This is a genomic window from Saccharothrix deserti (genome assembly GCF_009769385.1).
GTDB classification, from domain to species: domain Bacteria; phylum Actinomycetota; class Actinomycetes; order Mycobacteriales; family Pseudonocardiaceae; genus Actinosynnema; species Actinosynnema deserti.
The window spans coordinates 1-57,671 of sequence record NZ_ML775962.1; the positions used below are offsets into that span (position 1 = coordinate 1).

Here is a 57,671-nt window from a genome sequence, read left to right on the forward strand (position 1 = left end):
GAAGCCCACACCGCCGCACACGCCGGTCTGGAACGCGTCGGCAGCAGCTACCAACTGTGCTTCAACTTCCTCGACCACACCGGCCTCCGCTTATGACAGTCCTCACTCAAATACCGAAAGATCTTTAGGTAGGCCCGCCAGTCGCCGACCTCGGTGATGTCCGTCAGCTCCGGGCTGTCCAGGAACGCGTCACGCAGCACGGTGGCCAACGCGGCGCTCCCGTCCTCCAGCTCGACCACCCCGATCTCCAGCTCCGGCGGTTCGGCGGGCAGCAGGTGGTCGCGCAGCACGGTCAACGGCACGTCGTACACCTCGCCGACCACGTGTCCCGAGCCGGAGGCGTGCATCGCCGGGAAGCGGTCGCCCACGGAGAAGTAGCGGTACCGGGACGCGCTACGTGCCACACACAGCAGGGGCGTTCCCTGCAACTGGTGGTGAAGCGGGCCGCCGCGCATACCGCCGCCGTTGAGGAAGATCAGCGCCATCGCGTGCCTCCTTTGTCGGGAACCTGTCCACAGCCGCCGGAGTTATCCACAATCGGCGAAGAAGTTGGTGCGGAGTATGGAAATTCCACCGAACCTGTGCTCATGACCAACGACCTAGCGCAGGACCGCGGTGACGCCTTCGACCCCGAAGTAGAGGACGAACAGCACCGCGATCACGGTCATCAGCCAGCCGACCGAGCGCCACTGGCCCTTGCAGATCTTGATCACCACGTACGACACGAGCCCCGCGCCGATGCCGTTGGTGATCGAGTAGGTGAACGGGATCACGGCCGCGGTGAGGAACACCGGGATCGTGTAATCCGTGTCGTGCCAGGGGATCCGCCGGCACTGCGCCATCATCAGCCCGCCGATCACCACGAGCGCGGGCGCGGCGGCCTGTGCGGGCACCACCGCCGCGAGCGGGGTGAAGAACAGGGTCGCGGTGAGCATCGCGCCGGTCACCACGCCGGCCAGTCCGGTCCGGGCGCCCTCGCCGACGCCGGCGGCCGATTCGAGGAACACCGTGTTGGGCGACGACCCGGTGACACCGCCCGCGACCGCGCCGAACCCGTCGACGAGCAGGATCCTGCCCATGCCGGGCACCTTGCCGTCCCGGGTGAGCCCGGCCTCGTCGGAGACGGACGTGATGGTGCCCATGGCGTCGAAGAACCCGGACAGCACCAGCGTGAACAGGAACACCGTCGCGGTGATCGCGCCCGCCGAGGCGAACCCGCCGAACAGGTCGACCGAGCCGAACAGGCCGAAGTCCGGCGCCGCCACCAGCGAGTCGGGCACGGTGGGCGTCACCAGGCCCCAGCCGGACACGTCGAACACCGCGTTCACCACCACGGCCAGCAGGGTGGCCACCGCGATGCTGATCAGCACCGCACCCGGTACCCCGCGTGCCATCAGCACGATCATCAGCAGCAACCCGACGCAGAACACCGCGATCGGCCAGCCGACCAGGTGCCCGTCCAGCCCCATCCGGACCGGCACGGTGGAGCCGGCCGCGTCCGGAGTCCGGGTCACGAACCCGGCGCTGACCAGGCCGACCAGCGCGATGTAGAGGCCGATGCCGATGGTGATGGCGGTCTTCAACGGGCCGGGGATGGCGTTGATGATCCGTTCCCGCACCCCGGACGCGGCCAGCACGACGATGCACAGGCCTTCCAGCACCACGAGCCCGAACGCCTGCGCCCACGTCATGGTCGGCGCGAGCTGGAACGCGACCACGCCGTTCACACCGAGGCCCGCAGCCAACGCCAACGGCGCGTTGCCGACGACACCCATGAGGATCGTCATCACACCCGCGGCCAGCGCGGTCGCCGTGGTGACCTGTTCGACGGTGAGGCGCGCGCCGGTGATGTCGGCCGACGCGCCCAGGATCAACGGGTTGAGCAATACGATGTACGACATCGCCACGAAGGTGGTGATACCGCCGCGCACTTCCCGGCCTGTGGTGCTGCCGCGTTCGCTGACGCGGAAGAACCGGTCGAGTTGTGTGATCCGCGTGGGGATGTCATCCCTGAGCTGGGTCATGACGTCCTTCCCATGCCGGTGGGCGCGTTCGGCGGGGCGAAGCCGGCAAGCACGGCCCCGCCGAACGCGTTTGAGTCGGTGTTCTCGGTGCTCCGGTCAGCACCCGCGGCTCGTGGCCGCTCCGCTGTCGCTCCTCTGCCGCGGTTCCGTCGTCCGCCGGGATTCGGCGGTCTGCGGGGATTCGGCGGTCTGCTCGGGTTCCTCCGGCTAGTAGTCGACGCGGTCGGTCCGGGACAGCCACGCGGTGAACGGCGCGTTGTCCTCGCCGGTGGAGATCTGGTGCACCGGCAGGCTCCACGTCTCGCGCGGCCGGCCGAACAGCTCGTAGAACTCGCGGTCGTCGAACCCGGCCGCGGCGGCGTCGTGCCGGTCGGCGGCGTAGACGACGCGGTCCACCCGCGCCCAGAGCGCGGCGGACAGGCACAGTGGGCACGGCTCGCACGACGACACCAGCACGCAGCCGGTGAGCCGGAAGTCGCCGACGGCCTGGCAGGCCGCGCGGATGGCGACGACCTCGGCGTGCGCGGTCGGGTCGAGCGTCGGGGTGACCTGGTTGGTGCCGGTGGCGATCACCTCGCCGGCGCGGATGATCACCGCGCCGAACGGGCCGCCACCTGCGGCGACGTTGCGGGTGGCGAGGTCGATCGACTCGCGCAGCCAGGCGTGGTCGGGGGAGACGGATGTGGTCATGGTGTGCTCCTCAGGGCGCGCGCCCAGTCCCGAATGACACTGTCGCCACGGCAAGCGTGGCGCGGGTCGCCGGCGCGGGGATCAGGTGCCGGTGATGTGTTCCGGTCGCACGGGCACGCGGGTCAGGGCGAGGCCGGTGGCGGCGCGGATGGCCGCGACGATGGCCGGGGTGGACGAGATGGTGGGTGGTTCACCGACGCCGCGCACACCGTAGGGCGCGTTCGGGTCGGCGAGTTCCAGCACGTCGATGCTCATGGGCGGCATGTCGAGCACGGTGGGGATCAGGTAGTCGGTGAACGACGGGTTGCGCACCTTGCCGCCCGCGGTCTGGATCTCCTCCATCACCGCGAGCCCGAGGCCCTGCGCCGAACCGCCCTGGATCTGGCCCAGCACAGCCTGCGGGTTGAGCGCCTTGCCGACGTCCTGCGCGCAGTCCAGCTCGACCACCTTCACCAGGCCCAGCTCCACGTCCACGTCGACCACGGCGCGGTGCGCGGCGAACCCGTACTGCACGTGCGCGTTGCCCTGCCCGGTCTCCGGGTCGATCGGCTCGGTGGCCCGGTGCCGCCACTCGACGGTCTCGTCGATCACCTCGTCACCCAGCAGTTCGACGAGGTCCACGGCGGACGGATCACGGCCGCCGGCGAGTTTGGCCAGCTTCTCCCGCACGGCCGCGCAGGCGGCCTTCACCGCGCCGCCGGTCACGTAGGTCTGCCGGGAGGCGGAGGTGGAGCCGCCGTTGCCGATGCTGGTGTCCATCGGCAGGATCGTCACCCGCTCCACGCCCAACTCGGTGCGCACGATCTGCTGCATGATCGTCACCAGGCCCTGGCCGACCTCGGCCGCCGCGGTGTGCGCCAACGCGGCCGGCTCGCCGTTGATGACCTGCAACCGGACGCGGGCGGTGGAGTAGTCGTCGTAGCCCTCGGAGAAGCAGATGTTCTTGATGCCGACCGCGTAACCGACACCGCGCACGACACCTTCGCCGTGGGTGGTGTTGGAGACGCCACCGGGCATGTCCCGCAGGTCCACCACGGTCGACAGCGGCGGCATCGGCTTGTCCTTGACCAGCTTCAGCAGCTGCGCGACCGGGGCGGCCGAGTCGACCACCTGGCCGGTCGGCATGACCGAGCCCTCGCTCATCGCGTTGACGATCCGCACGTCCACCGGGTCCATGCCCAGTGCCTCGGCGAGCTTGTCCATCTGGGACTCGTAGGCGAAACCCGCCTGCACCGCGCCGAACCCGCGCATCGCGCCGCACGGCGGGTTGTTCGTGTAGACGCCCCAGCAGTCGACGGTCACGTTGTCCACGTCGTAGGGGCCGATGCCGAGCGTCGCCGCGTTCGCCACCACAGCGCCGGTGCTGGAGGCGTACGCGCCGCCGTCGAGGTAGATCCGCGCCTTGACGTACACGAGCTTGCCGGTGTGGTCCGCGCCGTGCTCGTAGTACAGCACCGCCGGGTGCCGGTGCACGTGGCCGTAGAACGACTCCTCGCGGTTGTAGACCATCTTGGTCGGCTTGCCGGTGTGCAGTGCCAGCAGGCAGGCGTGCACCTGCATGGACAGGTCCTCGCGCCCGCCGAACGCGCCGCCGACACCGGACAGCGTCAGCCGAACCTGCTCCAACGGCCGACCCAGGGCGGCCGCGACCTGGCCCTGGTCGACGTGCAGCCACTGGGTGGCGATGTAGAGGTCGACACCGCCCTCCTCGTCGGGCACGGCCAAGCCGGACTCGGGACCGAGGAACGCCTGGTCCTGCATGCCGACCTCGTACCGGCCGGTGACCACGACCTCGGCTTCCGCGTGCTGGTCGCCGCGCCGGACCGGCACGTGCCGCACGAGGTTGCCGCCGGGGTGCAGCGGCGTGTCGTCGACCGCCGTCTCCATGTCCACGACGGGGGTGAGCACTTCGTACTCGACCTTGATGCGCTTCATGGCGCGCTGCGCGGTCTCCGGGTGGTCCGCGCCGACCAGGGCGACCGGTTCGCCCTGGTAGCGCACCACGTCCTCGGCGAGCACGGGCTGGTCCTTGTGCTCCAGGCCGTACCGGTTCTGCCCCGGTACGTCCTGGTGGGTGAGGACGGCGTACACGCCGGGTACCTGCAACGCCTCGGTCAGGTCGATCGAGACGATCCGCGCGTACGGGTGCGGGCTGCGCAGGGTCGCGCCCCAGATCATGTCCTCGTGCCACAGGTCCGAGGCGTAGGCGAACTCGCCGCGCACCTTGAGGTTCCCGTCGGGCCGCTGCGGGCTGGAGCCGATGCCACCGGACACGGCGGAGGTGAGTTCGGCGGGCGTGAGGCTCATCGCGTCCCCTTCAGTCGCTTGGCGGCGGCGCGCAGGTCGCGCGCGAGGTCGGTTTCGGAGGCGGTGCGCAGCTCGCCGTCGTCCACCACGGTCCGGCCGCCCACCAGCAGGAGCTTGAGCCTGGGCTGCGGTCCGAGGACCAGGGCGGCCACCGGGTCGTCGATGCCCGCGTGGTCCAGGCCGTCCAGCCGCCACACGGCCAGGTCGGCGAGCTTGCCCGGCTCGATCGAGCCGATCTCCCGATCACGCCCGAGGCAGCGCGCGCCGCCCATGGTGCCCAGCCACAGCGCCTGGCGGACGTCCATCGCCTTGGGGCCGCCGCCCTGGCGGGCTTGCAGCAGGGCCTGGTGCAGCTCCTCGACCATCCCGCAGGACTCGTTGGACGCCGCGCCGTCCACGCCGAGGCCGACCGGCGCGCCCGCGTCGAGCAGGTCGCGGACCGGGGCGATGCCGGTGCCCAGCCGGCCGTTCGACGTGGGGCAGTGCGCACTCCCGGTGCCGGTGGCGCCCAGCCGCTTCACCGCATCGGGCGACAGGTGCACGGTGTGCGCGAGCCACACGTCGTCACCGAGCCAGCCGAGGCGTTCGGCGTACTCGGTGGGCGTGCAGCCGAACTCGGCCTGGCACTGGTCCTCCTCGTCGACGGTCTCGGCGAGGTGGGTGTGCAGCCGGACGCCCTTGGCGCGGGCCAGTTCCGCCGCGCCGATCATCAACTCGGGGCTGACGGAGAACGGCGAGCACGGCCCGACGGCCACCTGGATCACCGCGTCCGGGCTCGTGTCGTGGTGGTCGTTGACAGCCTGTTCGGTGGCGATGAGCGCGGCTTCGGTGTCCTCGACCAGGTTGTCCGGCGGGAGGCCGCCGTGCGACCGGCCGCGGTCCATCGAGCCGCGGATGGCGTGCAGGCGGATGCCGATGCGCTTCCCGGCGCTGACCAGGGCCTCGAACTGGTCGCCGCCCTCGCGCGGGTAGACGTAGTGGTGGTCGGCGGCGGTCGTGCACCCGGTGGTCGCGAGCCTCGCCAGTCCGGCTGAGGCCGCCGAGTGCGTGATCTCGGCGTCCAGGCCGCGCCACACCGGGTACAGCGTGGTCAGCCACTCGAACAGGGTGGCGTCCTGGGCGATGCCACGGGTGGCCCACTGGTAGAGGTGGTGGTGGGTGTTGATCAAACCGGGGGTGACCAGGCAGCCGCTGCCGTCGATCCAGGTGTGTGGGCCGTTCGGCCTGGGCGCCTGGCCGGAGCCGACCGCGGTGATCCGGCCGTCTTCGATGACGACGTGGCCGAACGCGTGTTCGGTGCCCGCGGCGTCCACCGTGGCGACCGCGACGCCGTCGAGGATCGTCGGGGTCATCGGTTCCCGCTCTCCTGGGGCGCTGCCTTCCGGGTGGCCGCCAGGCGCACCGCGTCCAGGATCTTCTCGTAGCCGGTGCAGCGGCACAGGTTCCCGGCCAGCGCCTCGCGGATCTCCGGGTCGCTGGGCTGCGGCACCCGGTCGAGCAGGTCGTGCGCGGCGACCACGAGACCGGGCGTGCAGAACCCGCACTGCACCGCGCCCGCCTCCACGAACGCCTCCTGGACGGGGTCGAGCCGATCGCCGTCGGCCAACCCTTCCACCGTCCGCACCTCGCGGTCCTGCACCTGGCCCGCGGCCACCAGACAGGAGCACACCGGCGTGTTGTCCAGGTAGACCGTGCACGAACCGCACTCGCCCTGCTCGCAGGCGTTCTTGGAACCCGGCAGCCCCAGCCGCTCGCGCAGCAGGAACAGCAGGCTCTCGCCCTCCCAGACGTCGTCGGCCTGCCGCGGCTCGCCGTTCACCGTCACGTTCACGCGCATGCTCAGGCCACCTTCCCGGAGTAGTCCTGCCAGGCCCAACCGAGCGTTCGGCGCGCCAGCACGGAGAGGGCGTGCTTGCGGTACGCGGCCGAGCCGCGCACGTCGTCGATGGGGCTCGCGGCCTCGGCGACCAGTTCGCCGAACCGCCGTTTCACCGAGTCCAGCAGCGGTTTCGGCGACTCCCACTGGTTCGTGGAGGTCAGTTCGGCGGACAGGAACTCCTCGGCGGCCGACGCCCGGCGCGGCGTGGGCGCGGCGCTGCCGACCGCCGCGCCGACCCGGTTCTGCGCGGGGTGCAGGGCGACGGCGAACGAGCACACCGCGATCACCATGGCGTTGCGCGTGCCGACCTTGGAGAACTGCTGCGGCGCCCGCGTGGCCGGCACGCGGACCGCCGTGATCAGTTCGTCCGGCTCCAACGCGTGGCGCTTCACGCCCAGGTAGAAGTCGGTGGCCGGGATGAGCCGGGTGCCCCTGGTGGAGGCTGCCTCCACGGTGGCGCCCGCGGCGAGCAGCACCGGGTGCGTGTCACCGGCGGGTGAGGCGGCGCCGAGGTTGCCGCCGACCGTGCCGCGGTTGCGGATCTGCGGTGAGCCGACCGTGCGGGAGGCCATCGCCAACCCGGGCAAACGCTCGCCCAACTCCTCGATGATCCGCGTGTACGGCACGCCGGCCCCGATGCGCACGGTGCCGTCGTCCGCGTCCCAGGAGCGGAGTTCGGCGATCCGGGTCAGGTCGAGCAGCGCGGCGGGACGGCGGTGGTCGAAGTTCAACTCCACCATCACGTCGGTGCCGCCGGCGATGGGCACGGCGTCCGGGCGCTGCGCTTTGAGGGTCAGCGCCTCGGCGAGGGTGTCGGGGCGGAGGAAATCCATCAGCTACCTCGGTGGGGGTGCGCGGTGTGCGAGCCGGTACGCGGTGTGTGAGCCAGTACACAGAGCATGGCGGGTGATCGGCTACGGCCGCGGCGCATGAATCCCAGGCTCCTACAGCGAGTGGATTTGTGCTTTCCTACAAACACGATCGGGCGAAGGTAAACCGCTGAGATGACGTTGAGGAGGCGCGTGTGTTGCTGGTCCGCAGCCTGCTCGGGATGCCGGAACTCCGACTCCGCCTCGTCGGCGGCGCCGAGTTGCTGGACAGGCCTGTGACCAGGCTCTACGGCACTGAACTGCCCGATCCGGCCCGCTACCTCTCGGGTGGTGAGCTGGTGCTTTCCGGGCTGTTGTGGCACCGGACGGCGGCCGATTGTGAAAAGTTTGTTGCTTCCTTGGCGTCATCGGGAGTCGCCGCGTTGGCGGCCAGCTCGCCCGATGTCGGGAAATTGCCCGATGCGCTGGTCGAGGCCTGCGAACGGCACGGCGTGCCGCTGTTGGAGGTTCCGGTCGACCTGTCGTTCGCGGCCATCACCGAACGCGTGGTGCTGGAGCTGGCCGCCGAACGGGTGGGCGACGCGGGCGCGTTGCTGGGCAGGCACCGGCGGCTGCTGACCGTGGTCGCCGAGGGCGGCGGGTTGTCCGAGCTGGTGGCGGCCGGTGCGGCGGAGCTGGACGCGCCGTGCTGGGTGCTGTCGTGCACCGGTCACGTCGTCGCCGGGCCCGAACTGCCCGAGGCGGCGGCGCTGGTCCGGGAGTTCCTGCTGGCCGACCGGCTGCCCAGGGTGGTGCGCGGAACGACGCTGTTGCCGGTGTCCGCACGCGGAGGTTCCCGGCTGACCTCGTGGATCCTCGTCGTGTCCGGCGACCGGACGCAGGACGAGGTCGCCGCCGAACTGGCCAGCCTGGTCGGCGTGGAACGGGCGCGGGTCGTGCAGGGGCGGGAGATCGAGAACCGCGCGGCCGGACCGTTGCTGCGGCAGGTGCTCACCGGTGGTGATCTCGCCGCTCGCATCGCGGCCGTCGGGTGGGACCCGGACGCGCCGCTGCGGGTGCTGGCGGCCTCGGTGTCGGACGGCCAGGTCGAGCAGGCCGTGGCGCTGGTGGAGGAGGTGCTGGCGTCCGTCACGCCGAGGTTCCTGGTCGCCGCCGTCGGCGCGGAGGTCTACGCGCTGGTGCCGTCCGGGTCGTGGACCGAGGGGGTGAGGTCGGCGTTGCGGACGCTGGAGCCGGGACTGAGGTCCGCCAGGGTCCTGGTCGGGATCTCGTCACCGGTCGGCCACGCCGGGCTGCGCGGCGCGGCGGAGGAGGCCTCGCACGCGCGGCGGCTGGGTGAGCGGCGGACCGGGCGGACGTGCGTGGTGGCGGGGGAGGAGATCGCCCTGCACCAGCTCTTGCTGGCCGGTGTGCCGGAGGAACTGCGCCGCTCGCTGCGCCGTCGTCTGCTGGGCCCGGTGCTGGACTACGACGCCGAACACGGCTCGGACCTCGTCGGCACACTGCGGGTGTTCCTCGACTGCTCCGGCTCGTGGACCACGGCCGCCGCCCGCCTGCACGTCCACGTCAACACCCTGCGGTACCGGGTGGGGCGGGTCGAGCACCTGTTGGGCGTCGACCTGTCGGACTTCACCGAACGGGTGGACCTGTACCTCGCCCTCCAGGCCGGCTGACCCCGGACAGGGACCACCGCAACGGAAAGGCCCGCAACGGAAAGGCCCGCACCGGACGGTGCGGGCCGACGCCGTCATTGCGAGGCGACAACTGCTCGAGTAACGGGCCATCCCCGACCCGCCGCCGCGCAGGTCGGGGATGGCGTCTTCCTCACCTCACCTGTTGCCACGGGACGAGCGTCGGACGCTCTCCCGTGGCGAGGAACTCCTCGATCGCGACGGCGAGGTCGGCGACCGGGATCTCGCAGTGGGTGGGGAAGTTGACCCCGGCGTACCGGGGGCGCTGGCGGGGGCCTTCGCCGAGGCTGGCCCACGAACCGGTGATCACATCGGTGAACAGGATGGCCCCGCGGTCACCGCGCACGCCGACCCACACGCGGTGGTCCGGGCAGTCCGTGTGCACGAGCGTGGCGTCCTGGGCCACCGTGAGGCGGTCGAGCAGTCGGCGCACGTCCTCGGTGGCGCGGAGTTCGTCCACACCGGAAGCGAAGTTGGCCTGGATCATCGTCCTCACTCCCTGCACTTCCGGCCGGAGTTCACGCACTGGACCAGCCGGTTCATGATCTGCTGGGACATCACGTTGGCGAAGTCGTCGTGGTCGGAGAACGGGTTGTGCTCCTCCTCCGGGAAGGAGTCCACCGCGTACTGGCCGGCGACCTGCACGTCCCGCGGGATGTTGTAGGTCAGGCTGATCCGCAGCTGCGGCACCGCCTTGAAGCCCTGCGGGCACTTGCCGTTCTGGTCCGGCGCGACGATGTGGTCGCGGTGGTTGGCGCTGTCGGTGTTCTTGCCGTCCCAGCAGCTGTTGAAGTCGTGGATGCGCTTGACCTTGCTGCCTTCCGGGCAGATCGGGTACTTGTTGATCAGCACCTTGTCCTCGAACCCGGTGCAGGTCCACGAGTTGCGCGCGTTCTTCGTGCCGTTGGTGGAGACCTTCGCGTCGCCGTAGAGGATCCGGAGGAACTGCGGCATCGCCTCGACCTTGCCGACCGGGCTGCCGCGGAAGGTGAGGTCCACCTGGGGGCGCTGGATCTCGCCCTCGTTGCCGACCAGCTCGTTCTCGTCGCTGGCGCTCTTGCCGTCACCCTTCTCCGGCGCGTCGGCCTCGGCTTCCTTGTCGGCGTCGGCGACCTTGGCGTCCTTGGCGTCGCCGTCCTTCACCGTGCACGGGGCGAGGCGCTGGAGGTTCTGCGGGCGCTGGCCGACCCGGCCCATGGCGATGGCGATCCGGTCGATCGTCGCGGTCCGCTTGTCGCGCAGCGGCCCGAGGATGGCGTTGTTGACGAAGTTCGGGTCCTGGACGTTCGCCGAGCTCTTGAGCCGGGTGTTGGCCTCCGAGATCTGGTTCTTGAGCTGTTCGAGGTTGCGGTCGACCTCGGCCTTGGCCTGGCCGGGCACGTTCTTCAGCTGGCGCTTCACGTCCGGGCACTCGACCTGGGCGTCGGCCGGCTGGCCCGGCTCCTCCTCCTCGTTCTCCCGGTCGATCCGGACGACGGGCCAGAAGTAGGTCGACTTGTCACCGTTGCGACAGGTGGTGTCGGCGGCGGCCAGGCTCTCGTTGGTGGAGTCGGCGTCGGTCGACACGTTGCCCACGTAGTCATGCAGGTGCTGTGCGCCGTTGCGCACCCCCGGCTGCGCGATGAAGTTGTCCGGGTTGAAGTGGCCGTTCTCGTTGTTGCCGCAGCTCACGGTGAACGTGCCGGTACTCGCGCCGCGTTGCGGCTGGGGCACTTTTACGTTCTGCTGCTGCTTCGTGATGTCGACGAACTGGGAGATGTCGGCCCCGTCGGCTTGGGCTGTGCCCTGATCGCCGGTGGTGCTGATCGCGACGGCCAGGCCGATCGTGAGCGCCAACCCGGTCACGCCGGCAGTCAGCTTCGTGCGCCGGGAGAAGCGGTGCCGCCCCTGGTTTCGCGTCATGGATGTGTCACCTCGTCGTAGGTACGCGCATGTCGTGCGTTGAACCCCGACCGCCGGTGGGCGGTGGACACAGTGGCATACGTACCGCTCCCAGTCCGCGACCTGACCGTTACCTTTTCGTTATCCAGACCGACCCCTATCTTCAGGCCGGCGGCCAAACGGCGCTACGAGTCCACCCGACAGTCCTCCGGCGGCAGATGCCATTTCTGTGACACTCGAATCACGGGGAGTGCTGGGAGGGTGCCTGTGAGGCTGAATGCGGAGAACGTGCTGTCCGGCGCGGCGTACGGCCCGGTGGTCCAAGCCGGAAGCGTCGGGTCGGTGCACTTCAACACGGCACGCGCGGAACCGGTGATCCCCTACCAACTGCCTCCCGCGCCGAAGCTGTTCACCAGCAGGCGTCGGGAGCTCGCGGCGTTGGACGGCTGGCTGGAAGCGGACGAAGCACTGGTCGTGGTGGTCAGCGGACCGGGTGGAGTAGGCAAGACTTCTTTGGCGCTGCGCTGGCTCCACGGCGTCAGGTCCCGCTTCCCCGACGGTCAGCTGTACGTGGACCTGGCCGTGCGCACCCCCGGTGGACCGACGACACCCGAGGAGGTGCTGGAGTGGTTCCTCCTGGCGTTGGGTGTGCCCGCCGCGGAGATCCCGTCGGGGTTGGCTCGAAGACAGGCGGCGTTCCGCACCCTCACCGCCGACCGGGCCGTGGCACTGCTGCTGGACAACGCCATTTCGGCGGCGCAGGTCCGCCCGTTGCTCCCGACCTCGGCGCGCAGTGCCGTCGTGGTCACCAGCCGCTGGCGGCTTGGCGGACTGGCCGTCGACGGCGCCAGGTTCGTCGAGGTCGGATCATTTGACGAAGACTCGTCGGTGGAGCTGCTCGAAAGGGCAGTGGGCTCGCGCGTCACGTCGGAACCCGACGCGGCCCGGGAACTGGCACACCTCTGCGCGGGCCTGCCCATCGCGTTGTCCGTAATCGGTGCACGCCTGTCCACTCGTCCTCGACGTTCGCTGTCGAAGGAGGTCGGCTCGCTGCGTGCGGAACGCCTGGCGACGTTGGCGCTGGACGACGGCGTGTCGGTCGAGGCGGTGTTCGACCTGTCGTACGTCGACCTTCCGCCTCGACATGCCCGGGTCTACCGCCTGTGCGCCCTGCACCCCGGAGCGTCCTTCGGTGTCGAAGCCGCCGCCGCGGCGGCGGGCGAGCCGGTGTCGGACGTGGAACAGGTGTTGGAGGAGCTGGTGGAGAAGAACCTCTTGACCGAGGTGGGCGACGAACGGTTCGGTTTCCACGACCTGCTGCGGCTCCACGCCCGCCGGCACGCTGACCGGGCCTCGCACCCGGAGCGGGATGCGGCTCTTCGACGCTTGGCGGAGTGGTACCTGGATCGGTTGGTGGACGCCGACTTGGCTCTACGACCCACGCGGCGCCGGGTGGGCCCCAGGTACCACGACCGCCGGTCGTCCTTCCCGACACAGCGCGATGCGTTGGTGTGGCTGGAAAGAGAGAGGACCAATCTGCGAGAGGCGTGCCGGATCGCCCACGACCTGGGCTTGGACGAGGTGGTCTGGCAGTTCTGCGAGGCGATGTGGGGGTTCTTCCTGCATGCGCGGCACTACGTCGACTGGTTCGCGGTGCACGACCTCGGTGTTCCGGCCGCGATGCGGTGCGGGAACCGGGCGGCCGAGGCGAAGCTCCGGGCACAGCTGGCGTTCACCTACAGCGGGTTGCGTCGGTTTCAGGCCGCCGAGCGGGAAGGGCTGCGCGCGTTGGAGATCGCCGAGGAGGACGGCGACGACCAAGGGGTCGCGGTCGCGCTCACCGAGCTCGGTGGTGTGGCCCAAGGCGCAGGTGAGCCGCTGCGTGCCATGGAACGCCTGGTGCGTGCACGTGAGATCCGTCAGCACATCGGGCCTCCACGGGCCGAGGCGTTGTGCGCTCGCCGGATAGGCGAGGTGCTGACCGAGCTCGGCCGTGACGACGAGGCGATGGCAGAACTCGAAGCGGCGGCCGACGCGATGGGGCGACTGGGCGACCGTGCCGGACAAGCCAGGTGCCTGATGTCGGTCGGCGCGATCGCCCTGCGCCGGGGTCGGCCCGATGCAGCCGAGGAGAGCCTGGAAACCGCACTGGACCTGCTCCACCGCGTCGGGGCGCCGTTCTACGAGGCCGAGGTCTTGGTGATGCTGGGGGAGGTCGCCGAATCCGCGGGCGACCTCCCCCGAGCACGCGAACGCTATGGCGAGGCACTGCGCCTGTTCGAAAGCTTGGGGAACCCCCAGGCCGCCACGATCAGCGTCAAGCTCTCGGCACTGGACAAGTGAGGCGACTCGACCAGGACGTCGGCCAACCCAAGCACGGCGGGGTCGGCGCGGCCGATCTCGCCGATCACGAGCTGGTCGGGTATCCCGGAACCGGTGGTCACGACCAGCCGGTGCAGGCCGACGCCCAGACCGTTCACCACCAGCCACGTGATCATGAGTGCTCCGGTCGCAGCGGAACGGGACCGGGCACCGCTGCGGTGACCGCCGGTTTCCCGGGCTCGGGCAGATCCATCAAGCGGTACATGGCCGTGCGCAGGGCGGCTGCCGCGGTGCCCGGACGTGATGACATCACTGCGGCGACGCGTGCTGCGTTCCCCGAGCCGGCACTGGTGAGTTGCGGGAGCAGCGGTAGCGTCCGGTCCAGCAGCGGTGCGCATCGGCGAACCGCGTCGGCCAGGCTGCCGGTGCGGACATTGCCCTCGGGGAAGGACGCCAGCACGACCGGTTTGCCGATCGCGGCGGCGTACTGGGTGGTCGAGCCGTGGTCACCCACCACGTGATCACTGGCGATCATCGTCGCCCGCCAGCCCTCTTCGGGTGGGATCACCAGCAGTCCAGCCTCGATGCACTCGTGCAGCCAAGCCCGTACCTGCCAGCGCCCGTGCACCTCCCACACGTTCGGGTGCAGTACCAGCGCGACGCGGTACCTGTCGTCCGACAGCTCGTCCAGCAGCGTGCGGCACAACGAGAACCTGCTGCCGAAAGCGGAATCGGGCGCCCAGGTGGAACTCACCGTGACCAAGCGCTGGTTTTCCCGTAACCCCAGCATCTCGCGGTAGCGGGACCGCATCGGGAGACTTGCCACCATCCGGTCCAGGCAGGGATCGCCCACGACCACCGCGGTGTGCAGCGCCTCCGGGCATGACTCGCGCAGGGCGGCCAGTTCGTCCTCGTGCGTGAGGCCAATCGCGGCCGGGAGTATCTTGCCGCGCCGGGTGAGCGACTCGCGGCTCAACCCGGTGTGCGGCAGGGCGTCGCGGCCCGCATGCCTGCTGAACCGCCGCGACGCCAGGTTGCCCGCCCCGTGCGGGATCAGCAGAAGAGGTCCGCGTGCCTGGTCCAGATCGTTGTAGGCGGCCGCCAACACCAGGTCGAAGTCGTGCTGGGTGGCCTGTTGCCACGGGACGACGATGCCTCCTTGCGTGCGCACGTACTCCTCGGTGCCGTGCCACCAGCGCCCGGTGTCGGTGACCGAGAACACCACCTGCACCCTGGGGTCGTTGCGCAGGAGCGGCACGATGTCGGAGATCAACCGCGTGCCCGCGGCGAAGTGGGGCACCATGACCAGTACGGTCCGACACCCCGCCACGGTCACGCGCCGGTCGGCGTCCGGTCCTATCGGACCTCTGATCCACTGCCCGGTCACGCCGCCGCCTCGAAGCGCTCCACGACCAGGCGCGGCTCACCGGTCGAGCAGTCGAACACCGGCATGTCCAGCGCCGACAGGTCCTCGTACACCAGGTGCGGTGTCATGATGACCGCGAAGTCCACGTCATCGACGTCACCGAGGTCCCTGCCGACCAGGTGAGTCCCGTCCGACAGAACCAGTTCCGGCACGTACGGGTCGTGGTAGTCGGCCCAGGACTCCCGGCGCAGTTCCTCGAGCACCGCGACCGCGGCGGACTGGCGCACGTTCGGGGTGTCGGCCTTGTAGGTGACGCCGAGGATGAGGACTCGACTGGCCCGCAGCGGCCTTCCGACCACTTGCGGGATGACGTCACGCAACCGCTGCACGGTGTGCGCCGGCATCGCGTCGTTCATCGCCAGGGCTGCGTCGACCAGCGGGCTGAGAAGGCCGCGGCGGCGCGCTGCCGTCGAGAAGAAGCGAGCGGACACAGGCACGCAGTCACCGCCTGCGCCCGCACTCGGCCGGTGTCCGAGAAACCCGAACGGTTTGGTCCCCGCCGCCCGCAGCACGTCGTTGACGTCCACTCCGTACACCCGGCAGACCGCGGCCAACTCGTTGACCAACGAGATGTTGACCAGGCGGAAGGTGTTCTCGAAGACCTTCGACAGCTCTGCGGCACAGGTGGAGGTCACGCTGACGACCTCTTTTGCCATCGCGCTGAGGAACTGCGTTGCCCGGTGGCCGCACCGGCGGGTGTGGCCACCCACGACCCGCGGGATGGTCGTAAAGGCGTAGGTCTGGTTGCCGGGATCGATGCGCATCGGTGCGCAGGCAACGTGGAACGCGGAACCGGCGCGCAGCCCGGAAACCCGCTCCAGCAGTGGCACCAGGGACTGCGAGACCGTGCCCGGCGGGCAGGTGCTCTGCACGAGCACCAAGTCACCTCGACGCAACACCGCGGCCACCTCCTGTGCCGCCTGTGTCAACGGGCGCAGGTCGACGCCGCCGCGGCGGTCCGGTGGAGTGGGGAGGCACAACACGTGCACGCCGGCCGCCGGCACACCGGAGCTCATGTCCCGCACCACCAACCGCCCGCTTCCCAAGGCCTCACGCAGCGCCTGCTCCGACACCGTGCCGAGCCCGCACCCGGGCCGGGACTCGACCACGTCGGCGATTCGTCGCGCGGAGCTGTCCAAGCCCAAGACCAGCGATCCAGCTCCAGCCGCCGCCACCGCCGTGGGCAGCCCGGTGAACCCCAGGCCGATCACCACCACATCAGGAGTGCCCATGCAAACCTCCCCGGATGTCCGACCGGGCCTTTCCCGTCGGACCCTGGTGCCAGCTTGGAAGCGCTCGCTGTCGAATCCGGTTCAGCGGATGTACAGATCGCTGAACCGGCTGTTCAGCGAGGCGTGGTGATCGTTTCCGATCACACATGCACGTGCACCTGCGCGCGCATGCGGAGTCCGTTGCGGGAACCTTTCAGAGTTCTTTCGGAAATCGGTCGGCAGCGCTAGGCCGACTGGACTACGGATTGTCACATCGAGGTATCGGAACGTGACGAAGTGCTGGATCGAGGCGGTGACTACCGGCAGACTCGGACGCGAATCATTGCTTCCAGCGAGGGGTGGCGCTGGTGACCATCGATTTCAAGATCCTCGGGCGGGTCCGCCTGCGCACGAACGACGGATTCACCGACCAATGGGGGACCCGCAAAGAGCGGGGTGTCCTCGCCGTGCTGTTGCTGAACATCGGGAAAGCGGTGCCGGTCCGCACTTTGGCGGAATGGGTCTGGTCGGAAGGGAAAGCGCCGCGTGATCCGGCGGCGACGCTGTCCACCTACTCGACGCGAATACGCAACGCCCTCAAGCGACACGGCTTGTCGGCGCAACTCAAGATCGAGGACGGCGCGTACCGATTCGTGGCCGACCCGACCGCCGTGGACTTCCACGTGTTCCAGCGGACCATGGGGGAGGCCCGCCGGTTGGGCAGATTGGGCAACGACGAGCGAGCCTGTGAGCTCGCGGAGTCGGCGTTGGCGCTCTGGGACGAACCGCTGGCGGATCTCGACACCGAGCGTGCCGACAACCGGCGTCGGGTGATGAGGCGGGACGAGTGGCTCGAGGCCAACAACGCCCTGATCTACGGCCGCTACAAGCTGGGTGAGTACGAGGCGGCGCTGCGCCTGGTCAAGGTGGCACAGGTCGAGTACGACCTGGATGTGCTGCTGGCCAAGCGCCGCTTGGAGGCGCTGTACGCGTTGGAGCGCAGGGAGGAAGCTGTCCAGTACTTCCTCGACTACCACCACCGGGCCAAGGCCGCCGACCTGCCAGAGCGGGCCGACGAACTGCGTCGGCGCCACGACGAGCTGGTGAACCAGGACATCCGGTCGGCACCGCACCGGCGCACCACGTCCGCTGTGCCTCAGTACCTGCCGTACGACATCGACGGTTTCACCGGCCACGAGGATCTTCTGGCCACGCTGGACGACCTTCTGGTCGACGGGCGCAAATCGCGTCTGATCGCGTTGGACGGCCAGCCGGGAGTGGGCAAGACGGCTCTTGCCGTGTACTGGGCGCACCGCGTGCGGTGGCGTTTCCCTCATGGCTTCTGGTTCGTCAACCTCAACGGGTTTGGCGACGGTTCGTCAGTGACCGAGGAGGAGGTCGTTGCCGGACTGCTCGAAGCGGTCGGGGTCACCCCTGCGGACTGTCCCCCGACCACACGTGCACGTCGGGCGAAGCTGCGGGACATCCTCTCGACCCGCAGGCTCCTCGTGATCTTGGACAACGCCGCCGACGCCGGGCACGTGGAAGGGCTGCTTCCGCTGTTGTCGGGATCGGTCGTGGTGGTCACGAGCCGTGGGCGGCTCAGCGACCTCAGCCTGAGGTACGGCGCGCGCTGTTTCAGCGTTCCACCGTTGGGGATCGACTTGGCCAGGCAGTGGTTGCGCGACCGCCTGGGCACTCGCGCGGAAGCCGAACCGGATGCCGTGGACCGGCTCGCGCGGCAAGCGGGTGGACTCCCCCTGATGCTCGGGCTCATAGGCGAGAACGTGGCCGCGCAGCCCGGGAAGCCCATCAGCGACTTCGTGGTCCAACTCCGTGAGCGCGGTGCCATCCTCGACCTCAGTGCGAACGGGTCGCAGGCGATCGTGTCGCTTCGTGCGGCCATCGACTGTTCGTACGTCGTGTTGAGCCCACCGGTTCGCCGGTTGTTCTGCATGCTCGGCCTGTACCCTGGGCTGGTCTTCCAGATCGGTGTGGCCGCGGCGTTGACCGGCCTCCCTCCCGGCGATGTCCTACCTCAGCTCAAAGCGCTGGTGTGGGCCAGGCTGCTTGAGCCCAGGGAGGGTGATCGGTACGCCTTCCACGACCTGTTGCGCGACTACGCGGCTGAGCGCGTCGACCGCGACGAGACCGAAGAGGAACGGCAACGCGCCGCGAGGCGAATGCTCGACTGGTTCCTGCACACCGGCAACAACGTGGACCGCATGCTGTTCGCCCACCGCGAAGGCGTGCCCCTGCTGGACCTCTCCGAAGGCGTGCGGCCACTGGTGTTCGACAGCGCCGAAGACGCGATGGACTGGTGCACGCGGGAACGCGCCGAGCTGACGGCTGTGATCGATTTCGCCGCGTCGAACGGTTTCGACGAGCACGTGTGGCGGCTGTCGAACGCGGTCGGCGAGACCATGATGCGCCAGGGTTTCAAGGACGAGTTGTTGCAGGTATCCCAAGCGGCGATCCGGGCCGCCAGGTCGTCAGGCGACCGTGCTGGGGAAGGAAGCCTGCTGTGCAATCTCGGACTCACCTATGCCCGGTTCCACGAATACCGGGAGGCCGACGAGTGCTATCGACTTTCCTATGACATACTCCGTGAGATCGGACATTTACGCGGACAGGCCACGGTGCTGCGCAACATCGGCGAGCGGCGCGCCTTGGCCGGTGATGTCCCGGGTGCGCTGCAGGTGCTCGACCGAGCCCTTGGGCTTGCCCGGCAGGCGGATGACGTGGACGGGCAAGCCGGTGTGCTGCAGCGCATCGGCGACGCCATGCTCCTGGGCGGCAGGTTGCATGACGCCATCGTCCAGTTGCACTCGGCGCGTTCGTTGCGGGACCACCTGAACGACGAGGCCGGCGCCGGCCTCGCATTGGCGTCGTTGGCCAACGCCTACCACGCCTTGGGCGACCACTCCGGTGCCTTGGGACACGCCCACCAGGCCATGTCCCTGTTGAGCAAGACGCGCCGACTGGCCTTCGAAGGGCAGGCCGCCACCACGGCAGCCTCGGTGCTCCGTGAACTGGAAGACCTGGAGGAGGCGTCGTTCTACGCCGAGCGGGCAGTGGATCTCTGCCGCCAAGCCCACGACTCGCTTCGACTGGCGACGGCACAGGACGTACTGGCACAGTCCGCTGGCGTCAGGGCAGGCATCAGGAGGCGCATCGGTGCTGGGAATTGGCCCACGAACTCTACAGCGGCCTCGGTGATCCGAGGGCGCACCGCATTCGCGCTCAGCTGGCAGAGTGGAGTGAGCCTGATGTGCCGGCCCCGCAGACCACCGATAGTGTGCGGAGAACGTCACCCATTCGAGGGAATTAGTTTGCTCGGACGGTGAGTCGGACCGTGAAGTGCGGGCTCGTTCGCCCCTGTCTGACGTGCGCGATCACCTAACGCAGGGGAGTCGCACCCTACGTCTCGTGACGGTCGCGATGTAACGGTACCTGGGCTGGCGTGTGCAAGGATGCCCGCTCGTGAGCCGAAAACGCCCGAACGGGCTAACACGAAAGCGAGTCGTACACACGGTCCTCGTGTCGCTCGCAGTGGTGACGGCGGTGGCCGGACCTGCAAATCCAGCCACCGCGTCGGATTACCCGACAGGTGTGACGTCCACTTTCCAACAGTGCGACTTCAGCACCTCGTCCATGTGGTGGGACTAGCGATCCTCGGAAACGCCCGCCTAGGCGGGCGGTGATCAATCTCACCACACGTTGCCCGGCTCTGCTGTAGAGCCGGGCACATTTATGCTCAGTTGAATCATCGTCCGTTCCTGTGTCGTAGACAAGTCGACGCGCACGTCTTCCGTTAACACTTTTGGGTGTCACTCGGATCTTCCTCCTGTGCTGGAATATTGTCGCCGGTCGAGGCCGTCGCCGCGCTGAACTGGCTTTTGCGTCGGACATCATTTGTCTGTTCTGCCTGGTAATTCAAGGTCCTCGTGGGTGCCGTGTGTCGCTCACTCCGAGGCGTCTCAATCGGTTCGCCCCGTTGGGGCGTCGTCAGGTGCTCCCTGTCGGTTTGCTGTAGATCCTTTCCGCGCGCCGAGGGCTGCGGAACACTCCGGGGCGCTCGCTCACAAGCGAAGAAGGAGTGGTCATGTCTCGCACACTCGGTGCGCTGGCGGCTGTGGTGTTGGGGGTCTCCCTCGTCACCGCGGCGCCCGCCGCCGCAGCGGAAGCACACGCTTTCCCGACCGAGTTCCCCTTGCCCGACGGCTTCATGCCGGAGGGCATCGCGATCGGTTCGGCGCCCACCGCTTACTTCGGTTCGCGGGCCGACGGGGACCTGTTCCGCGTCGACCTCCGCACCGGGGCCGGCGAGGTGTTCAGCCAGGGGCCGGGCACGCCGTCGGTCGGGTTGAAGGTCGACTGGCGCAAGAGGCTGTTCGTCTCCGGCGGTTCGGGCGGTGACGGGAGGGTTGTCGACGCGCGGACGGGAGCGATCCTCAAGTCCTACGAGTTCGCCGGTGACACGAACACGTTCGTGAACGACGTCGTGGTCACCGACGACGCCGCGTACTTCACCGACTCGCGCAAGGCCGTGCTGTACCGGGTCGGGTTCGACCGGTACGGCCGGTTGCCGGAGTCCCACACCACGATTCCGCTGTCCGGTGACTTCGTCCTGACGCCCGGCGTCAACAACGCCAACGGCATCGCGGAGACCCCGGACGGCAAGGCGCTGCTGATCGTCCAGAGCAACATCGGTCAACTGCACCGGGTGGACATCGGATCGGGCCGGACGACCGTCGTGGACCTCCAGGGCGAGGTGCTCACGAACGGTGACGGCCTGCTGGTGGAGGGCCGCACCCTCTACGTCGTGCAGAACCGTCTGAACACGGTCGCGGTGTTCTCCCTGGCCAAGGAGGGGACCAGTGGAAAGCTCGTGACCAAGATCACCGACACGCGGTTCGACGTGCCGACGACGGTCGCCTCGTTCGGTAACCGGCTGTACCTGCCGAACGCCCGTTTCACCACGCCGCCCACACCGACGCCGGCTTACAACGCCGTTTCCGTTCCCAAGCCGTGAAGTTTCGGGGGGTCGGTGCGGAGAAGTTCACGCCGGCCCCCTGTTCGCGACCTCGTTGGACTGGGTAACCTGATCGTCGCGTCGCGCGAGTGATCGCTGTCTCTTCGTAATAATGATCTTCCGGTGTTACCGTTCCGTGGCCGATCGGGTGGAGAAGAGGCAGCGCTCCCAGCGCTGCGCTGACCTGGCAACGGACGAGGCTGCGGAGCGCTGTGAAGCAGAAGAGCACCACGGAGACGAACTACAAGACGATCCGTTCGCGACTCACCGGTGTCGTCGTCGTCCCCAGCATCGTCCTCCTCATCATGTGGGCGTTGTTCTCGTCGTACACCCTGTTCGACGGCTTCTACCTCCGCGCCGTCGCCTCCGGCGTGCAGGACGCCTCGATCCCTGCCCTGCAGACGTTCGCCGCGCTCCAGAAGGAGCGCGAGCTGAGCATGACCGCGCTGAGCCAGCCCGACCGCGGCACCAGCGACCTGGAAGTCCAGCAGAAGGAAACCGACCTCGCGGTCGACAAGGTGCGCACGGCGTTCACGGACCTGGTCTCCCAGGCGCCGCAGGAGATCGTCGACCGGATCAACGCGCTCAACGTGCTGCTGGACCAACTGCCGCAGCGCCGCGCCGCCCTCGAAGCGGGACGCGCGTCCAAGACCGAGGTCTACACGTACTACAACAGCCTCCTCGACGCCGGTGACGCGCTGTTCAGCGTGCAGGCCCGGGTGGTGCCCGACCACGAGTCGGTGAAGGGTGCCATCACGGCCACCGAGTACTTCAAGGCCTCCGACTGGATGTCCCGCGCCACGTCGCTCGCATCGAGCGCACTCGCCGCCGGCCAGTTCACCCCCGAGGAGCACGTCGAGTTCGCGAGACTCGTCGGCGCCTACCACTCCTCGTACGACTCGAACGAGGACTACGCCCTGCCGGAAGTGCGCGAGCACTACCAGTTCATGATCGAGGGCGACGAGTGGAAGCGGCTGGTCGAGTTCGAGGGCAGGCTGATCGAGAACGGCCAGAAGCCGTCGAACGCCGGATCGTTCCAGGAGTGGCAGAACGTCAGCGGCCCGATCTCCACCGAGCTGACCGCCCTGGTCAGCGAGCAGGCCTCCGGCGCGGTCGGCGTCACCATGAGCCGCGGTGAGAGCAAGTTCCGCACCGTGCTGATCGGCAGCCTGATCGCCCTGATCGCCGTGATCATCGGTATCCTGATCGCGATCCGCACGTCGAACCGCCTGGTCAACCGAGCCCTGATCACGCGCCTCGCGGCGTTGAAGAAGGACTCGCTGACCCTGGCGCACGAACGGCTGCCCGACATCGTCGACCGGCTCCGCGAGGGCAAGCACGTGGACGTCGAGGTCGAGGTGCCGCCGCTGGACTACGGCAGCGACGAGATCGGCCAGGTGGCCGACGCGTTCAACGCCGCCCAGTACACCGCCGTCGCCGCGGCCGTGAAGGAGAGCCAGGCCCGCGAAGGCGTGAACCGGGTCTTCCTCGACATCGCGCACCGCAACCAGGGCCTCGTGCACCGCCAGCTGAAGATCCTGGACAAGCTGGAGCGCGAGGAGGAGAACCCCGAACAGCTCGACGCGCTGTTCCAGCTCGACCACCTCGCCACCCGCGCCCGCCGCAACGCCGAGAACCTGATCATCCTCGCGGGCGAGCAGCCGGGCAGGCAGTGGCGCAAGCCGGTGCGCCTGCTCGACGTGCTGCGCGCCGCCGTCGCCGAGACCGAGCAGTACGTCAGGGTCAAGGTGAACCCGGTGCCCGACACCGCGCTGGTGGGCGCGGCCGTCGCCGACACCATCCACCTGGTCGCCGAACTCGTGGACAACGCCACCGCGTTCTCCTCGCCGCGCTCCCAGGTGCAGGTGCACGCCAGCGAGGTGCCTCAGGGCATCGTGGTCGAGATCGAGGACCACGGCCTGGGCATCAACCCGGAGGACCGCGAGCAGCACAACGCGATGCTGGCCGACCCGCCGGAGTTCGACGCGATGCGCCTGCGCGGCGAGTCCCGGCTGGGCCTGTTCGTGGTGGCCCGCCTGGCTGCCCGCCGCGGCATCCACGTCGAGCTGCGCGAGTCGCCGTACGGCGGCACGCTGGCGCTCGTGCTCATCCCGTCCGCGATCGTCGCGGGCCCCACCACTGCGACCGAGCCCGCCGAGACGAGGCAGCTCCCGCGCCGCACTTTCCACGACATCCCGGAGCAGGGCGACGACTCAGTGCGAGACGCCAGGTTTCCCGACGGTTCCCGAGACCTGGAAGGGTTCTGGGCCCAGGCCGAGGCCGCAGCCAACGAGGATTCCCTTCCAGAGGTCGAACGACTGAGCGGCGGGCTGGACCTGTCGCAGCGCAGTGGTGAGCTGGATCTGCCGCAGCGGAAGCGGGCCACGTCCGAATGGCCCGCGGACGAACCGGAGTCGGCAGGCGCCGGCACCGGTGACCGTCCCGAACTGCCGCGGCGACGCCGGCAGCAGAACTTGGCGCCGCAGTTGGTGCGCAACGATTTCCACCCTTCGCCCGAACCGCTCGCCGAGGTCGACCAGGAGAAGTCCGCCGAGAGGGTCCGCAAGGGCCTGTCGGCGTTCCAACGGGGCACACGTGACGCCCGTCGGACACCCGGCGACGACCTCGAACCCTGATCAGCAGCAGTGGCCGGACGACTGGAAACCGGAAAGGCAACCCGATGAACGACATGACCAGCCAGCACAACGAACTGAACTGGTTGTTGGAGGACCTGGTCAGCCGTGTGGTCGGAGCTCGGCACGCGGTGGTGCTCTCGGCGGACGGTCTGCTGCTGGGCCGTTCACCAGGGCTGTCCAAGGACGACTCGGACCACCTGTCGGCCATGGCGTCGGCGTTCCAGAGCCTCGCCCGTGGCACGGGACGGCACTTCGGTGGCGGGGCGGTGCGGCAGACCATCGTGGAGATGGAGCACGCCTACCTCTTCGTCACCGCGGCCGGTCACGGCGCCTGCCTGGCCGTCCTTGGCGAAGAGGACTCCGACATGGGCATGATCGCCTACGAGATGAACATGCTCGTCAAGCGCGTCGGCACTTACCTGTCGTCGGCGCCGCGCGGCACCGCCGCGGCGAGCCTGCCTGCCGCCCGAAGGTCTTCCTGATGGCCGGCCGCGAGGACTGGTGGTACGACGAGGCCGCAGGCCCGTTGGTCCGCCCGTACGCGATGGTGCGCGGCCGGACCCGGCCGCTGCGCCCGGAGCTGCACCTGGTGACGCAGGTACGCGCGATGCCCTCGCCGTCGGACCCGGACGCGTTGTCGGTCGAGCACATGGAGATCATGGAGCTGTGCCGGCGGCCGCTGTCCGTCGCGGAGGTCGCCGCTTACCTCGACGTGCCGCTGGTGGTCGTCAAGGTGCTTTTGAGCGATCTCATCCAACGCGGTGACGTCGTGATCAGAGACCCTGCCCGAGTCCCGCAAGTGCCGGACCGGAACCTGCTTCAGGCGGTGCTGGATGGTGTCCGTGGAATCTGAGCGGCCGGGTGGGGAACTTCTCGTCCCCACCCCAGTGAAGATCGTCATCGCCGGTGGCTTCGGCACCGGGAAGACGACGATGGTCAACTCGGTCAGCGAGATACCGCCGCTGCACACCGAGGAGTTGCTGACCGAGGCCGGTGTCGGCGTCGACGACGTGCTGGGCTTGGAGAGCAAGGAGACCACCACGGTCGCACTGGACTTCGGCCGCATCACCATCAGCCCGGAGGTGGTGCTGTACCTGTTCGGCACCCCGGGCCAGAACCGGTTCTGGTTCATGTGGGACGAGCTGGCGTTCGGCGCGATCGGCGCGGTGATCCTGGTCGACACGCGGCGGTTGGACAGCAGCTTCCCGTCGATCGACTTCTTCGAGCGGCGCGGCATCCCGTTCATCATCGCGGTGAACTGCTTCGAGGGCGCGCACAACTACGAGGTCGAAGAGGTGCGGCGGGCCCTGGACGTCGACGCCGCCATCCCGCTCGTGCTGTGCGACGCGCGGGACCGGGAGTCGGCCAAGACCGTGCTGGTGAGCCTGATCCAGCACACCATGGACCGGCTCGACGCCATGGCCTAGGAAAACTGCTTCCCGCTGTTCGCCGTCCCGGCCGCCGCTGTTCCCGGCCGCTGGTCACTGCTAGTCGGTCGTTGCTCGTCGGCCTAGTGCTCGTCGGCCTAGTTCGTCGGCCGTTGCTGCTCGTCGGTCGTTGCTTCGCAGGGGACCCCGCCGGGGTCCCCTGTCTTAATCCTGCCGGCGGGGACCGACAACTTCGGGCGCAGCGGGCTCGGCCTGTGGACAACTCCGCGCAGGTCCTCATCGTCGTTGCGCCGGAAGGGTCCAAGGCCGGCGGTCAACGACCACCGCAGTTGGGCGCGAGTCGGCGCGCCTGCACGTACACCGGGTCGTCCTCGAGTTCCGGGGCGTCGACCGAGAACGTCACCAACTCCATCAACGCCAGCCGAAACGCGGCGGCGACCCCTTCGGGCGGGAACGCGGCGGCGTGCGACGCGTGTTCGGCCATCTTCGCCTGCAACGGGTCGATGGTGTCGCGGTACGCCTTCACGATCGCGTCCCCGCCGGTGAACGGCGCCGGGGTCAACGTGCCCACCTGCTGTTGCAGGGATTTGAGCGTGTTGTCGACGTCCGCCAGGAACGCGACGATCTCACCCCGGTGAGCCCCGGGCGCGTCGACCCACCCGACCCCGGCCTTCGACTGCGACCCGGAGACCTGAAGAAGGGCTCGGTCGATCCCGCACACGACGTCCACCCATGCCGTCTGCGCCGCGGTCGGAGCGGGAGGGGTGGGAGAGGCGGAAGGGGCCGTTGTCGATGTCGTCGGTGGCACCTCTGCCACGGGTTCGACCGAGGAACAGCCGATCGCGGTCACGAGGAACGCGATCCCGACCACGGAGAGTCGAAGAACTTGGGTGATCACACGGCGCACCGTATTGGCCCCGCTTCGACCAGGGCGGCCGGTGACCGGAACCGGTCAAACGCGGTGGGCTCGTGGCTCCCCGAGGGAACCACGAGCCCATTCCGCTCACACCACCGGTTCGAGCCGGCAGTTGAAGTGCCGCAACAGCTTCGGCGCGTGCGTCAACCGGTACCCGGGCACCCGTTCGGGGTTCTTCGCGATCTCCGCCAACGTCTCGCCGACGTACTCCAGGTGGCTCTGCGTGTAGACCCGCCGCGGGATGGCGAGGCGGACCAGTTCGTACGGCGCGGGCTTGACCAGCTCGCCCGCGTCGTCCAGCTCCCCCAGGTACAGCGAGCCCAGCTCGGCGCACCGGATGCCACCCGCCAGGTACAGCTCGGTGGCCAGTGCGAAACCCGGGAACCGGCTCGGCGGCAGGTGCGGCAGCAGCCGTCCGGCGTTGAGGTACACCGCGTGCACGCCGGTCGGCCGCACGCTGTCCACGCCCGCCGCCCGCGCGAGGTCCGCCACGTACGCGGTGGCGTCGGCCCGTGCCCGCAGGTACTCCGGCTCGGTCACCTCCAACAGACCCTGTGCCAGCATCTCCAGGTCGCGGCCGGAGAGACCGCCGTAGGTCCGGAAGCCCTCGGTCGCGATCAGCAGCAGTTCGCACCTGCCGGCCAGCTCGGGGTCGCGGATCGCGAGCAACCCTCCCATGTGGACGATGGCGTCCTTCTTCAGGCTCGCCACGCAGCCGTCGGCCAGGCGGAACGCCTCCTCCGCGACCTGGCGCGGGGTGTGGTTCTCGTAGCCGGGCTCCCGCTGGGTGACGAGCCACGCGTTCTCCGCGAAGCGCGCCGCGTCGAGGAAGAACGGCACGCCGTGACGGCGGGCGATCTCGCTCGCCGCCTTGATGTTGGCCATCGACACGGGCTGCCCACCACCACCGTTGTTGGTGATGGTGAGCAGCACGATGGCGACGTCCTGCGGTCCGGACAGGACGGCTTCCAACGCGTCCAGGTCGATGTCGCCCTTGAACGGTGCGTCGTCGTCGAGGTCCTTGGCGGCCTGGCACGGCAGGTCGATCGCCTGACCGCCGAGGATCTCGACGTTCGCGCGCGTGGTGTCGAAGTGCGTGTTGCTGACGCTGACCCGGCCCGGCTTGATCAGAGCGGTGAACAGGATCCGTTCGGCCGCACGCCCCTGGTGGACGGGGAAGGTGTGCGGGTAGCCGGTCAGGTCTTGCACCACGTCGCGGAACCGGTAGTAGGAGCGCGCACCCGCATAGGTCTCGTCACCGCGCATTCCCGCCGCCTGCTGCTCGGCGGACAGGGCGCCGGTGCCCGAGTCGCTGAGCAGGTCGATCGTCACATCGGTGGCGGCGAGGTTGAACGGGTTGTACCCGGCAGCGGCCAGCGCCCGCTCGCGGTGCGCGCGCGTGGTGATCGGGATGGGCTCCACGACCTTGATGCGGTACGGCTCCATCGTGGGCAAGGTGGACTCCTAGACAGCCAGGCTGATCGAACGCGGCGTGGCCACGTCGTAGGCTTCGGACGAGAGGTAGACGGTGACGCCGGGACGTGGCCTGCCCATGCGCAGTGACACGTGGGCGATCAGGCCGACGCCGTCGTCCAGTGGCCGGCGGGCGATGGTGCGCAGAGCGTTGTCGAACTGGGTGGGATCAAGATCATACTTCCCCATCACCGCGAGCACCCGTCGCCGGGCCTCTTCGTCGTTGGTCACGTAGTCCCGGATGGGCACGTACAGGGAATAGCCGCTCGGCGCGTCCACGTCGCCGTCCAGGTAGGTGTAGCTGGAAATCAGCGGGCGCTTGTCGAACGTTCCCGTGTTGCCGCCGGTGAGGAGGCAGAAATCGGGCACCCTGTCCACATCGACACCCTGGGCGGCCTTCGCCGCACGGGTGACGTCGGCTACATCCGCCGCGTGATGGGAGATGTAGGTCTTCACCCGGGCACGTCGTTGTTCGACGAGGTCCAGGGCGAAGAATGAATACTTGTCAAGTCCCGGCCTGGTGACCGCGTGGTCGCGCAGGACCGGGAAACCGGCGGCGAAACCGGTCCGCTCCAACGCTTCGCGCACCAAACCCTCGGCGGCGGCCTCGCCGCGCACTTGGGGGTTCAAATAGACCTTCACCGTCGGCGTCTCGTCGGCGCGGAACACCAGTGAGTACCAGAACGTGAAATCGTGTTCCGGGTCTTCCGGGAGGAACAGGTTCCGCACCGCGTCGAAACGGTGGGTGTCCAGGTTCCACCGGTGCCTCATCCGGTCGAGCGTGGCGAGCGCTGCCGAGGTGTTGGCGGAGCGGGAAGGCCTGGTCGCGGTGGGTTCGACGATCATGCGGACGGTAGGGGGCTCGTCCGCCGCGAACGCCGTGGAGAACTCGACCGGGGTGTGGTCGTCGGCTACGCCGGAAGGCCAGACCGGGCTGGTGGAAGCGGGGTGCAAGCCACCGGGACCGAGCGCGTCCGCAAGCAATCCGACGGATTTGTCGGTGTTTTCCGTGATGCCCACAGAATGCAAGAGGGCGCTGAGCTGACGGCCCGTGAAATCGCGTATCGAAACGTTTTGAGGGTCCAAGGCGGGGTTCTCCTCGTGGGGGGCGAGTCGAAAGTTACGCTAGACGAAGCAATCTTGTCCACCAGGCGGCCGTAGCGTGACCTAGGGCACTCTAAACGCAGGTCACAGCTCTTGTCGATCAGCGAGGGCCTGACTGGGGACGGTAATCGAGACTACTCCGAACGGCCTATTGACTGGACCTCTGTCAGTCTTTCGCAGCAATGCGTCGACGGTGTTCGATGACAGATCGTGGCCTTTTGTCGTCAGGCCGGTCCGGGGTATGGTTGTACATTCGTCTGCTATTGACTTCCCGCCATTCAAGACGGTTCTGTTAATTGTTCGCGGCGTTCTTCGCGTGACTCGGGCGCAGGTAGTGTGGTACTGCCCCGGACATGCGGACGGGGCCGCCGATCACCAGGATCGACGGCCCCGCTGCGGTGTCCGCTTAGGACTCCCGGGTCAGGACGCGTAGTTGTGGAAGCCGCGTCCGCTCTTCTTGCCCAGCAGCCCCGCGTCCACCATGCGCAGCAGCAACGGCGGCGGCGAGTACAGCGGCTCCTTGAACTCCTCGTACATCGACTCGGCGATCGCCTTGGTGGTGTCCAGGCCGATCAGGTCGGTCAGGCGCAGCGGACCCATCGGGTGCGCGCAGCCGAGCACCATGCCGTTGTCGATGTCCTCCGCGCTCGCGAACCCGGACTCCAGCATCCGGATCGACGACAGCAGGTACGGGATCAGCAGGGCGTTGACCACGAACCCGGCCCGGTCCTGCGAGCGGATGACCTCCTTGTGCAGCACCCCGGTCACGAACGCCTCGGCCCTGGCCTTGGTCTTCTCGCCGGTCAGCAGCGACGGCACCAGCTCCACCAGCTTCAACACCGGCACCGGGTTGAAGAAGTGCACGCCGACGACCTGCTCGGGACGGCTGGTGGCCATGCCGAGCTTCATGATCGGGATCGAGGAGGTGTTGGACGCGAAGATCGCCTCCGGGTCGATGACGACCTTGTCCAGCGCCGCGAACACCTCGGTCTTGACCTGCTCGTTCTCCGCGACGGCTTCCACGACCAGGTTCCGGTCGGCGAGGTCGGCGAGGTCGGTGGTGAACCGCAGGCGCTCCAGTGCGGCGTCCCGGTCCTCGGCGGACAGCTTGCCGCTGCGCACACCCCGGCCGAGCGAAGAGGCGATCCGCCCCCGCGCGGCCTCCGTGGCGTCCGGGCTGACCTCGGCCACCAGCACGTCCAGTCCGGCCCGCGCGCAGACCTCGGCGATGCCGGAGCCCATCAGGCCCGATCCCACCACTCCAACTCGTTGAATGTCGCTCACGCCCCGATCCTGCCAGGGGCGCCGCCGACCGGCACATTCCCGGTAGGGCGGCTGTGCTGGGGTTTTCCGCAGTTGATCATGCGGCGCTCCTCAGGGTCGGCAGCCGAGCCGCTACCTAGCGTTGCCGACGTGATGATCAAAACTGCGATCGCCGGCACTGTGCTGGCTCTGACCAGCACGTTTCCCGCACTGGACGGGTGGGTGGACCAAGGCTGGGCGTCGGGTGCGCTGCTGACCGTCGAGGATTCCAGCGGCACGCGCGCGGACGCCGCGGGCGAGGCGCGGGTCGGCGGGTACTTCCGGATCGGCAGCACCACCAAGACCTTCGTCGCCACCGTCGTCATGCAGCTCGTCGACGAAGGACGGGTGGTCCGGCTGGACGATCCCGTGGACCGGTACGTGGCCGGCGTGCCGAAGGGCGACAACGGCGCCCAGGTCACCGTGCGCCAGGTGCTCAACCACACCAGCGGGCTCTACGACTACGCGCACGAGGCGGGCTACTCGACCAACCGGTGGCGTGGCGCGGACCGGTTCCGGACCTACCGGCCGCAGGAGTTGCTGGACGTGGCGTTCGCGCGCAAGTCCTATTTCGACCCGGGGGAGGGCTGGCACTACTCGAACACCAACTACATCGTCGCCGGCATGGTGATCGAGCGGGTGACCGGGCGGACCTACGGCGACGAGGTGCGCTCGCGCATCCTGCGTCCGCTGGGACTGGCGCACACCATCGTGCCGGGCCAGTGGGCGGGCCTGCCGCACCCGCACGCCCGCGGTCACACCCGGGTCGACGGACAGCTGGTCGACGCCACCCTGATGAACCCGTCGCTGGACTGGGCGGCCGGCGAGATGATCTCCACCGCCGACGACCTCAACCGGTTCTTCGACGCCCTGCTGGGTGGCCGGCTGACCAGCGCGTCGTCCCTCGAAGCCATGCGGCAGACCGAGGAGGACACCGGCACGATCTTCGCCTACGGCCTCGGGTTGCAGCGGTACGACCTGCCGTGCGGCCGTTCGGTGTGGGGGCACGGCGGTCAGCTGATCGGCTACCTCACCTACGCGACCCGCGCCGACGACGGCCGGAGGGCCACGTTGTCCTACAACCCGTTGCCGGCCGAGGTGCCCGCCGAGGCCGTCGTGGGGTTGTTCAGCTCGGTCTACTGCTGATGTCGGCACGTCGTCCCCTCCGGAGCACATCCGGAGGGGACGATGTGGGCATGGGTGTGGAAATCGCGCTGATCCCGTTGGGCGCGTCGGTGGTCCGCAGCGCGCTGAAGCTGTGGCTGGGGGACAAGTCGGTCACGGCCGCGGTCGGCGGCACGGGGGTCGACCTGCTGGAGAAGCGGCTCACCGGCGCGCTGGACCAGCGCAAGCTGCGGCGGATGGGCGAGCAGTTCACCGACGCCGTGGTCGAGCGGGTCCAGCCGATCGTGGACAGCGAGTACCGCCGATTACCGGAGCACGAACGGCTCGCCGCGATCCACGCCGTGCGCGAGACGTTCGAGGAAGCGGCGCTGGACGACGACGACCTGTTCGCCGCCGACCTGGACGCCCGCCGGCTCGACCGCCACCTGCGCGCCCGCGCGGCCCACGCCACCGACGGGCTGTCCACGGACGGTGTCCAGCTCCACGGCCTGCTGCTGCGCGAGTGCGCGGGGTACGTGATCGAGATCGCCCGCAAGCTGCCGCCGTTCGGCCAGAGCGCGTTGACCGAGATCCTGCGCCGGGAGACCGAGATCATCACGGGCATCCGCGACGTGCTGGCCCGGTTGCCACAACGGCGCAGCTCCACCGACTTCTCCTACGACTACCGGCAGCTCGTGGCCCGCACGCTCGACCAGGTCGAGATGTTCGGGGCGACGCTGTCCGAGGCGAGCCGCCGCTACCCGCTGTCCGTGGCGTACATCAGCCTCACCGCCGACGGTGCGGCCACGGACTACTTCACGCCGGGGCGTCGTGTGGAGGACCTGCTGGCCTCCGGCGACCGGATCTTCATCCGGGGTGAGGCGGGGCTGGGCAAGACGACCCTGTTGCAGTGGATCGCGGTCCGCAGCGCGCAGCGCGCCTTCACCGGGCCGTTGACCAGGTGGAACGACACGGTCCCGTTCTTCATCCCGCTGCGCCGCTACGCCGACCGCGACCTGCCGTCGGCGGAACGGTTCCTGGACGAGGTCGGCCGCCACATCGCCGACGAGATGCCGCCCGGTTGGGTCCAGGGGCAGCTGAGGTCGGGCCGTGGGCTGATCCTGGTCGACGGCGTGGACGAACTCGCGCCGCACCGCCGCCAGGAGGCACGGGCGTGGCTGCGGTCGCTCATCCTGGCCTTCCCCGCGGCCCGGTTCGTGGTGACGTCGCGGCCGAGCGCCGTCGACCCGAACTGGTTGGCGGCCGACGAGTTCTCGGTCGCTTCGTTGCAGCCGATGACGCCGGCGGACGTCCGGGTGTTCGTGGAGCGTTGGCACGACGCCATGCGCACGCAGTTGGCCGACGAACAGGCACGGGCGCAGTTGGCGGGTTACCGGGCGCGGCTGCTGGAGCAGTTCGCCGCCCGCCACCACCTGCGCAGGCTCGCGGGTTACCCGCTGCTGTGCGCGTTGCTGTGCGCCCTGCACCGTGACCGGCGCGGCCACCTGCCGGACAGCCGCATGGAGTTGTACGACACCGCGTTGCAGATGCTGCTGGAACGGCGTGACGCCGAGCGGAGCATCGAATCGCTGCCGGGGCTGTCGCGGACCCGCAGGATCCTCCTCCTCGGTGATCTCGCCTATTGGTTCATCCGCAACGACCTCACCGACGCGCCGGTGTCCCGGGCGGTCGGGCAGATCGAACGCCGGTTGACGTCGATGCCGGAGGTCGAAGCGTCCGCCGAGGACGTCTACCGGCACCTGTTGGAGCGCAGCGGGTTGCTGCGCGAGCCGGTCGAGGGCCGGGTCGACTTCGTGCACCGCACGTTCCAGGAGTACCTGGCGGCCGGCGCGGCGATCGACATGGACGACGTGGGCACGCTCGTCTCGCACGCACACCTCGACCAGTGGCACGAGGTGGTCGTGATGGCCGCCGGTCACGCCTCACGGTCGCGCCGGGACGAACTGCTCGACCGGATCCTGACCCGCGGCGACGAGACGAAGGTGCTCCGCGGCACGCTGCACCTGCTCGCGGTGGCGTGCCAGGAGACCGCGCCCGAGCTGACGCCGGAGATCCGAGAGCGGATCCACACTCGCGCGGCCCGGCTGCTGCCGCCACCCTCGGTGGCGGCGGCCAAGTCGTTCGCCTCGGCCGGCGCGTTCGTGCTCGACCTGCTCGCCGCCTCCAAGCCGCGCACCGAAGCGGAGGTGGCCGCGACGATCCGGGCGGCGGCCGCGATGGGCTTGGACGACGCGTTGGCGTTGTTGGCCAAGTACGGGCAGGACGACAGGGAGTCCGTGCAGCGCGAACTCGTGGCCGCGTGGGGCAACTTCGACCCCGAGACCTACGCGTCGACCGTGCTCGCCGACCTGCCGCTGTCGTCGGTCCACCTCTCCGATGCCGACATCGCGCGCGGGCTGCGCCACCTGAAGCGCGTCTGCCACGTGACGTGCTCCGCACCACCGGGCCCGCTGGACTTCGTACCGCGGCAAGTCGAGTCGCTCACCCTGAGACTCGCGGAACCGGCCGACCTCGGCACCCTGGAGACGCCGGGGCTGGTCAGCCTGGTGGTCGCGCACACGGGCAGCTTGGACGTCTCGCCGCTGGGACGGTTCGCCGAGCTGCGCGAGGTTCGCTTCATCGGTGACGAGGTGACCGGTCTCGGTGGTCTGCGCCGCTCGCCGAACCTGGAGCAGTTGTACTTGCTCGGCGGGTGCGACGTGCAGGACCTGGCCGGCCTGAGCCGTGGCTGGGCGTTGCGGAACGTGGCGCTGAGCAAGGTGCGGCGGCTCGACGACCTCCACCCGCTGTCGTTCCTGGCGGGTCCTTGGAGGTTGGGCATATCGGACTGCCCGCACCTGTCGAACATCGATGCGGTCAGGCGCTGGGCCGACTCGCTGAAGTACCTGAGCGTGTGGAACTGCGGCACGGTGGACATCGGGCCGGTCGCCGTACTGGACCGGCTGGTGGAACTCGTCCTGGGGCACACGACGGTGTCCGACCTCCGGCCGTTGGCCGGACTGGCGAGGTTGGAGCGGCTGACGCTCAGCTCCGCGCGGGACACGCGCTCGTTGGAGCCGATCGCGGACCTGCCCAACCTCAAGGAGATCCGCTTCACCGAGGGCAGCCCGGTGAACCTGGCCGCGTTCGCCGGCCGTCCCCGGTTGAGGGTGGAGGTCGAAGGGCGGCTGACCAAGGTGATCGGCGCCGACCTGCTCGGCGAGGGCAGTGTCGTCGAGACCACGGAACGGTGGTGAAGTCCAAGCGGGCAGGGGCACCAGGCGGGTGACCGCCCCGGACCGGCCCACCGACAACTCAGCCCGTCGCGCCGAAATCCTGCGTCCAGAACGGTTTGTTGTCGCGGTTCACGGCGTAGGCCACGCCGAGGTCCCGCAGTTCGCAGTTGACGATGTTGGCGCGGTGGCCTTCGCTGTTCATCCACGCCCGCACGACCTCTTCCGCGGACGTCTGCCCGGCGGCGATGTTCTCCGCCATCACCCGGTATTGGTAACCCGCTTCGGTGATGCGTTGTGCCGGTGTGCTGCCGTCCACGCCGGTGTGGCTGAGGTTCCCGGTCCGCGCCATCTCGTCGTTGTGCTTCTTGGCCGCCGCCGCGAGTTGGGCGTTCGGTGCGAGCGCCGGGCAGCCCGCCGCCGCGCGTTCCCCATTGGTGAGCGACAGAACCTGCTCTTCGTAGGTCTGTGCGGCAAGGGCGGGGGTGGTCGTGACCAGCAGTGCCGCGATGGCCACACCGGCTGTGAACGTCCTGGCTGGCATGACTTCCGTCCTCCTCGGTTCGGCGCCCCGTTGTCAAGGGGTTCCCACTCCCGGGAGGACCTGCGTTCCACGATAGGTGGAACCGCAGTCACGTCGGGTGGCGGCGAGGGTTGCCACCCGACGTGACCCGGTCAGTCCTTCAACTCCTCCTCCGCCTGCGCGATGGCCGCGAACTCCTCCTCGGGCGCGGAGGCCACCAGGTGGTGCCGGCTGTAGAACCAGAAGTACGCCAACGCCACCACGACGATGCCCGCCGTGATCCCGGCGGCCAGTTCGTCCACGAAGAACGTCGCCACGACCGCCGCCACCGCGAGCACCAGCGCCACACCGGTCGTGACGACGCCGCCCGGCGTCCGGTACGGCCGCTCCAACTCCGGCTCGCGAACCCGCAACACGATGTGCGACACCATCATCAACACGTACGACAGCGCCGCGCCGAACACCGCGATGTTGATCAGCGTCGCGCCGCTCTTCATGATCGCCGCGAGGATGAACCCGATGGTGCCGGGCACGATCAGCGCCAGGTACGGCGTCTTGCGCTTGCCGGTCTTCGACAACCAGCGCGGCAGGTATCCCGCGCGGGACAGCGCGAACAGCTGCCGCGAGTACGCGTAGATGATCGAGAAGAACGACGCGACGAGCCCGGCGAGGCCCACGTAGTTCACGATCTGCGCGAGCACGTTGTCGCCGCCGTAGGCCGCGCGCACCGCCTCGGGCAGCGGGTTGCCGGAGGACATCAACGCCGCCGAACCCGCACCACCCGGCGCGAACACGAGGATCAGCGCCGCGAACACCAGCAGCGCCAGCATCGCGCCGATGATGCCGCGCGGCATGTCCTTCTTCGGGTCGCGCGCCTCCTCGGCCGCCAGCGGCACGCCCTCGACCGCGAGGAAGAACCAGATCGCGTACACCAGCGCCCCGAGTGCCCCGGTGACCCCGAACGGCAGGAAGCTGCCGTCCCCGATGTCGAACAGCTTGGCCGAGTCGAACTTCGGGATCATGCCGGCCACGAACGCGACCAGCGCGACGACCGCGACACCGGTGATGACGAACATCAGCCGCAGCGCCTCGCCCACGCCGTACAGGTGCACGCCGACGAAGATCAGGTAGCAGACCAGGTACACCGGCCACGAACTGGTGAGTCCGAACAGCCCGAGCGCCTGGACGTAATCGCCGATGAACACGACGATCGCGGCGGGTGCGATGGCGTACTCGACCAGGATCGCGATGCCCGTCGCGAACCCGCCCAACGGTCCCAGCGCCCGTCGCGCGAAGCCGTACCCGGCTCCGGCCACGGGCAGTGCGGCGGCGAGTTCCGCCAGGCCGAACACCATGCACGTGTACATGGCGCCCATCAGGATGGTCGCGACCAGCAGCCCGCCCCAGCCACCCTGGGCGAGTCCGAAGTTCCACCCGGCGAAATCGCCGGAGATGACGTAGGAGACCCCCAGCCCGGCCAGCAGCACCCAGCCCGCCGCTCCCCGCTTGAGCTGGCGGTGCTCCAGGTACTCGCTGCCCACCTTCTCGTACTCGACGTGCTTGGCCATCTGCGCTCCCTAATGGGTCAGTCGCGCTCCTTTGGAGGGGAGAGTGGACCGGTTCACCTGGCGGTGTCAACGGTTGTCCAGCGGAAAGTCGCCCGAAGGAGTCGAACTCGTGTCCAGCGGCCCCACCTCCAGGGCGCCGGTTTCCGGCCGAGGGTGGCGCGGTACACCCGATGGTGTCAGGATGAGCCGTCCAATGGCTCGCTGACATACCTTTGGAGGTACTGCGGATGCTCGCCGTGGAGGAGTTGCGCGTGCTCGTGGACGCCGGGGAGATCGACACGGTGCTGGTCACCGTCGTCGACATGCAAGGCCGCCTCCAGGGCAAGCGCTGCGGCGCGCGCTACTTCGTCAACGAGGTCCTCTCGCACGCGGCCGAGGGCTGCAACTACCTGCTGGCCGTCGACGTGGAGATGAACACCGTCAGCGGTTACGCCATGTCGTCGTGGGACAGCGGCTACGGCGACTTCGTGATGCGACCCGACCTGGCCACGCTGCGCCGCGTGCCGTGGCAGGAGGGCACCGCGATGGTCATGTGCGACCTCGTCTGGGAGAACGGCGAGCCGGTGGTGGCCTCACCGCGCCAGATCCTCAAGCGCCAGCTCGACCGGCTCGCCGAACGCGGGCTGCGCGCGTTCGTGGGCACGGAGCTGGAGTTCATCGTCTTCGACAACACCTACGAGGACGCCTGGGACCGGGGTTACCGCGGCCTCACACCGTCCAACCAGTACAACGTGGACTACTCCATGCTCGGCACCGCCCGCATCGAGCCGCTGCTGCGCGCCATCCGCAACCACATGACGGGCGCGGGCCTGTACGTCGAGTCGGCCAAGGGCGAGTGCAACCCCGGCCAGCACGAGATCGCGTTCCGCTACACCGAGGCGCTGGCGACCTGCGACAACCACAGCATCTACAAGAACGGCGCCAAGGAGATCGCGGCGCAGCACGGCAAGGCGCTGACGTTCATGGCCAAGTACAACGAGCGCGAGGGCAATTCCTGCCACATCCACCTGAGCCTGCGTTCGACCGAAGACGAGCCGGTGTTCGCCGAGGGCGACGGCATGTCGAAGCTCATGCGGCACTTCCTGGCCGGTCAGCTGGCCGGGCTGCGCGAGCTGACCTACTTCCTGGCCCCGAACATCAACTCCTACAAGCGGTTCGTGCCGGGCAGCTTCGCGCCGACCGCGGTGGCGTGGGGCAAGGACAACCGGACGTGCTCACTGCGCGTGGTCGGTCACGGCCAGTCGCTGCGGTTCGAGAACCGGGTGCCGGGCGGTGACGTGAACCCGTACCTGGCCGTCGCCGCCCTGATCGCGGCCGGTCTGCACGGCGTGGACAACGAGTTGCCGCTGGAGGACGAGTTCGTCGGCAACGCCTACTCGTCCGACCGCCCCACCGTTCCCGCTACGCTCCGTGACGCCGCGTCCCTGCTGGCCAAGAGCGAACTCGCGCGCGAGGCGTTCGGCCAGGACGTGGTCGAGCACTACCTCAACGCGGCCCGGGTGGAACTGGCCGCGTTCGACTCGTCGGTGACGGATTGGGAGCGCATCCGTGGTTTCGAACGGCTCTAGCGGCAGGCCGCTGATCGGCGTCAGCACCTACCTGGAACGCACGAAGTTCGGCGTCTGGGACGTGGAGGCGGCGGTGCTGCACCGCGACTACCTCGACTCGGTCGTGCGCGCGGGCGGCAACCCCGTGCTGCTGCCCCCGGTCGGCACGTGGGACGCGGACAGCATCGGCTTCCTCGACGGTCTGGTGCTGGCGGGCGGCGCGGACGTCGACCCGGCGCTGTACGGGCGGCCACGCGACCCGCGCACCGGACCGGCGCGGCCCGAGCGGGACGTGGCCGAGCTGAACCTGACCCGTGCGGCGTTGAAGCTCGACCTGCCGCTGCTCGCGGTGTGCCGGGGCATGCAGGTGCTCAACGTGGCGCTGGGCGGGACGTTGATCCAGCACGTGGAGGGCCACAACCCGGCGCCCGCCGTGTACGAGCACACCGGGATCTCGGTCGCGCCGGGTTCGGTGCTGGCCGGGATCGTAGGGCTGTCCACCACCGTGTACTGCCACCACCACCAGGCGTTGGACACCCTCGGCGACGGGCTGCGGGTGATCGCGGGCGCGCCGGACGGCACCGTGGAGGCGGTGGAGCTGACCGGTGCCCGGTTCGTGCTCGGCGTGCAGTCGCACCCCGAGGCCGACAGCGAGGATGACCGCTTGTTCGCCGCTCTCGTCAGTGCCTCTTCCCATGGGCAAGCTTCTCGTGGGCACGCTTCCCGCGGGCACGCGTCTCACCGGCACGCCTTCCACGGGCACGTTTCGAATCCGGACAGGAGTACGAGGTGACGTCGTTCGACGTGATCAACCCGGCCACCGAGGAGGTGGTCCGGACGGTTCCGCTGGCCTCGCTGGAGGAGACCGACGCGGCGATCGCCCGTGCGTCGGCGGCGTTGCCCGCGTGGCGCGCGGTCGCGCCCGGCGACCGGGCCCGGCTGCTGCGGCGGTTCGCCGAGGCGGTCGACGGTGCGCTGGAGGAGTTGGCGGCACTGGAGGTGCTGAACTCCGGGCACACCATCGGCAACGCGCGGTGGGAGGCCGGGAACGTCCGCGACGTGCTGCACTACTACTCGGCCGCGCCGGAACGCTTGTTCGGCAGGCAGATCCCGGTGCCCGGCGGGCTGAACGTGACCTTCCACGAGCCGGTGGGCGTGGTCGGCGTGATCGTGCCGTGGAACTTCCCCATGCCGATCGCCTCGTGGGGGTTCGCGCCCGCGTTGGCGGCGGGGAACACGGTGGTGCTCAAGCCCGCCGAGCTGACGCCGTTGACCGCGCTGCGGTTGGCGGAGCTCGCACTGGAGGCCGGGATTCCGCCGGACGTGTTCCAGGTCTTGCCGGGAGCCGGGCCGGTGGTGGGGCAGCGATTCGTCACGCACCCCGACGTGCGCAAGGTCGTGTTCACCGGGTCCACGCGGGTCGGCAAGCAGATCATGGCCGGGTGCGCCGAGCAGGTGAAGCGGGTGACGCTGGAGTTGGGCGGCAAGTCGGCCAACATCGTGTTCGACGACGCCGACCTGGAGAAGGCCGCCGCCACGGCGCCGTACGGGGTGTTCGACAACGCCGGTCAGGACTGCTGCGCGCGGTCACGGATCCTCGTGCAGGCGTCGGTGTACGACCGGTTCATGGAGTTGCTGGAACCGGCGGTCAAGGGTGTCGTGGTCGGCGCGCCGGGTGACGAGGCCACCGAGATGGGGCCGCTGATCTCGGCCGCGCACCGGGAGAAGGTCGCGTCCTACGTGCCTGCCGACGCGCCGGTGGCGTTCCGCGGGTCGGCTCCTTCCGGTGCGGGTTTCTGGTTCCCGCCAACCGTTCTGGCGCCGGTCGCGCCCGGTGATCCCGCCGCGGTGGAGGAGATCTTCGGGCCGGTGGTGGCCGTGCTGCCGTTCACCGACGAGGAGGACGCGGTGCGGTTGGCCAACGACAGCGAGTTCGGGCTGTCCGGGTCGATCTGGACGCGGGACGTGGGGCGGGCGCTGCGCGTGTCGCGTGCCGTCGAGGCGGGGAACCTGTCGGTCAACTCGCACTCCTCGGTGCGGTACTGGACCCCGTTCGGCGGGTTCAAGCAGTCCGGGCTGGGACGCGAGCTCGGGCCGGACGCGCTCGACTCGTTCACCGAGACCAAGAACGTCTTCATCGCTCACTGATGCGCACTGATTGGGAGAGACATGGTTCAGCGACTTGAGGGCCGGGTGGCCGTGGTGACCGGCGGCGGCAGCGGCATCGGGCTGGCCTCGGTGCGGCGGCTGGCGTCCGAAGGGGCGCGGGTCGTCGTCGCCGACGTCGACGCGGACGCGGGCAAGGCGGCGGCCGACGAGGTTGGCGGGCTGTTCGTGCAGGTCGACGTGACCGACGAGGAGCAGGTGTCGGCGCTGTACCAGACCACTGTGGACACCTACGGGTCGGTGGACGTCGCGTTCAACAACGCGGGCATCTCCCCGCCGGACGACGATTCCATCCTCACGACCGGCATCGAGGCGTGGGAGCGGGTGCAGAAGGTCAACCTCACCTCGGTGTACCTGTGCTGCAAGTACGCGATCCCGCACATGCTCTCGCAGGGACGCGGTTCGGTGATCAACACCGCGTCGTTCGTGGCGACGATGGGCGCGGCGACGTCGCAGATCTCGTACACCGCGTCCAAGGGCGGTGTGCTGGCGATGAGTCGGGAGCTGGGCGTGCAGTTCGCCCGGCAGGGGGTGCGGGTCAACGCCCTGTCGCCCGGACCGGTGAACACGCCGTTGCTGCGCGAGCTGTTCGCGAAGGACCCGGAGCGGGCCGCGCGGCGGTTGGTGCACGTGCCGTTGGGCCGGTTCGCCGAGCCGGAGGAGATCGCGGCCGCGGTGGCGTTCCTGGCCAGCGACGACTCGTCGTTCATGACCGCGTCGAACTTCCTGGTGGACGGCGGTATCGCCGGTGCCTACGTGACACCGCTGTGATGCCCCTGCAGGACGCGTTGTTCCGCCCCGTGCGGGCGGGCAACGCGTTCGAGGAGACCGTGGAACGGCTCGTGCAGGCGATCCGGCTCGGCGTGGTGGGGCCGGGGGAGCGGTTGCCCGCTGAGCGGGAGCTGGCGACCCGGTTGGGTGTCAGCCGGGTGACGTTGCGCGAGGCGATCAGGTCGTTGCAGGACGCCGGGTACGTCGAGTCGCGGCGCGGCCGGTACGGCGGGACGTTCGTGAACTCCCCGGTGCCCGTGGCCGCGCCGGACCGCCAGGTCGATCCGGAGGAGCTGGCGGACGCGTTGACGTTGCGGCTGGCGGTGGAGACGGGTGCGGCGGAGTGCGCGGCGGGCCGTGCGTTGGGGGCGGTGGAGCGGCGGAACCTGTTGACGCGCCTGACCGAGTGCCGCGACGCGTCGCTGGAGGAATACCGGCGCAAGGACTCGCGGCTGCACCTGGCGATCGCCGAGGCGACCGGCTCCCCGTCACTCACGACGGCCGTCGCCGACGCCCGGATGAGAACCAACGCCCTGCTGGACCGCATCCCCCTGCTGCCGCCCAACCTGGCGCACTCGAACGAGCAGCACGAAGTGATCGTCACCCACATCGTGGCGGGCGACCCGGAAGCCGCGCGGCGGGCGATGGCCGAACACCTGGACGGCACGGCCCTGCTACTGCGCGGCTTCCTGTCCTGAAGATCACCGTATCGGGTGGAGAATGCAACCCAGGACAACCTGAATCGCATTACTCACGTTAGCCGGGAAATACGGCGGCCACGGCGGCGGGCCCAGGACTCAGCGGGCCCAGGACTCAGCGGTCCCGGAGGCGGTGGCGCAGGGCGACCGCCAGGTCGGCCGCGACGTCTTGCACGACGTCCGCGAATGCCTTGGTCGTCGCCGTGCGGTCACGGGTGGCCAGCGCGACCGCCCGGGTGGCTTCCGGGTCGCTGATGCGGATCAACGCGATGTCGGCGCGGATCGACGTCGCCGCCAGACCGGGCACCAACGTCACCCCGAGACCGGCCGCGACCAGCCCCAGCTTGGCCGTCCACTCGCGCACCACGAAACCGACTCGTGGTCGCCAGGGCGCGAGGAAGGTCTCGCCCGGGTTCGCGCTGCCTGCGATCCACGTCTCGCCCGCCAACTCCTCGAAGGCCACCGCCCGCGCACCGGCCAGCGGGTGGTCCCGTGCGACTGCCAACAGCAGCGGGTCGGGCGGTAGGGGGTCCAGGTGCAGGTCGGGGTCCTCCGTCACGCCGCCTACGACCGCCAGCCCGAGCGTGCCCGCTCTGACCCGGCGTAGTTGGGCGGGTGTCGTGCCTTCCCGCAGCGTCACCCCGATCTGGCGGGAACGGCTGATCGCCTGGGGGAGCAGGGCGGCCATCGCGGTGGGGAAGGCGCCTACGCGGAGCCGGCCCGCGACTTGGCCCCGGAGGTTGTCGAGGTCGCGGCGGGCGGCGTCCACGCGGTCCAGCACGGCGTCGGCGTGGCGCAGGAGAACGTGTCCGGCCTCGGCCAGGCGCACGCCTCGGGCGGTTCGCTCGAACAGTTGTGTGCCAGCGGCGGCTTCCAGGGCGGCTATCTGCCGGGAGATGGCGGACTGCGTGTAGCCGAGTCGTTCGGCCGCGCCGGTGAACGAGCCTTGTGCGGCCACCTCGCGCAGCACGCGCAAGCCGGTCAGGGTGAAGTCCGCCATGAGGTATGACTATTGCGCATTGCTGCAGTGCGAAACCGTCGTTTGTCGCATTGCTCGGCTCGACTTACGTTCGATCGTGTGATCACTCTGGGGCTGTTCGGGATCAACATGGGGCCGTGCGCCGAACCGGAAGTGGCCGCCCGGATCGCCGTTCTCGCCGAAGAACTGGGATACGACACCGTGTGGGCCGGTGAGCACGTGGTGGCGCCTTCGCCGCGCGTCCCGCCGTCGCCGATCGAGCCCGATCTGCCCATCCTCGACCCGGTGGTCTCGTTGACGTACCTCGCCGCCGTGACCCGATGGGTGCGGTTGGCGACCGGGATCGTGATCCTGCCCCAGCGCAATCCCGTGGTGCTGGCCAAGCAGCTCGTCTCGGTGGACGTCCTCAGCGGCGGGCGGCTGGTGTTCGGGATGGGCGTGGGGTACGTCGAGCCGGAGATGCGGGCGGTCGGGATGCCGATGGCGGGGCGTGGTGCGCGGGCCGACGAGTACCTGGCGGCCATGCGGGTGTTGTGGGACGACGAGAAGCCGGAGTTCCACGGGGAGACCGTGTCGTTCTCCGGGGTCGACGCCCACCCCAGGCCGGTGCAGCGGCCGATACCGGTCGTCGTGGGCGGGCACAGCGCGAGCGCTCACCGGCGCGCGGTGCGGCACGCCGACGGGTGGTACGGGTTCATGCTCGACCGGGAGCAGACGGCGGCCCAGGTGGAGGCGTTGCGGAGGGCCGGCGGGGACGGGCTCACGATCGTGGTGAGCCCGTCCGAGCGACTGGACGCGTCGGTGGTGGCGGACTACGCCGCGTTGGGAGTCGACCACCTGGCGGTGGTTCCCCCGGCCCGGTTCTGGCGGTCGGGGAGCCGGGTGGCCGACTTCGAGGAGTTCGTCCGCGCCAACGCGCCTGCCTGAGCTGTCAGCGCCCGGAGTCGCGTCCCGGCATGCGGTCGCCGCGTTCGGACCAGCGCTCGGGCCCGCGCTCGAACCCGCGCTGGGATCCGCGCTCGTCGAACCGCGAGTGGCCGGGCCGGTCGGCGCCCACGCCGTAGCGGCGGTGGTCACGGTCGGCGACCGCCACGATCCCGCCGCCCAGGACGAGGCCGAGGAGGCCGACTGCGACCAGCTGGGTGGCCCGGTGCTTGACGACCCGGACAACGACAGCACCCTTTCCCGCAGGCGGTGGGACGTGGGTCGGGTGTGGCACGCCCGGTGCCGGTTGGGCGGCGGTGGCCGGTTCGTCGGCGGCGGAACCCGGGGCCGGCTGGGCTGCGGCTTGTTCAGGCGCGTCACCTGCCGGCTGCGCGGTACCGGGTGTGGTTGCGCTGTCGGCGGCCGGACCGGGCACCGGGGTCGCCATGGGCGTGGTGGTGCTCGCGGCGGAGTCGGCGGGCTGTTGAGGGGCTGACCGGTCGGCGGCCGGAGGTGTGGTGGGAGTCTGGCCCGCCGGTGAGTCGGGGTCTTGCTGCGGTGGCTTCTGCGGGTCTGACATGGTGGAACTCCTGCTCTCCCGTGCTGTTGAACGCCATCATGCGCGACCGACCTGAGCGGATCCTGATCGTCTGCTGTCGGTCAGCTGAACCCCCTGTCGTCAGCATGTGTTGACGGTCACGCGGTCGTCAGCATATGTTGACGACATGTCCACGATCGCCGATCTCGACCAGGCCGCGCACGGCGCGGACCCGGACGCCGGCCTGCGCGCCGTGGCCCGCCTGCGTCGCCTGGTGGAGCAACTGGAAGCCCAACACGTCGCCGCCGCCCGCCAAGCCGGCTGGTCATGGCGTGACATCGCCACCCGCCTGGGTGTCACCAAGCAGACCGTCCACCGCAAATACGGCCGAGAGGACTGATCCGGTGTTCCAAGGCGACCACCCCGACCTGAACCGCACCATCGGCCGCGCGCTCAAACTCGCACTCGACCTCGGCCACCCACGCACCGGCAGCGAACACCTCCTGGCAGCCCTGTCCGACGCCCCTGCCCCGCTCAACGCCGTCCTGCACCGCCACGGCGCCACCGCGTCCGCGATCCGGGACGCCGCCCACCTCGCTGCACCACTGGGCGCGGGCGGCGCAGCAGACCGGGCCGTCCTGGCACCCCTGGGCGTCGACCTCGACCGCCTGCTCGGCGGCACCCCAGCCCTGGACCGCCCCGCCGGCCGTGAACCGCTCCTACCGCTCGGCGCGGCAAAGGCGCGGAGGCACTGCGCAAACCTGCGACCGCCGCTCGGCCTGGACGCCCAGGCCGCCTACGCGGCGTCCCTCCGCCTGGCCCTGGCCCGCCGCGAACGCAACCACCGCCCCGAACACTTGGCTTTGGCCCTCACCGCCCTCGACCCCGGCGTCGCGTGGGTGCTCAAGACCGCGAACATCGACCGCAAGGCACTCCTCGCCGACCTCGCCGCGACCTTCCCACCACCCCGCCGCAACCCACTCCTGACCGTCGAACGCCACCTCGGCCACCGAGCCCGCCACCGCGACCTCGTCCGCCGCTACCAGCGCACGACGGGCCGTGAGGTCGTCTCCGCCTCAGCCCTCCCCGCCCTGATCGTCGGCTGAGCCGTCGTCCACCAGTTCTCGCCAGGCGTCCGGATCAATCTCGGCCCGCCCATCGAGCACGTCCACCGCGCGCCGGACGATCGCTGCTTGAGCCGGACTGAGATCGTCGACCGGAACGTCCAGGTCACCGTCCCGGACGCGTTCCAGAGTCGATGCGAAGGCATGCCAATCGAGCACCTCCCGGCTGGTAACCAAGGCTCCCTCGACGATGAAGTTGGCGGTTTGGGTCGTGTCGCGGTCGGTGCCACGCGACGCGCGCATGGCCGAGATGATCGGCACCCACTGCTGCACCAACGTGGAGATCTGTTCGGGAACACTGCGTTCCGCAAGCCGAACGATCTCGTCCAACGCGCGTTGACCGTCCTGGGCGCGGCGGGGCAACCGGTCGATCAGGTCGGCCAGGTGCACGCCCTCCACCTCGTCCACGAGCGCGCAGACCCGGTCGAACTCACCTGTCTGTTCGCCGTAATCGGCCAATATGCCGGAGAGGGGCTGGACCAGCCTTTCCCAATCGCTGATTCCCATCTGGTAAGCGATCACGCTTCCCGCGACGGAGTGCGCCCAGGCCAGATCAGTGGTCCGGGAGCGCCTCAAGTACTCGCCGAGGTTGGAATGGCACGCTTGGATCGTGAGGGGATCGCCGTACGCGTACGTGATCCGCAGTGCCTCCTCTTCCAGTTCGACAGCGCGGTCGATGTGGTGGAGCCTGCTCTCCGCGTCGGCAAGCGCGGAGAAGGTCTTGCCGATCTCAGCCAGCCGGTTCTCGTCCTGGAAGACGACCAGACACTCGCGCAGCAGGTCCACCGCCTCAGCGACACGTCCCAACTCCAGCAGCGCGCCGTAGTTGTTGAAGGCGGTCATTGCTGCCTCACCTGCGCTCGCGCCTCGTCGGCGCTCGGACTCGCGGACCACGGCGTTGAGGTCCAGCACCCGCTGCCACTGCCTGAGATCGTTGGCTACGAACGCGCCGAGTTGCGCGGTGTTTTCCCTGACACTCCACGGCTGGGTGACCTCGTCCGACCCCAGAGGTGGCTCGGTCAGAGTGGCCATCGTCGCGATGTTCTTCTCGACGTGTTCAAGAACATGCGAATGGCGGCCCAGCCGGTGCATGGCTTCCAACCGTTGGGTGTCGAGGGCAAGTTGGGTCCACGTTCCCAAACCTGCGCGTGTCGCGTAGCCGGTGGCGACTTCGACGAGATCCAAGACGCGGTCGAATTCCCGTTTGTTCTGGTAGATGTCGATCAAACTGCCCGCGAACACCATCGCCAAGGAGAAATTCTCCCGCGCCACCGAGGTCTCCAACAGTTCCAGGCACAGGACCTCCGCTCGGTCAGCGTCGGTGCTCATCAGGATGGTCGCCAGTGAGAGACCGATGGACAGTTCGAATTCGGTGCCGCGAGTGGCCTCCACGGCCGTGGACAGGGCGGGCAACAGGGCGGCAACGGCGGCTCTCAAAGTGTCTCGGCGCAATGTTTCCTGAATCGCCCAGCCGAGTTCGCTCCAGCGCTGCGTGCGCAGCAGGTAAGGGCCGGCGGAGCGCGCGGCGTGGCGGACCAGCCAGCCGAGTTGGTCGTTCTCCTGCGCCACTGACGAGAGCAGCATGTTCAGCCAGAGATCGGCGAGGGCGTTGTCGATCACGTCGCGGAACTCTGGGCTGGAGGAGGTGCGACCGACTTCGGCCACGCCTGGGTGGATTCGGTAACGCATCCCGTTGGCGTCGTCCAGTGCGACAAGGGCTTGACGGACGAGGGGGCGCATCGCGGTGTCGATGTCCGGTGGCTGCTCGGAGCTGCTGTCGCGCCATACGTGTGGCCATGCCGAAGTGACGATCGGCCTCAACCGGTCGACGTCCTCCAGACAGCACAGGAACCGGAACAGCTGCGCGGACTCCGACGGCAGGGTGGCGACGGCAGCGTGGGTCCAGGAGTCCAGCACGGCCAGGTAAGCGGTGTCGCTCGCGGTGGGGTCGTTGCCGCGCAGGAACGGTTCGAGACGGGTGCCCTGGGCCTGCCAGGTCGCGTCGGCCTCGTCCAGCCGGGTCGCCAAGGCCTCCCGGTCACCCGCCCGGCCCTCGGCGAGTTCGAGCAGTTTGGGGTGTCCTTGCACGACTTCCAGCACGCGCGCGGCCAGTTCGGGGGCCGTGTCGATCAATGCGCTCAGGTTCGGCCACTCGCGCGCGAGCAGCACGCTTTCCTGCAACGACAGCGCGTGCACCGGCTCGACCAGCACCGAGTCCGCCAAACCGGAGGGCCGCCGCCGGGATGTGAGGACCAGCCGGGACAGGCCCCGGTGAGCGGTCATGGCATCGATGAACAGGCCCCAGCGTTCGTCGCGCCAAGCCCCGCGTTCGGTGAGCAGGGACTCGACGTTGTCCAGCACCACCAGCACACGGTTCTGCTCCAGCGCCTCCGTCAACCCCGGCAGCGAACGCCGCAACGCGTCGGTGTTGCCGACCAGGTGTGCCAGCTTGAGGCCGGACAACTGCCGCTCCAACGCCAGCGCGAAGTCGGTCAACGCCGAGCCGATGTCGTGCCCCTCCGGTGGCGCCGCGTGCCACGCCATCTGCGGGAACGACTCCTCGTGGGTGTAGGCCAGCTCCAGCGCGCAAGCGGTCTTACCCGCGCCTGCCATGCCGTGGAACAGCACACCGGCCCGGCCGCTGCGGGGTGCCAGGGCCGTGGTCGCGCGGGTCATCGGGCCGACCCGGCCGACGAACCGGTCCGGTTGCGCCGGGAACTCCGCCAGCTTCTGCCGTTCCGCCTGGAACACGAGCGGCTCGCCGGCGGGTGGCACCAGGCGCAGGTCCTCGGCGCGCGCACCGAACAGGGTCGGCGTCGCGGCGGACAGGGCCGGCGCGCCCGGCGTGGGCGGATCGGCGGCGACGCGGGGCAGGGAGAGCGCCAACGCGCGGGCCACCGGCTGGCCCTTGCCCAGCACGAGGTCGTAGAACGACCTGGACAGGGCGATGGCGAAATCGTCCACCACCGGGTAGCGCATCGCCAGCACGGCGCAGTCCAGGCGCCGCACCAGCTCGGTCGCCACGGCGGGCAGCGAGCCGACCTCGCTCACCGCCGCACGGACCGCGGGCGCGAGGCCCAGCAGGTGCAGGTGCTCGGCGGCGGTCACGGCGGCCGACTCGCAGGCGGACAGCGTGACCAGTTTGATCTGGTCCGAGGCCAGGTCGAGCAGGTCGACCAGCTCCGTGCTGGAGATCAGGTCACGGCGGCCCGCGTCGTCCTCCAGCACCACGCCCGCCGGCAGGCCGTGGCCGGACAGGTGCACCACGTCCCAGCCCTCCCGCTCCAGCAGGGCGTCCTGCAAACGTTCGCGCGTCGCGCCGTACTGGAGCACGCGCAGCTCGACGGCCTTGTGGTTCACCGCCGCGATGTCGTGCACCAGCCGTGCGAGCGCGTAACGCTCCTTGCGCAGGTTCAGCGCGCTCGCGTCCTCCGGCAGGCTGAACACCGCGAGCATCCGCAGCCGCTGCCCCACCTCCGCCTTGACCAGGGGCCGGCGCGGCAGGTGGTCGATCACGAACCCCACCCGGTGCCCGGACAGGGCCCGCCCGTCCACCCGGGCCAGCTCCCACGGCCGGTAGGCCAGCGCGCTCGCGGGAGCGGGCACCTCGACCCGGACCGGGCGGCGCGCGGCGGCCAGAGCCGGGGCGACCGGGCCGAGCACCCGTGCGGTGATCCAGTCGCCGACCTGGGAGACCAGCTCCGCCTCGTGCGCCAGACGTCGGTCCGGGGCCGCGTGCCACCTCAGGTACCTGTGCAGGTCGGTGAACGCCTCGAACTGCCACTCCGCCGGGTCCAACTCGACCGGGTGGTCGGTGACGAACGCGCCCGCGTCGGTCAGCCGCCACCGCCAGGTGGTCGGGCCCGCGTAGTCCAGCACCTCGAGACGTAACAAGCGGAGCACTCCATCCGTGTGACTACTCATCGTGACAGTCGAGGGCGGCCGGCGGCCCGTTACCCCGCCCGCGCGGCCGGTGCGCCGGAAATGGACTCGGTGAGCACCGATAACATCTCAGGTGAACGACCGACCACACACCGAGGAGTCACCGTGTCCCAGCCACGTCCCGCAGCCGCTCTCGCCCCACCGCGCGTGGTGGTGCCGGCGGGGACCACCGCGGGGACGGCGGTGCGTGAGGCAGGGCTCCCGGGCAAGGGACCGGACGCCGTCGTGGTCGTGCGGGACGCCGAGGGCCACCTCCGCGACCTCTCCTGGACGCCGCAGGTCGAGGTCGAGGTGGAGGCGGTCGCCGCCGACACCGAGGACGGCCGCAGCGTCATCCGGCACTCGGCGGCCCACGTGCTGGCGCAGGCCGTGCAGCAGCAGTTCCCCGAGGCCAAGCTGGGCATCGGCCCGCCGGTCAAGGACGGCTTCTACTACGACTTCCAGGTCGACAAGCCGTTCACCCTCGACGACCTCGCGGCGCTGGAGAAGCGCATGAAGTCGATCATCAAGGGCGCGCAGCGGTTCAACCGCCGCGTGGTCGAGTCGGTCGACGCCGCCAAGGCCGAACTGGCCGCCGAGCCGTTCAAGCTCGAACTCGTGGACATCAAGAGCGATGTCGACACGGCCGAGGTGATGGAGGTCGGCGGCGGCGAGCTGACGATCTACGACAACCTCGACCCGCGTTCCGGCGACCGCGTCTGGGGCGACCTGTGCCGCGGCCCGCACGTGCCGACGACCAAGCACATCCCGGCGTTCAAGCTGACCAGGGTCGCCGCCGCCTACTGGCGCGGCAACGAGAAGAACCCGCAGTTGCAGCGCATCTACGGCACCGCGTGGGAGTCGCAGGAGGCGCTGGACGCGCACATGGAGCTGCTGGCCGAGGCCGAGCGCCGCGACCACCGCAAGCTCGGCGTCGAGCTGGACCTGTTCAGCTTCCCGGACGAGATCGGCTCCGGCCTGGCGGTGTTCCACCCGCGCGGCGGGATCATCCGCAAGGCCATGGAGGACTACTCGCGCGCCCGGCACACCGAAGAGGGCTACGAGTTCGTCTACTCGCCGCACATCACCAAGGGCAACCTGTTCGAGACGTCCGGTCACCTCGACTGGTACAAGGACGGCATGTACCCGGCGATGCACCTCGACGCCGAGTACGACGAGGACGGCAAGCTGCGCAAGCCGGGCCAGGACTACTACCTCAAGCCGATGAACTGCCCGTTCCACGACCTGATCTTCCGGTCGCGCGGGCGGTCCTACCGCGAGCTGCCGCTGCGCATGTTCGAGTTCGGCTCGGTCTACCGGTACGAGAAGTCCGGCGTGATCCACGGCCTCACCCGAGTGCGCGGCATGACGCAGGACGACGCGCACATCTTCTGCACGCCCGACCAGGTGCAGGAGGAGCTGAAGTCGCTGCTGGACTTCGTGCTCGGGCTGCTGCGCGACTACGGCCTGGACGACTTCTACCTGGAGCTGTCCACCCGCAACGAGGAGAAGTACGTCGGCTCCGACGAGGTGTGGGCGGAGGCGACGGAGGCGTTGCGCGTCGCGGCCGAGTCCAGCGGCCTCGAACTGGTGCCGGACCCGGGTGGCGCGGCGTTCTACGGGCCGAAGATCTCCGTGCAGGCCAAGGACGCGCTGGGTCGTACCTGGCAGATGTCGACCATCCAGGTGGACTTCAACCTGCCCGAGCTGTTCGAGCTGGAGTACACCGGTCCGGACGGCACCCGGCAGCGCCCGGTCATGATCCACCGCGCGTTGTTCGGCTCGGTCGAGCGGTTCTTCGGCGTGCTGACCGAGCACTACGCGGGCGCGTTCCCGGCGTGGCTCGCGCCGGTGCAGGTGGTGGGCATCCCGATCGCGGACGAGCACGTCGACCACCTGCTGGCGGTCGCGAAGCAGCTCAAGGCGAAGGGCATCCGGGTCGAGGTGGACGCCTCCGACGACCGGATGCAGAAGAAGATCCGCAACCACACCACGCAGAAGGTGCCGTTCATGCTGCTCGCCGGCGGCAAGGACGTGGAGCAGGGCGCGGTGTCGTTCCGGTTCCGCGACGGCACCCAGATCAACGGCGTGCCGGTGGAACGGGCGGTCGAGACGATCGTGGACTGGGTCGGGCGGCGCGAGAACGCCTCGCCCACGGCGGAACTCGTCCAGTGACGAACCGGTACGAGGAGCAGGACGGGGTCGGGGTCCACGACGGGTTGCAGCGGCTGTGGACCCCGCACCGCCTCTCGTACGTGCGCGGTGAGGGCAAGGCGGTCGGCGACGAGCCCGAGGGGTGCCCGTTCTGCCGGGTGATCGGGCTGGGCGACGCCGAGGGCCTGATCCTGGCGCGCGGCGAGCTGGTGTTCGCGGTGCTCAACCTGTACCCGTACAACCCGGGCCACCTGATGGTGCTGCCGTACCGGCACGTGCCGGACTACACGGACCTGACGGCCGCCGAGACGGCCGAGTTCGCCGCGTTCACGCAGCAGGCGATGCGGGTGATCCGGCACACCGCCGGCCCGCACGGGTTCAACATCGGCATGAACCAGGGTGTCGTGGCGGGTGCCGGCATCGCGGCCCACCTGCACCAGCACGTGGTGCCGCGCTGGGGCGGCGACGCGAACTTCATGCCCGTGATCGGCCAGACCAAGGTCCTGCCGCAGCTGCTGGGCGAGACCAGGGAACTGCTGGCCGACGCCTGGACCGCGAACCAGCCACCCCACTGACGAGGGGGCCTCGCGGGCGGGACGAGGTTTACCGCCGACCGCCCTGTGCAACGGGACGGGGGTGACTTCGTCGAACACGCCTGTCCCGGTGGCCCATCGGACGATGAAGGTCGACGGGACCGACATCTTCTACCGCGAGGCAGGACCACCGGACGCCCCGGTGGTCCTGCTGCCGCACGGCTATCCCTGCTCGTCGTTCCAGTACCGCGACTTCATGGCCGCGCTCGGCGACCGGTGGCGCCTGATCGCGCCGGACTACCCCGGCTTCGGGTACAGCGGCACGCCCGACCGGAGCGGCTTCTCCTACACCTTCGACGGGTACGCCGAGTTCCTGCGGCGGTTCACCGACGCGGCCGACCTGACCCGGTACGCCATCTACCTGCACGACTACGGTTCCCAGTTCGGGCTGCGGCTCGCCATGCACGCGCCCGAGCGGGTCGCCGCCCTCATCATCCAGAACGGCGACATCTACGAAGACCAGCACGGGCCGAAGTACCGCCCGCTCAAGGAGTACTGGACCAACCCCACCGCGGACGGCGAGGCCGAGATCCGCGCCGCGGTCAGCGAGGAGGGTTTCCGCGGCGAGTTCGTCGGCGAACTCCCCGAGCGCCTGGTCGACCGGGTGAGCCCGGACCTGTGGACGTTGTCCTGGCAGGTGCTGGGCACGCCCGAGCGGCGGGAGAACCTCGTCCACCTGCTCGCCGACCAGGGGAGCACTGTGGACTGGTTCGGCAGGCAGCAGGCCTACCTGCGCGAGCACCGGCCGCCGACGCTGATCGTGTGGGGTCCGCACGACGGTTACATGCCCGAGGGCGCCGCACGGGCCTACCTGCGCGACCTGCCGGACGCCGAACTGCACCTGCTCGACGGCGGGCACTGGGCACTTGAGACGAATCTGGCCGAGATCGTCGCGTTGACCAGGGATTTCCTCGATCGCGTGCACCCGTCCGGACGCGCGATCAGTCCGAGCGGAACGTCGGGAGCGGCCGACCGCGACAATTGAGACAGCGATCGTGGATATTTCAAGTTCGGCTTGAACGCGGGGGAGGGCTATCTCGTTCAGACCGGGTGACCACGCCCGGCTGACGAGAGGTGCACACCCTGTGACGGCCATGACCGAGCCATCCGCTGTGCAAGACCTACCCCCGGATGATCGTCCGCTGTTCCGGCGCTTCGGGAGCGGACCGAGCGCCACGCCGCCGTTCCACCGGATACACCACGCCTTCGAGGCTCACGCGGTGCGATCGCCCCACGCACGGGCGGTCGAGCACCAAGGCGACTGCGTCACCTACGGCGAGCTCGACCACCGCGCGAACGTCGTCGCCGCCTCGCTGCTCGACGCGGGTGTGCGTCCAGGCGATCACGTCGGAGTGTTCTTAACGCGTTCGATCCCCATGGTCGTCGGCATCCTGGCGGTGCTGAAGGTCGGTGCGGCCTACGTGCCGCAGGACGTCCGGATCACCCCGCGACGCCACCTCGACCACGTCATGCGCACGGCGAAGATCGAGGTCGTCCTGACCACGAGCGAGCACGCCCCCGCCCTCACCGCGCCCACCGTCCTGGCGGTCGACACCCTCCCGGACCGCCGCGTCGGCGCACCCCGAACCGGGGACGGCGAGACCGCGGTCGTCATCTTCACCTCCGGCACGACCGGCGTGCCCAACGGCGTGCGCGTCACCCACGCGAACCTGTGCAACGTCCTGCTCACCGCGCCCGGTTCACTCGACATCGGACCGGGGGACCGGGTAGCGCAACTGCTCAACATCGCCTTCGACATGGCGGTGTGGGAGATCTTCGGCGCGCTCACCCACGGCGCGACGTCCGTGATCCGCGGCAAGGACATGGCGGAGACGGCGAAAACCGCCACCGTCCTCATCGCGACGCCCGGCGTGCTGTCCACTTTGGACCCGCAGGGATGCCCGGACGTGCGAACGGTCGCGGTCGCCGGCGAACGCTGCCCCAAGCCCCTCGCCGACGCCTGGTCCGCCCGCGCGGCGTTCCACAACGCCTGCGGCCCGACGGAAGTCACGATCGTCAACACCGTGCAGCGCTACGACCCGAACGCGGGCAGGCTGACCATCGGCCGCCCGGTGCCGAACACGACGGTCTACGTGCTCGACGAGGACCTGCGGCCGTGCCGGATCGGCGAGGTCGGCGAGATGTGGGCGGGCGGCGCCTGCGTCACGGCGGGCTACCTGGGCAACGACGTGCTGACCGCCCAGCGCTACCGCCCCGACCCGTTCCTCGGCGGCGACCACGTGATGTTCCGGACCCGGGACCTGGGCCGGTGGACGCCGGAAGGCGAGTTGGAGCACCACGGCCGCACCGACGACCAGGTCAAGGTGCGGGGCTTCCGGGTCGAGCTGGACGCGGTCACGTCGGCGCTGGAGACGACCCCCGGCTGCGACCGCGCGACGACCGTGCTGCACGACGGCAGGCTGGTCGCGTTCGTCAGTCCCGCCACCGTGTCACCGGACGCCGCCAGGGACGCCGTCGTGCGCGACCTGCCGTACTACTGCGTGCCGTCGCTGGTCGTCGCGGTGGACGAACTGCCCCTGACCGAACGGGGCAAGGTGGACCGCGCCGCGCTGTCGTCGCTGGTGACGGTCGCATGACCACCACGCGCACCGACTCGCCGTCGGTCCGGCTCAGGCTGAGGCGACGTCCGTTCACCCACCACAACCGGCTCGCCGCGTCGGTGATCTTGATCAACGTCATCGCGGCATTCGGCACCGGATTTCTGGGAGCGCTCCCGGAAATGGTGGTGCTGAACCTGACACTGGCCGTCCTGATCCGCCAGCAGCACGTGATCAACCTGCTGTTCCGGCTCGCGACCAGCGCGCCGACCACGTGGCCGCTGCGGATCCGCTGGACGCTGGGCAAGGTCTACCACTTCGGCGGCTTGCACGTCGGCGCGGCGATCTGCGCCACCGCGTGGTTCACCGTGCTGGCCTTCGTGCTGTCCGACCCCCTGACGTGGACGATCCTCGCCCTGCTCGTCGCGATGGTCGTGTTCGCCCTGCCGAACCTGCGGGCACGGCGGCACGACGTGTTCGAGCGGGTGCACCGGTTCGCCGGCTGGACGGTGCTCGTGCTGTTCGCCGTCCACTCGTCCCGCCAGCCGGGGTTCGTCGGCTCGATGTCGTTCTGGCTGCTGCTGTTGGTGGTGGTGAGCGTCGCGCTGCCGTGGACGCGCCTGCGCCGGGTGCCGGTGCGGATCGTCCGACCCTCCCGGCACGTCGCGCTGGTGTCGTTCGACTACGGCGTGACACCGTTCGCCGGCTCCTCGACCGCGGTCAGCCGCCACCCGCTGCTGGAGTGGCACTCGTTCGCCAACGTGCCGGCGCCCGGCCGCAGCGGGTTCCGGCTGACCATCTCCCGCGCGGGCGACTGGACCGGCTCGCTGATCGACGACCTCCCGACGCACGTGTGGGTCAAGGGCATCCCCACCGCCGGTGTCGGCAACATCGACAAGCTGTTCACCAGGGTGGTGTGGGTGGCCACCGGCAGCGGCATCGGGCCGTGCCTGCCGCACCTGCTGTCGCAGGAGACGCCGTCCCGTCTCGTGTGGTCCACCCGCACGCCGCGCGACACCTACGGCGACGACCTGGTGGACGAAATCGAAGCCGTGCAACCGGACGCGATCGTCTGGGACACCGTCCGCGACGGCAAACCGGACCTGGTCGAACTGGTGCTGCGCGCCCACCGGGAGTTCGACGCGGAGGCCGTGATCTGCATTTCGAACAAGAAGACGACCTGGCACGTCGTGGAGGAGTTGGAGGCGCGGGGCGTGCCCGCGTTCGGCGCCATCTGGGACTCGTGAGGAGACTTCCGTGGACTACTCGACCTTGCTCATCGAAGAACAAGACGGCGTCACGACGGTCACCGTGTCCCGACCACCGGCGCGCAACGCGTTGTCCGGCCAGGTCCTCGGCGAACTCGAACACTTCCTGTCCACTGTGCTGGTGGGCCCCGCCCCGGCCGGCATCATCCTCACCGGGGCGCCCGGTCCCGCGTTCATCGCGGGCGCCGACATCCGCGAGATGGCCGCGATGACACCGGCCGAAGGCGAGCGGTTCGGGATGCTGGGGCAGCGGGTCACCCGGCTGCTGGAGGAGGTGCCGTGCCCGGTCGTGGCGTGCGTGGACGGCTACGCGCTCGGCGGCGGCTGCGAGATGGTGCTCGCCTGCGATTTCGCCTACGCCACCCGGCGTTCGGTGTTCGGCCAGCCGGAGGTCGTGCTCGGCCTCATCCCCGGCTTCGGCGGCTGCGTCCGGCTCCAACGCCTGGTCGGACCCGCGGTCGCCCGCGAGCTGATCTACACCGGCCGGCACGTCGACGCGCCGGAGGCGCAGCGGCTCGGCCTCGTCAACGCCTTGTTCGAGGACCGCGATGAGATGCTGACCGCCGCACGCGCGGTGCTGCGCCGCATCGCGGGCAACTCGGCGACGGCGGTGTCGCTGGCCAAGGCCGCGGTGAACGCGTCCGGTGGCACGACCGTCGCCGCCGGGCTGGCCGTCGAACTCGACGCGTTCCGCGAGGCGTTCACCACCGACGACATGCGCGAGGGGACCGCGGCCTTCCTCGCCAAGCGCAGGCCCGCCTTTCCGAGTTCGACCCTCCGGGGTTCGACTCTTCTGGGAGAGACCCGGGAACCGCTGCTCCACGACTAGCCGAGGAGGTGCGCCATCAACGACAGTCACATTGCCTTGCTGCGCGCTCTCCACGACGAGCACGCGCCTGCGCTGTGGCGGTACGTGCGCCGGCTGACCGGGGACGACGAGCTGTCCCGCGATGTCGTGCAGGAAGCGCTGCTGCGCGCGTGGCGCAATCCGAAGGTGCTGGAACAGGGGGCGGCGGCGGCTCGTGCGTGGCTCTACACGGTGGCACGTAACGTGGTCATCGACGAGCGCCGCAGTGCCCGCGCACGCTGGGAGATCGGGTCGGAGCGGTTGCCCGAACGGGCCCGCTCCGACCCGAGCGACTCGGCCCTGGACGCCTGGCTGGTGGCCGACGTGCTCACCCAGTTGACGCCGGAACACCGCACCGTGATCGTGCGTGCGTATTACATGGGCCAGTCCGTCGCCGAGCTGGCCGCCGCACTGGACCTGCCGGAGGGAACCGTGAAGTCCCGGCTGCACTACGGTCTGCGGGCGCTGCGGCTGGCGCTGGAGGAGAAAGGGGTCACCGGACGTTGAGCTCGCCAGTCGATCCGTACCGGGACTGGGGTGCCGCGTACGTCCTCGGTTCGCTGTCGCCCGGCGAACGGCGTGAGTTCGAGGGGCACCTGGTCGGGTGCCCCGAGTGCTCGGGTGACGTGGCGTCCCTCGCGGGCGTCCCCGGCATCCTCTCGGCGGTGCCGCGTGACCGCGCGCTCGACCTGCTGGAACCCCCGGCGGACGACGAGGAGCCGCCCGCCGCGGTGCTGGCCGGTCTGGTCGCGGTCGAGCGGTCCAGACGTCGGCGTGCCCGGCTGTGGGTGGCCGCGGCCCTCGTCGGCGCGGCGTTGTTGGGGGCGGCGGTCGCGCTGGCCGTGCGGCTGCCCGCCTCCGACACGTCGGCCGACTCCAGCGTGGCACCGCCCGTGCCCGACGTGACGATGCACCAGACCGTGCCCAGCCCGGTGACGGCCAGCGTCCAACTGCTGGAGGAGCCGTGGGGCACCCGGATCGACGTGCGGTGCTCCTACGGCGTGCCGCCCGGCGGCAAGGCGCCGCCCGTACTCGCCTAC

The 57,671-nt window shown here is 69.6% G+C and carries 46 protein-coding genes (1 of these 46 running past the window's edge); 26 read left to right on the forward strand and 20 right to left on the reverse strand.

The features are described from left to right. Window positions 1–47: 47 nt before the first annotated feature. The 7 genes from FM051_RS07005 to FM051_RS07035 form a co-directional block, all read right to left on the reverse strand. Window positions 48–485, reverse strand: coding sequence for an allophanate hydrolase-related protein (locus FM051_RS07005; protein WP_238412199.1), 438 nt, complete (start codon window positions 483–485; stop codon window positions 48–50). Window positions 486–599: 114 nt separating this feature from the next. Continuing rightward, a complete protein-coding gene (locus FM051_RS07010) occupies window positions 600–2,024 on the reverse strand; it encodes an NCS2 family permease (protein WP_158841920.1) in 1,425 nt (474 codons plus the stop codon). Between the two features lie 207 nt (window positions 2,025–2,231). After that, window positions 2,232–2,714, reverse strand: a complete 483-nt coding sequence (locus tag FM051_RS07015; protein WP_158841922.1) for a nucleoside deaminase — start codon at window positions 2,712–2,714, stop codon at window positions 2,232–2,234. Between the two features lie 81 nt (window positions 2,715–2,795). Continuing rightward, window positions 2,796–5,021, reverse strand: a complete 2,226-nt coding sequence (gene pucD, locus FM051_RS07020; RefSeq protein ID WP_158841924.1) for a xanthine dehydrogenase subunit D — start codon at window positions 5,019–5,021, stop codon at window positions 2,796–2,798. Next, window positions 5,018–6,373 carry an 8-oxoguanine deaminase gene (locus tag FM051_RS07025; protein WP_158841926.1) on the reverse strand — a complete coding sequence of 452 codons (1,356 nt, stop codon included), beginning with the start codon at window positions 6,371–6,373 and terminating at the stop codon, window positions 5,018–5,020. Before FM051_RS07025 ends, pucD begins: the two co-directional genes overlap by 4 nt. After that, the gene (locus FM051_RS07030) at window positions 6,370–6,858 is read right to left on the reverse strand and encodes a (2Fe-2S)-binding protein (protein ID WP_158841928.1); all 489 of its coding nucleotides are present in this window, start codon (window positions 6,856–6,858) and stop codon (window positions 6,370–6,372) included. Before FM051_RS07030 ends, FM051_RS07025 begins: the two co-directional genes overlap by 4 nt. 2 nt (window positions 6,859–6,860) lie before the next feature. After that, window positions 6,861–7,733 (reverse strand): FAD binding domain-containing protein, encoded by an 873-nt coding sequence (locus tag FM051_RS07035; protein ID WP_158841930.1) that lies wholly within the window; start codon window positions 7,731–7,733, stop codon window positions 6,861–6,863. 191 nt (window positions 7,734–7,924) lie between these two features. Between FM051_RS07035 and FM051_RS07040 the strand changes: the two genes are divergently transcribed. Then, entirely contained in the window at window positions 7,925–9,403 is a 1,479-nt protein-coding gene (locus FM051_RS07040) for a PucR family transcriptional regulator (protein ID WP_158841932.1), read from the forward strand. A gap of 151 nt (window positions 9,404–9,554) precedes the next feature. Here the strand turns inward: FM051_RS07040 and FM051_RS07045 are convergent, their stop codons facing one another. Next, window positions 9,555–9,908 carry an Imm1 family immunity protein gene (locus tag FM051_RS07045; RefSeq protein ID WP_158841934.1) on the reverse strand — a complete coding sequence of 118 codons (354 nt, stop codon included), beginning with the start codon at window positions 9,906–9,908 and terminating at the stop codon, window positions 9,555–9,557. Between the two features lie 5 nt (window positions 9,909–9,913). Further along, a complete protein-coding gene (locus FM051_RS07050) occupies window positions 9,914–11,323 on the reverse strand; it encodes a DUF1996 domain-containing protein (protein WP_158841936.1) in 1,410 nt (469 codons plus the stop codon). Window positions 11,324–11,569: 246 nt separating this feature from the next. Between FM051_RS07050 and FM051_RS07055 the strand changes: the two genes are divergently transcribed. After that, window positions 11,570–13,645 carry a tetratricopeptide repeat protein gene (locus tag FM051_RS07055; protein WP_158841938.1) on the forward strand — a complete coding sequence of 692 codons (2,076 nt, stop codon included), beginning with the start codon at window positions 11,570–11,572 and terminating at the stop codon, window positions 13,643–13,645. A gap of 151 nt (window positions 13,646–13,796) precedes the next feature. On the opposite strand, the gene FM051_RS07060 is transcribed toward FM051_RS07055, so the two are convergent. Both FM051_RS07060 and FM051_RS07065 read right to left on the reverse strand, forming a co-directional pair. Next, window positions 13,797–14,927 (reverse strand): hypothetical protein, encoded by a 1,131-nt coding sequence (locus FM051_RS07060; protein WP_238412201.1) that lies wholly within the window; start codon window positions 14,925–14,927, stop codon window positions 13,797–13,799. An 80-nt stretch (window positions 14,928–15,007) separates the two neighbouring features. Beyond that, entirely contained in the window at window positions 15,008–16,282 is a 1,275-nt protein-coding gene (locus FM051_RS07065; protein ID WP_158841942.1) for a nucleotide sugar dehydrogenase, read from the reverse strand. 347 nt (window positions 16,283–16,629) lie between these two features. On the opposite strand from FM051_RS07065, the gene FM051_RS07070 reads away from it, so the two are divergent. From FM051_RS07070 to FM051_RS07095, 6 genes are all read left to right on the forward strand, one after another. Then, on the forward strand, window positions 16,630–19,608 hold the full coding sequence (locus FM051_RS07070; RefSeq protein WP_158841944.1) for an AfsR/SARP family transcriptional regulator: 2,979 nt from the start codon (window positions 16,630–16,632) through the stop codon (window positions 19,606–19,608). A 758-nt stretch (window positions 19,609–20,366) separates the two neighbouring features. Further along, entirely contained in the window at window positions 20,367–21,296 is a 930-nt protein-coding gene (locus tag FM051_RS07075; protein WP_158841946.1) for an SMP-30/gluconolactonase/LRE family protein, read from the forward strand. Between the two features lie 212 nt (window positions 21,297–21,508). Continuing rightward, window positions 21,509–23,932, forward strand: coding sequence for a sensor histidine kinase (locus FM051_RS07080; RefSeq protein ID WP_158841948.1), 2,424 nt, complete (start codon window positions 21,509–21,511; stop codon window positions 23,930–23,932). A gap of 44 nt (window positions 23,933–23,976) precedes the next feature. Further along, a complete protein-coding gene (locus tag FM051_RS07085; protein WP_033440408.1) occupies window positions 23,977–24,414 on the forward strand; it encodes a roadblock/LC7 domain-containing protein in 438 nt (145 codons plus the stop codon). Next, complete coding sequence (locus FM051_RS07090) at window positions 24,414–24,785, forward strand: DUF742 domain-containing protein (protein WP_158841949.1); 372 nt, start codon at window positions 24,414–24,416, stop codon at window positions 24,783–24,785. Before FM051_RS07085 ends, FM051_RS07090 begins: the two co-directional genes overlap by 1 nt. Then, a complete protein-coding gene (locus FM051_RS07095) occupies window positions 24,766–25,359 on the forward strand; it encodes a GTP-binding protein (protein ID WP_158841951.1) in 594 nt (197 codons plus the stop codon). Before FM051_RS07090 ends, FM051_RS07095 begins: the two co-directional genes overlap by 20 nt. 274 nt (window positions 25,360–25,633) lie before the next feature. Here FM051_RS07095 and FM051_RS07100 read toward each other — a convergent pair whose 3' ends face one another. The 4 genes from FM051_RS07100 to FM051_RS07115 form a co-directional block, all read right to left on the reverse strand. Next, window positions 25,634–26,041: a hypothetical protein gene (locus tag FM051_RS07100; protein WP_158841953.1), complete on the reverse strand. Its 408-nt coding sequence runs from the start codon at window positions 26,039–26,041 to the stop codon at window positions 25,634–25,636. A 282-nt stretch (window positions 26,042–26,323) separates the two neighbouring features. Then, window positions 26,324–27,691, reverse strand: coding sequence for a tryptophanase (locus FM051_RS07105; RefSeq protein ID WP_420803573.1), 1,368 nt, complete (start codon window positions 27,689–27,691; stop codon window positions 26,324–26,326). 9 nt (window positions 27,692–27,700) lie between these two features. Further along, entirely contained in the window at window positions 27,701–28,729 is a 1,029-nt protein-coding gene (locus FM051_RS07110; RefSeq protein ID WP_202918724.1) for a tryptophan dimethylallyltransferase family protein, read from the reverse strand. Window positions 28,730–29,233: 504 nt separating this feature from the next. Then, window positions 29,234–30,097 (reverse strand): 3-hydroxybutyryl-CoA dehydrogenase, encoded by an 864-nt coding sequence (locus FM051_RS07115; protein WP_158841955.1) that lies wholly within the window; start codon window positions 30,095–30,097, stop codon window positions 29,234–29,236. 132 nt (window positions 30,098–30,229) lie between these two features. Here FM051_RS07115 and FM051_RS07120 point away from each other — a divergent pair, with 132 nt between their 5' ends. Together FM051_RS07120 and FM051_RS07125 are read left to right on the forward strand one after the other, a co-directional pair. Beyond that, on the forward strand, window positions 30,230–31,261 hold the full coding sequence (locus tag FM051_RS07120) for a serine hydrolase domain-containing protein (protein WP_158842372.1): 1,032 nt from the start codon (window positions 30,230–30,232) through the stop codon (window positions 31,259–31,261). 50 nt (window positions 31,262–31,311) lie between these two features. Then, window positions 31,312–34,476 (forward strand): NACHT domain-containing protein, encoded by a 3,165-nt coding sequence (locus FM051_RS07125; protein WP_158841957.1) that lies wholly within the window; start codon window positions 31,312–31,314, stop codon window positions 34,474–34,476. A 58-nt stretch (window positions 34,477–34,534) separates the two neighbouring features. On the opposite strand, the gene FM051_RS07130 is transcribed toward FM051_RS07125, so the two are convergent. Then, the gene (locus FM051_RS07130) at window positions 34,535–34,996 is read right to left on the reverse strand and encodes a CAP domain-containing protein (protein ID WP_158841959.1); all 462 of its coding nucleotides are present in this window, start codon (window positions 34,994–34,996) and stop codon (window positions 34,535–34,537) included. Between the two features lie 131 nt (window positions 34,997–35,127). Then, complete coding sequence (gene eat / locus FM051_RS07135) at window positions 35,128–36,543, reverse strand: ethanolamine permease (RefSeq protein WP_158841961.1); 1,416 nt, start codon at window positions 36,541–36,543, stop codon at window positions 35,128–35,130. 227 nt (window positions 36,544–36,770) lie between these two features. On the opposite strand from eat, the gene FM051_RS07140 reads away from it, so the two are divergent. From FM051_RS07140 to FM051_RS07160, 5 genes are read left to right on the forward strand one after another with little or no spacing between them, the layout of a single operon-like run. After that, on the forward strand, window positions 36,771–38,111 hold the full coding sequence (locus tag FM051_RS07140) for a glutamine synthetase family protein (RefSeq protein ID WP_158841963.1): 1,341 nt from the start codon (window positions 36,771–36,773) through the stop codon (window positions 38,109–38,111). Next, window positions 38,092–38,883: a gamma-glutamyl-gamma-aminobutyrate hydrolase family protein gene (locus FM051_RS07145; protein WP_158841965.1), complete on the forward strand. Its 792-nt coding sequence runs from the start codon at window positions 38,092–38,094 to the stop codon at window positions 38,881–38,883. The genes FM051_RS07140 and FM051_RS07145 overlap by 20 nt, the downstream gene beginning before the upstream one ends. Continuing rightward, window positions 38,880–40,238: an aldehyde dehydrogenase family protein gene (locus FM051_RS07150; protein WP_158841967.1), complete on the forward strand. Its 1,359-nt coding sequence runs from the start codon at window positions 38,880–38,882 to the stop codon at window positions 40,236–40,238. Before FM051_RS07145 ends, FM051_RS07150 begins: the two co-directional genes overlap by 4 nt. A gap of 21 nt (window positions 40,239–40,259) precedes the next feature. Then, window positions 40,260–41,027: a 3-oxoacyl-ACP reductase gene (locus FM051_RS07155; RefSeq protein ID WP_158841969.1), complete on the forward strand. Its 768-nt coding sequence runs from the start codon at window positions 40,260–40,262 to the stop codon at window positions 41,025–41,027. Then, complete coding sequence (locus FM051_RS07160) at window positions 41,027–41,725, forward strand: FadR/GntR family transcriptional regulator (RefSeq protein ID WP_158841971.1); 699 nt, start codon at window positions 41,027–41,029, stop codon at window positions 41,723–41,725. The genes FM051_RS07155 and FM051_RS07160 overlap by 1 nt, the downstream gene beginning before the upstream one ends. Before the next feature lie 115 nt (window positions 41,726–41,840). Here the strand turns inward: FM051_RS07160 and FM051_RS07165 are convergent, their stop codons facing one another. Beyond that, complete coding sequence (locus FM051_RS07165; RefSeq protein WP_158841973.1) at window positions 41,841–42,725, reverse strand: LysR family transcriptional regulator; 885 nt, start codon at window positions 42,723–42,725, stop codon at window positions 41,841–41,843. 78 nt (window positions 42,726–42,803) lie between these two features. Here FM051_RS07165 and FM051_RS07170 point away from each other — a divergent pair, with 78 nt between their 5' ends. Further along, window positions 42,804–43,631 carry an LLM class F420-dependent oxidoreductase gene (locus FM051_RS07170; protein WP_158841974.1) on the forward strand — a complete coding sequence of 276 codons (828 nt, stop codon included), beginning with the start codon at window positions 42,804–42,806 and terminating at the stop codon, window positions 43,629–43,631. 4 nt (window positions 43,632–43,635) lie between these two features. On the opposite strand, the gene FM051_RS07175 is transcribed toward FM051_RS07170, so the two are convergent. Beyond that, on the reverse strand, window positions 43,636–44,208 hold the full coding sequence (locus FM051_RS07175; RefSeq protein WP_158841976.1) for a hypothetical protein: 573 nt from the start codon (window positions 44,206–44,208) through the stop codon (window positions 43,636–43,638). 145 nt (window positions 44,209–44,353) lie between these two features. On the opposite strand from FM051_RS07175, the gene FM051_RS07180 reads away from it, so the two are divergent. Next, window positions 44,354–44,566, forward strand: a complete 213-nt coding sequence (locus tag FM051_RS07180; protein ID WP_158841978.1) for a helix-turn-helix domain-containing protein — start codon at window positions 44,354–44,356, stop codon at window positions 44,564–44,566. 4 nt (window positions 44,567–44,570) lie between these two features. Further along, window positions 44,571–45,272, forward strand: a complete 702-nt coding sequence (locus FM051_RS07185) for a Clp protease N-terminal domain-containing protein (RefSeq protein WP_158841980.1) — start codon at window positions 44,571–44,573, stop codon at window positions 45,270–45,272. Here the strand turns inward: FM051_RS07185 and FM051_RS07190 are convergent. After that, entirely contained in the window at window positions 45,243–49,184 is a 3,942-nt protein-coding gene (locus tag FM051_RS07190) for a CHAT domain-containing protein (protein WP_158841982.1), read from the reverse strand. The two genes, FM051_RS07185 and FM051_RS07190, sit on opposite strands and share 30 nt — an antisense overlap. 195 nt (window positions 49,185–49,379) lie before the next feature. Between FM051_RS07190 and thrS the strand changes: the two genes are divergently transcribed. The 8 genes from thrS to FM051_RS07230 form a co-directional block, all read left to right on the forward strand. After that, a complete protein-coding gene (gene thrS, locus FM051_RS07195; RefSeq protein ID WP_158842373.1) occupies window positions 49,380–51,386 on the forward strand; it encodes a threonine--tRNA ligase in 2,007 nt (668 codons plus the stop codon). Beyond that, window positions 51,383–51,940 carry an HIT family protein gene (locus tag FM051_RS07200; protein ID WP_158841984.1) on the forward strand — a complete coding sequence of 186 codons (558 nt, stop codon included), beginning with the start codon at window positions 51,383–51,385 and terminating at the stop codon, window positions 51,938–51,940. Before thrS ends, FM051_RS07200 begins: the two co-directional genes overlap by 4 nt. Before the next feature lie 103 nt (window positions 51,941–52,043). Further along, window positions 52,044–52,943 carry an alpha/beta fold hydrolase gene (locus tag FM051_RS07205; RefSeq protein WP_158841986.1) on the forward strand — a complete coding sequence of 300 codons (900 nt, stop codon included), beginning with the start codon at window positions 52,044–52,046 and terminating at the stop codon, window positions 52,941–52,943. Between the two features lie 109 nt (window positions 52,944–53,052). Continuing rightward, the gene (locus FM051_RS07210) at window positions 53,053–54,555 is read left to right on the forward strand and encodes an amino acid adenylation domain-containing protein (protein ID WP_158841987.1); all 1,503 of its coding nucleotides are present in this window, start codon (window positions 53,053–53,055) and stop codon (window positions 54,553–54,555) included. Then, window positions 54,552–55,763, forward strand: a complete 1,212-nt coding sequence (locus tag FM051_RS07215) for a ferredoxin reductase domain-containing protein (protein ID WP_158841989.1) — start codon at window positions 54,552–54,554, stop codon at window positions 55,761–55,763. Before FM051_RS07210 ends, FM051_RS07215 begins: the two co-directional genes overlap by 4 nt. A 10-nt stretch (window positions 55,764–55,773) precedes the next feature. Beyond that, window positions 55,774–56,613, forward strand: a complete 840-nt coding sequence (locus FM051_RS07220) for an enoyl-CoA hydratase-related protein (RefSeq protein ID WP_158841991.1) — start codon at window positions 55,774–55,776, stop codon at window positions 56,611–56,613. A gap of 15 nt (window positions 56,614–56,628) precedes the next feature. Next, window positions 56,629–57,138, forward strand: coding sequence for a sigma-70 family RNA polymerase sigma factor (locus FM051_RS07225; protein WP_158842374.1), 510 nt, complete (start codon window positions 56,629–56,631; stop codon window positions 57,136–57,138). Continuing rightward, window positions 57,135–57,671, forward strand: partial view of an anti-sigma factor family protein gene (locus FM051_RS07230; protein ID WP_158841993.1) — the 5' portion only. 174 nt of this gene lie beyond the right edge of the window; only the first 537 of its 711 coding nucleotides appear in the window; the start codon lies at window positions 57,135–57,137; the stop codon falls past the right edge of the window. The genes FM051_RS07225 and FM051_RS07230 overlap by 4 nt, the downstream gene beginning before the upstream one ends.

Bases quoted from the DNA above. Each gene is read 5' to 3' on its own strand.
- FM051_RS07005 (WP_238412199.1), bottom strand. From the start codon at position 485: ATGGCGCTGATCTTCCTCAACGGCGGCGGTATGCGCGGCGGCCCGCTT.
- FM051_RS07010 (WP_158841920.1), bottom strand. From the start codon at position 2,024: ATGACCCAGCTCAGGGATGACATCCCCACGCGGATCACACAACTCGAC.
- FM051_RS07015 (WP_158841922.1), bottom strand. From the start codon at position 2,714: ATGACCACATCCGTCTCCCCCGACCACGCCTGGCTGCGCGAGTCGATC.
- pucD (WP_158841924.1), bottom strand. From the start codon at position 5,021: ATGAGCCTCACGCCCGCCGAACTCACCTCCGCCGTGTCCGGTGGCATC.
- FM051_RS07025 (WP_158841926.1), bottom strand. From the start codon at position 6,373: ATGACCCCGACGATCCTCGACGGCGTCGCGGTCGCCACGGTGGACGCC.
- FM051_RS07030 (WP_158841928.1), bottom strand. From the start codon at position 6,858: ATGCGCGTGAACGTGACGGTGAACGGCGAGCCGCGGCAGGCCGACGAC.
- FM051_RS07035 (WP_158841930.1), bottom strand. From the start codon at position 7,733: ATGGATTTCCTCCGCCCCGACACCCTCGCCGAGGCGCTGACCCTCAAA.
- FM051_RS07045 (WP_158841934.1), bottom strand. From the start codon at position 9,908: ATGATCCAGGCCAACTTCGCTTCCGGTGTGGACGAACTCCGCGCCACC.
- FM051_RS07050 (WP_158841936.1), bottom strand. From the start codon at position 11,323: ATGACGCGAAACCAGGGGCGGCACCGCTTCTCCCGGCGCACGAAGCTG.
- FM051_RS07060 (WP_238412201.1), bottom strand. From the start codon at position 14,927: ATGGTGCCCCACTTCGCCGCGGGCACGCGGTTGATCTCCGACATCGTG.
- FM051_RS07065 (WP_158841942.1), bottom strand. From the start codon at position 16,282: ATGGGCACTCCTGATGTGGTGGTGATCGGCCTGGGGTTCACCGGGCTG.
- FM051_RS07075 (WP_158841946.1), top strand. From the start codon at position 20,367: ATGTCTCGCACACTCGGTGCGCTGGCGGCTGTGGTGTTGGGGGTCTCC.
- FM051_RS07085 (WP_033440408.1), top strand. From the start codon at position 23,977: ATGAACGACATGACCAGCCAGCACAACGAACTGAACTGGTTGTTGGAG.
- FM051_RS07090 (WP_158841949.1), top strand. From the start codon at position 24,414: ATGGCCGGCCGCGAGGACTGGTGGTACGACGAGGCCGCAGGCCCGTTG.
- FM051_RS07095 (WP_158841951.1), top strand. From the start codon at position 24,766: ATGGTGTCCGTGGAATCTGAGCGGCCGGGTGGGGAACTTCTCGTCCCC.
- FM051_RS07120 (WP_158842372.1), top strand. From the start codon at position 30,230: ATGATCAAAACTGCGATCGCCGGCACTGTGCTGGCTCTGACCAGCACG.
- FM051_RS07125 (WP_158841957.1), top strand. From the start codon at position 31,312: ATGGGTGTGGAAATCGCGCTGATCCCGTTGGGCGCGTCGGTGGTCCGC.
- FM051_RS07130 (WP_158841959.1), bottom strand. From the start codon at position 34,996: ATGCCAGCCAGGACGTTCACAGCCGGTGTGGCCATCGCGGCACTGCTG.
- eat (WP_158841961.1), bottom strand. From the start codon at position 36,543: ATGGCCAAGCACGTCGAGTACGAGAAGGTGGGCAGCGAGTACCTGGAG.
- FM051_RS07140 (WP_158841963.1), top strand. From the start codon at position 36,771: ATGCTCGCCGTGGAGGAGTTGCGCGTGCTCGTGGACGCCGGGGAGATC.
- FM051_RS07155 (WP_158841969.1), top strand. From the start codon at position 40,260: ATGGTTCAGCGACTTGAGGGCCGGGTGGCCGTGGTGACCGGCGGCGGC.
- FM051_RS07160 (WP_158841971.1), top strand. From the start codon at position 41,027: ATGCCCCTGCAGGACGCGTTGTTCCGCCCCGTGCGGGCGGGCAACGCG.
- FM051_RS07165 (WP_158841973.1), bottom strand. From the start codon at position 42,725: ATGGCGGACTTCACCCTGACCGGCTTGCGCGTGCTGCGCGAGGTGGCC.
- FM051_RS07175 (WP_158841976.1), bottom strand. From the start codon at position 44,208: ATGTCAGACCCGCAGAAGCCACCGCAGCAAGACCCCGACTCACCGGCG.
- FM051_RS07180 (WP_158841978.1), top strand. From the start codon at position 44,354: ATGTCCACGATCGCCGATCTCGACCAGGCCGCGCACGGCGCGGACCCG.
- FM051_RS07205 (WP_158841986.1), top strand. From the start codon at position 52,044: ATGAAGGTCGACGGGACCGACATCTTCTACCGCGAGGCAGGACCACCG.
- FM051_RS07210 (WP_158841987.1), top strand. From the start codon at position 53,053: ATGACCGAGCCATCCGCTGTGCAAGACCTACCCCCGGATGATCGTCCG.
- FM051_RS07215 (WP_158841989.1), top strand. From the start codon at position 54,552: ATGACCACCACGCGCACCGACTCGCCGTCGGTCCGGCTCAGGCTGAGG.